Below are 55,359 nucleotides of genomic sequence, written 5' to 3' on the forward strand. Positions count from 1 at the left end.
AGGGCCGGCGGTCGACGGCCAGCCGCTGACGGGTGGCGGTTGAGGCCTGGCGGCCGAGAGCTGACGGGCTGAGGGCTGACGGTTGAGGCCTGGCGGCCGAGGGCCGGCGGTCGACGGCCAGCCGCTGACGGGTGGCGGTTGAGGCCTGGCGGCCGAGAGCTGACGGGCTGAGGGCTGACGGTTGAGGCCTGGCGGCTGAGGGCTGAGGTCCCGCTGTGGCGCGAGGCCGGAGCCGTGGAACGTTCGGTTCTGCGGCTCCGCGACACGCGCTCCCCAGCTCCGCGACACGCGCTCCCCGGCATCGCTTTGGTCTCGGGGTGGGCTCTGGTCCCGAGAGCGGGGCCTTGGTGTCGGTGGCTGCCGATAGGCTGAACGCATGACGCGAGCCGAGCAGCCAACGGCCACCACCGCAGCACCGGACGACGCCCTGGTCGCGGATTCCCGCGAGCGCGCCGTCCGTTCCCTGCTGCGCCGACCCGAGCTGAGGCGCCTGTGGAGCGCACAGCTGGTGAGCGGGGTCGGCGACGCACTGGCGCTGCTCGTGCTGGTCGTCCTCGTCCTTCAGGCGGCCATCACGCAGGGTTCGTTCGGAGGGGGCTACCGCGGTGTGGCGTTCGCGGTGGCGACGGTCTTCGCCGCTCGTGTCCTCGCCACCCTGCTCTTCGGCGCGGTCCTGCTGGGCCCGCTGAACACGCTCACCGCCCAGGACGGCCCGCTCGACCGCCGCTGGACGATGGTCGGCGCCGACGCGCTGCGCGCCGCGCTGCTGATCGTCGCACCCCTGTGGATCGACTGGACCCCGGACAACGCGCTGACCGTCCTGCTGGTCACCGCGTTCGTCACCGGTGTCGCCGAGCGGCTGTGGACGGTGTGCCGGGAGAGCGCGGCCCCGGCCCTGCTGCCCGCGCCGCCCCCGGAGGGCGCGACGGTACGACCGCTCCCGGACCACCTGGACGCCCTGCGCCGCCTCGCGCTGCGCACCGGCTTCCTGGCGATCCCGCTGGCGGCGGCCGCCCTGGTCGTCGCCTCCCTGCTCAACAACCTGCTCGGCACCGGCGTCACCTGGTTCGACCAGCACCAGGCGGCCCTCGCGTCGTACGTGGCGGCCGGTCTGTTCGCCGCGTCCCTGTCCGTGCTGACCGCCCTGGAACTGCCCGGCGCCCGCACCCCGCGCGCGCGGTCCCCGCTGGAGGGTCTGCGCCGCCCGCGCACCGCTTCCGGTGTCGACAAGGGCCGTACGGGCGTGGTTCCGCTGCTCGTCCTCGCCTGTGCCGCTGTGGCCGGTGCCATCGCGGCCGCCGTCGCGGTGTGCGTGCTGCACGCCGCCGACCTGGGCGGCGGCCCGGTCCTCTACGGCCTGCTGGTGCTCGGCCTGACCGGTGGTGTCGGCGTCGGCATCCGCACGGCGCCCGCGCTGCTGCCCTCGCTCTCGCGCCGCCGGCTCCTCGCCCTCGCGATCGCCTTCGCCGGCATCGCCCTGCTGGCCGCGGGCCTGGTCCCGGATGTCACCACCGTCCTGCTGATCGTCACGCTGGCCGGTGTCGCCACGGGTGTCGCCGCGAACACCGGGCACGCCCTGCTCGATCAGGAGACCGAGGAGTACCGCAGGGCGCGGGTCACCGAGCACCTGCACGCGGTGGTCCGCGTCTGCATCGCGCTCGGCGCGCTGATCGCCCCCGTGGTCGCCGGGCTCATCGGCCGGCACCGGCTGGAGAACGGCAGGTTCGTCTTCTCCCACGGTGGCGCCTCGTTCACGCTGATGCTGGTCGGCGCGCTGCTGCTGCCGGTGGCCGTGCTGGTGCTCGCCAAGGTCGACGACCGCTCCGGGATCCCGCTGCGGCAGGACCTCAAGGACGCGCTGCTCGGCGGCGACGACCCGGTCACAGGCCCGGCGGCGAACGGATTCTTCATCGCCCTGGAGGGCGGCGACGGCGCCGGCAAGTCCACCCAGGCCGAGGCCCTCGCGGAGTGGATCCGCGCCAAGGGCCACGAGGTCGTGCTCACCCGTGAGCCCGGCGCCACCCCCGTGGGCAAGCGGCTGCGCTCGATCCTGCTGGACGTGTCCTCGGCGGGCCTGTCGCACCGCGCGGAGGCGCTGCTGTACGCCGCCGACCGGGCCGAGCACGTCGACACCGTCGTACGGCCCGCCCTGGAGCGCGGCGCGGTCGTCATCTCGGACCGCTACATCGACTCGTCCGTCGCCTACCAGGGCGCCGGCCGCGACCTGTCCCCGACCGAGATCGCCCGCATCAACCGCTGGGCGACCAACGGGCTCGTCCCGCACCTCACCGTCCTGCTGGACGTCTCCCCGGAGACGGCCCGCGAGCGGTTCACGGAGGCGCCGGACCGCCTGGAGTCGGAGCCGGCCGAGTTCCACGCGCGCGTGCGGTCCGGTTTCCTCACCCTCTCCGCCGCCGACCCCGGCCGCTACCTGGTGGTCGACGCCGGTCAGGACCCCGAGGCCGTGACGACCGTGATCCGGCACCGGCTCGACATCGTGCTGCCGCTCTCCGACGCCGAGATCAAGGCGCAGGAGGAGGCCCGGAAGAAGGCCGAGGAGGAGGCGCGCCGCAAGGCCGAGGAAGAGGCCGCCCGCAAGGCCGAGGAAGAGCGCCTGGAGCGCGAGCGCCAGGAGGAGCTGGCCCGGCTGCGCGCCGAGGAGGAGGAGCGCAAGCAGCGCGAACTCGAAGAGGCGCAGCGCCGCGAGGCCGAACGGCAGGCGGAGGAGGCCAGGCGGCGTGCCGAGGAGGCGCACCGGCGTGCTGAGGAGGAGCGCAAGCGCCTGCTCGCCGAGGAGAAGGCCCGCGCCGAGGAGGACGCCCGTCGCAGGGCCGAGGAGGAGCGGCGCCGCAAGCAGGCCGAGGAGGAGGCCCGGCTGCGCGCCGAGGCCGAGGCTCTGCGTCTGGAGAAGCAGCGCAAGGCCGAAGAGGCTCTGGTCCGCGCCGAGCAGGCCCGCCGGCAGGCGGCCGAGGCCGCATCGGCGGCCGACGCGGCGGCCCGCCGCCCGGCCGCACCCCAGCCGCCGGTACCGGGCGCGGTCCAGGACGCGGTGACCGTACCGACCCCGGTGGTCTCGCCCGGCACGGAGGAGACGGTCGCGACTCCGGTCGTGTCGCTGGGCACGGGCGAGTCCGAGTCCGACTCTGACCGGACGACCGTGCTGCGGCCGGTGCGCGAGGAGCACGGCCCCAGTGCCGACGCCGACTCCTTCTCCGACTCAGCCTCCGGCAGGGGGCGCGCCGACTCCGCCTCCGAGGTGACGGCGGAGCTGCCGCAGCCGCCGGCCACCCCGGGCGCGGCGGACGAGACCGCGGTGCTGCCGCCGGTGGTTCCGGGCGCGGCGGACGAGACCACGGTGCTGCCGCCGGTGGTCCAGGGCGCTGCCGACGAGACCGCCGTCCTGCCTCCTGTCCGGGGCGAGGTCCCGGCGGACCGGATACCGCAGGGCTTCTTCCGCGACGAGCAGGCCCCCGCGGGCCCCGACGGCTCCGATGACCGCACCCGCGAGATGCCCCAGCTCGGTGCCGACGGCACGCCCCGCCGCCGTCCCCGCCCCGACTGGGCCGAGGAGACCCCGCTGGACGACCTGCCGTCGCTGGCGGACGAGCTGCTCGGCTCGTACGACGAGCGGGAGTACCGCGACCGAGGCGAGGACCCGGGCAGCCGGGGCAGGGGCTGGGGCCGGCGCGGCTGAGCCAGGACATCGGGCGGCGCCCGTCGGAGCACATCGAGGCTTCGACGGGCGCCGCTCTGTTTCGTCCGCCGCCGCCGCCGCCACCACCGTCGTCGCCACCACCACCACCGTCGTCGCCACCGCCACCGTCGCCACCGCCGCCCGCCTCCGCATCGGTCGGTCCTCGCTGTCGGTCCTCGTTGTCAGTGCGCACCCGCACAATGGATCCCGTAAGACGGAACGTGGCGAAGGGACGGAACGTGACGGAAGGGCGGCGTGACCCATGAGCGTGTGGGACGACCTCGTCGGGCAGGAGAAGGTGAGCGCGGCGCTCGAGGCCGCCGCGCGGGACGCCGACCGGCTCGTCACGGCCGCCGCCGCGGACGAGCCGCTGCCCGAGGCGTCGAAGATGACCCACGCCTGGCTGTTCACGGGCCCGCCCGGCGCGGGCCGGAACCAGGCGGCGCGGGCGTTCGCCGCCGCCCTGCAGTGCGTGAGCCCCGATCGCGCCCTCGGCGGAACGCCCGGCTGCGGCTTCTGCGACGGCTGCCACACCGCGCTGCTCGGCACCCACGCGGACGTCACCACGGTGGCCGCTGTGGGCTCCGAGATCCTGGTGAAGGACATGCGGGACACGGTCCGTAAGTCGTTCACCTCGCCGGCGAACGGCCGCTGGCAGATCATCCTGGTCGAGGACGCCGAGCGGCTGAACGAGAAGTCGGCCAACGCCGTCCTCAAGGCCGTCGAGGAGCCCGCTCCCCGCACGGTCTGGCTGCTGTGCGCCCCCTCCATCGAGGACGTCCTGCCGACCATCCGCTCCCGCTGCCGCCACCTGAACCTGAGCACGCCCTCCGTCGCCGCCGTCGCCGACATGCTCGTACGCCGTGACGGCATCGAGCCCCAGGTCGCCGAGGCCGCCGCCCGCGCCACCCAGGGCCATGTCGACCGGGCCCGCCGCCTCGCGACCGACCCGGCGGCCCGCGAGCGCCGCGCCGCCGTACTGAAGCTGCCCCTGCGCCTGGACGATATCGGCGCCTGCCTCAAGGCGGCCCAGGAACTGGTCGACGCGGCCTCGGAGGACGCCAAGCAGCTCGCCGAGGAGATGGACGGCAAGGAGACCGAGGAGCTGAAGGCGGCGCTCGGCGCGGCCCAGGGCGGCCGGATGCCGCGGGGTACGGCGGGCGTGATGAAGGACCTGGAGGACATGCAGAAGCGCCGCAGAACCCGCACGCAGCGCGACAGCCTCGACGTCGCCCTCGGCGACCTCACCGGTTTCTACCGCGACGTCCTCGCCCTTCAGCTCGGCTCCCGCATAGCCCTCGCGAACGAGGACGCCGGGGACGCCCTGGAGCGGCTCGCCCGCGCCGGCTCCGCGGAGTCCACGCTGCGCCGCATCGAGGCGATCGCCGCCTGCCGCGAGGCCCTCGACCGCAACGTGGCCCCGCTGCTGGCCGTCGAGGCGATGACGATGGCTCTGCGGGCGGGGTAGGTGGCTGTGGGGTGAGCCGGGCCGGAGCGGCGGAGCACCGTGCAGACGCGGCGGAGCCCCGTGCAGACCTGTGCGGCGGGACCCGCGTACGCCGCCTGTGCGGCAGGGCCCCGCGTATGGGGTGAAGGAGCGTACGGTGGTTGACGGACGGGTCCCCCGTACGAGGCCACCGTCCGTACGTTCGGCATTCAGTCCATCGCTCAGGGTTACGCTCGCCTGATGCACACCTGGCCTTCCCCCCGCCGCTCCGCCCGGCCTTCACGGACACCCCGGTCGCCCCGGACACTCTGGTCGCCCCGGGTCGTCCCGGGCGCCGCGCTGTTGCCTGCCCCCGCTCTCGTCCCCGCCCCCGGACCCCGTACGGGCCGGACCCGCGCCCGCGCCACGGCACGCGTCATGGCGCCCCTCCTCGCGTCCGCCGCGCTGCTGATCTCCGCCTGTTCCCCGGGGAGTTCGAGTGCGAGCACGCCGACGGGCGGTACGACGCAGGCGGCGCTGGCCGCGCTGCCGCAGACGACGCCGGAGTCGCTCTCGCCGTACTACACGCAGAAGCTCACCTGGCGCGGCTGCGGTGTCTCCGGTTTCCAGTGCACGACGATGAAGGCGCCGCTCGACTACGCCAAGCCCGGTTCGGGTGAGGTCAAGCTCGCCGTCGCCCGCAAGAAGGCCACCGGCGAGGGGAAGCCGCTCGGCTCGCTGCTGGTGAACCCGGGCGGTCCGGGCGGCTCGGCCGTGGAGTACCTCCAGCAGTACGCGGGCATCGGCTACCCGGCCGAGGTGCGCGCCCACTACGACATGGTCGCGGTGGACCCGAGGGGTGTGGCCCGCAGCGAGCCCGTCGTATGTCTCGACGGGCGCGAGATGGACGCGTTCACGCAGACGGACGTCACGCCCGACGACCAGAAGGAGACGAACGCGCTGGTCGGCGCGGACAAGAAGTTCGCGGAGAGCTGCGGGGCGCACTCGGCGCGACTGCTGCGGCACGTCTCCACCGCCGAGGCCGCGCGGGACATGGACATCCTGCGGGCGCTGCTGGGCGACCGGAAGCTGGACTACGTGGGCGCGTCGTACGGCACGTTCCTCGGGGCGACGTACGCGGGGCTGTTCCCCGAGCGGGTGGGCCGCATGGTGCTGGACGGGGCGATGGACCCCTCGCTCGACGCCCGCACGCTCAACCTGGAGCAGACGGCCGGCTTCGAGACGGCGTTCCAGGCGTTCGCGAAGGACTGCGTGCGCCAGTCCGACTGCCCGCTCGGCGGCCGGGGGACGACGCCCACCCAGGTCGGCGACCACCTGAAGGCCTTCTTCCGCACGCTCGACGCCCACCCCCTGGCGGCGGGCGACGCGCGCGGACGCAAGCTCGGCGAGGCGCTCGCGACGACCGGCGTGATCGCGGCGATGTACGACCAGGGCACCTGGGGGCAGCTGCGCGAGGCGCTGACCTCGGCCATGAAGGACAACGACGGCACCGGTCTGCTCACCCTCTCCGACAGCTACTACGAGCGGGGCGCCAGCGGCGGCTACAGCAACCTGATGAGCGCCAACGCGGCGGTGAACTGCCTGGACCTGCCGCCGTCCTTCACCGGTCCCGATCAGGTGAAGAAGGCCCTGCCCGCGTTCGAGAAGGCCTCCCCGGTGTTCGGCGAGACCCTGGCCTGGTCCACGCTGAACTGTTCGTACTGGCCGGTGCGGGCCACGGGCGAGCCGCACCGCATCGTGGCGAAGGGCGCCGCCCCGATCGTCGTCGTCGGCACCACCCGCGACCCGGCCACCCCCTACCGCTGGGCCCAGGCCCTGGCCGCCCAGCTCTCCTCGGGCCGCCTGCTCACCTACGTCGGCGACGGCCACACCGCCTACGGCCGCGGCAGCACCTGCATCGACTCGGCGATCAACACCTACCTCCTCCACGGCACCCCGCCGCCCCACGGCAAACGCTGCTCCTGACCCTCCCCTCCGGCCCCGGATCACACCGCCCCGGGGCCGGTACGAAGCACCTCGGGAAACTGTGTAGACTTACCGACGTTGCTGATCGCACCATGGTGCGGACGGCGTGCCGCTTTAGCTCAGATGGCCAGAGCAACGCACTCGTAATGCGTAGGTCTCGGGTTCGAATCCCGAAAGCGGCTCAGAGAAACCCCAGGACTCACTCGCCGTGACCTGGGGTTTTTCCTTGTCCTTTGCCTTGTGCCGCAGTAACGGCTCAGTCCGAGAACCGTTGCTGAGGGGCGCCGGTGGACAACCGGTGGACACGCGTGCAGTGGACGTGCAGAGCGGTGGACGGGCAAGCGTGCAGGCAGCGGACCATCGAGTCAGTGGCGATGAGGCTGGAGGACGGTGCGCTTTGGCTGCCGACGGCGTGGCGGTTGGGGGGTTCCCATAAGGGGGGACTTCACCAAGGGGTGACTTCTCGGGTGCGCCCGCCCTCAATGTCGACCGCTGCGCTGCCTGAAGGCGGGGCCCGGAACGCGCTGTACGAGTCAGATGTCATAGCCAGGCCCTAGGGTGGGCTGGTTGTCACCGGACGCATGTCTTGTGGGACGTGAAGTAAGAGGAGAAACGAGAGTGGCACAGCTCACGTTGCCGCAGCTGGAGCGGCATCTGTATGCCGCCGCAGATATCTTGCGCGGCAAGATGGACGCGGCGCAGTACCAGGACTACATCTTCGGAATGCTGTTCCTGAAGCGCGCCTCCGATCAGTTCGATGTGGCGCAGGCAGCGCTGGTCAAGAAGCTCGTCGAAGAGGGGAAGAGCCAGGAGCAGGCGGAGCGGATCTCCGAGGCTCGAGGCGCCTACAAGGCTCATGAGTTCTACGTCCCGCAGGAGTCCCGCTGGTCCACGATCGTGGGCAAGTCCCGGACTGAGCCGGCCGAGGCCCTGAACGTGGCCCTTGCTCAGCTGGAGAATCACAACCACCAGGCGCTCGACGGGGTGCTCTCGTACATCAGCTTCACCGAGTCCCGCGGTGGCAACACCAAGCTGACCAAGCCGGTCATCCAGCAGCTCATCGACCACTTCAGCGAGTACCGGCTCAGCAATGAGGACTTCGAGTTCCCGGACCTCCTCGGGCACGCCTACGAGTACTTGATTGGCGAGTTCGCTGACGAGGGCGGCAAGAAGGGTGGCCAGTTCTACACCCCTCGCTCGGTCATCCGCATGATGAACCAGCTGGTCAAGCCGCAGCCGGGCATGTCCGTCTACGACCCGTGCTGCGGTTCGGCCGGCATGCTGATCCTTGCTAAGGAGTATGTGCAGGACCACGGCGGCGATGAGTCACACCTGTCGGTGTACGGACAGGAGGACAACGGTAGCGCCTGGGCGATGGCCCGGATGAACCTGCTGATGCACGGCGTCGCCGACGGCGTCATCCACCACGGGGACACCCTCGCCGATCCGCAGCATGTACAAGGCGGTCAGCTCCAGCGCTTCGACCGCATTCTCACAAACCCGCCGTTCGCGCAGAACTACCGTCAGGCGGGCATGAAGTTCGCCGAGCGCATGGCGTACGGATGGACGCCCGAGTCAGGCAAGAAGGCCGACCTCATGTTCATCCAGCACGTATTGGCAGTGCTGGAGGCGGACGGCATCGCGGCTTCCGTCATGCCGCACGGGGTGCTGTTCCGCGGCGGCGAAGAGCAGAAGATCCGCAAGCAGATCATTGAGGAGGGCCGACTGGAAGCCGTCATCGGCATCGGCCCCAATGTCTTTTACGGCACAGGGATCCCGGCCTGCATCCTTGTCCTGCGTGGCCGTGATGGTGCGCCCGAAGAGAGGCGTGAGGGCGTGCTCTTCATCAACGCGGATCGGGAGGTCACCGCCGGACGCACTCAGAACCTGCTGGAGGCCCAGCACGCGGAGAAAATCGTCTCCGCGTACGAGGGTTGGAGCGAGATTGCCGGGTTCGCCCGCGTCGTAGGGCTCACTGAGCTGGCGAAGAACGATTACAACCTCAACATCCGGCGGTATGTGGATACAACGCCCGTGCCGGAGCCGCAGGACGTGCGGGCGCACCTGTACGGGGGCGTGCCAAGGAGCGAGATCACAGCGCGCAAGACGCAGTTTGAGGCATTCGGCATCGAGCCCGAAGGGGCCCTCTTCCGACTGCGGGATCGTGATCCCAGGTACGTCGACTTCTTGACCGAGGGATACGAGGCGACGGCGGCGCGTATCCCGGGGCTCGCGCAGGAACGTGAAATCGTCCTTGGTCGTGCCTTCCATACGTGGTGGGGTGAACACCGCGGTCAGCTCGCGAAGCTCCCTGTGCACCAGCAGAAGTCGCAGACGCGCGAGGAACTGCTCACTACCTTCGTGGCGGCACTGGAGCCCGTGGACGTGCTGGACAGGTACCAGTTGGCGGGAGCAGCTGCCGCCTGGTGGTTCGATGCGAAGAACGACCTCGACGTGCTGATGGCAAAGAACTTCAAAGGCCTGATTGACGGCTGGGTCCGCAGCATTGCCTCGGCATTCGAGGAGCCCTCGGCCAAGGCCGATGCTAAGACGAAGGCCCGCTATCGGGCCGCAATGCGCAAGGCGCGCGAGCACCGGTTGGTCCCGGAGCTCATCCCAGCGTATGTGAAGCAGCTGGAGACAGCGGAAGCACTGGTCGCAAAGGTGAATGCAGAGGTGAAGGCGGGCTCCCCGCCGAAGAAGACGTCCAAGGCAGGCGAGGGAAGCGGGGAGGACGAGAGCGATGAGGAAGAGTCCGACCTGACACAGGTCCTACCTCCCAAGGAACTGACCGCGCTCAAGAAGAAGCAGCGGGAAGCGAAGCTCGAACTCGCTGCCATCAAGGCGTCCTTCGTTACCGAATTGCACAGTGCGGCGAAGGAGCTGACCCCCGCACAGGCGCAGGAAGTAGTTCTCAGGTTCCTTAACGCGGACCTTTACGCCCGCATGACGCGCTTCGTCCTCGCCGACCGCCGAGCACTAGTGGACACTTTCCGTAATTGGGGCGAGAAGTACGCGGTGACCTTGGAGGACTTGGAACAGGAACGCGAGGCTTCGACCAAGCGGCTGCGGGGGTACCTGGAGGAGCTGGGCTATGCGTGACGGCTGGAAGCGAGTCGCTCTTGGAGAGGTCACTCAGGAGTCGAGCATTCGGGTAGGGAGCCTCTCGAACGAGGCGGTAGTTCTCTCGTCTACGAAGCATCACGGCCTTGTCCGGTCGGACGAGTACTTCAAGAACCGCCAGATCCATAGTGACGATATCTCGGGATACAAGCTGGTCCGAAGAGGATGGTTCGCGTACGCGACGAATCACCTTGCGGAAGGCTCTATCGGCCTTCAGGGGATCGTTGATATCGCATGCGTTAGCCCGATCTACACCGTCTTTTCGTGTTCGCCGGAGATCGATCCAACGTTCATGTATCGCCTCCTCAAGAGCGACGCGATGCTGATGGAGTATGGGGTGCATGATCAGGCGTCCGTAGACCGGCGGGGGGCTGTTCGGTACAGAGATTTCGAGAAGATCGAGGTCAACCTGCCACCGCTGACAGAGCAGCGGCGGATCGCCGAAATCCTCGACGAGGTCGACGCACAGATTCGGCGGGCTGACGCTGAGATCGCCAAGCTTTCGAAAGTGTTTCGTGGAACACTGCTCGGCACAATGGCGGCCCTTCGAGAAGATCCCGATACGACATGGCTGCCGGTCAACGAAGTTGGGGAAGTAAGGCTAGGTCGACAGCGCTCTCCCGAACACTCCGAGGGCGAGTTCATTCGCCCATACTTGAGAGTGGCAAATGTGTTCGATGGGTTCATTGATTACTCGGACGTGCTGAGTATGAATTTTAATCCAGTAGAGCAGGAGCGCTACGAACTCCAACCTGGCGACATCCTTCTTAACGAGGGGCAAAGTATTGAGCTAGTAGGGCGGTCTGCTCTATATGACGGTCCGCCGGGGATGTTCTTCCAAAACACGCTGATTCGCTTTCGGCCTGCGGAAGTACTGCCAGAGTTCGCCAGGCTCGTTTTCAAGTACTGGCTCGACACGGGGGCTTTCGCAGACATTGCCAAGAAGACTACGAGCATTGCCCACCTTGGCGGCGATCGCTTCGGGGCGATGTTGTTTCCGATTCCCAGCGAGGGTGCCCAACGCCGAGCCGTGACGGCTGTTGGAGAAGTCGGAAGCGCGAGCCGTCATATCAGCCAGGAGATCGTCAAGCTCAAGGAATTGAGAAGGGCGCTCTTGGGCGACCTGCTCACCGGCAAGGTCCGAGTCTCAACTTCCGCTTAGCCTGACCGCCCCGCTTATCTCCCACGTACCGCTCACCCAAGGAGACCGCACCCCCGATGTCCGGCCCCGAGTACAAGTACGTAGAAGCCCCACTGATCGCTCAGCTCACCCACCGCACCATGGGTTGGCGGCATGTGGTGGGGATCCAGGGCGCGGAGTTGCAAGCGCCAGGCGCAGATCCGTACATCCGGCATGGGGCGGACAGCGCGCTGCTCACCGGAATCCTCCGGCGTCAGTTGGACCGGCTGAACCGGACGCCGAACGGGACGGCGTGGCTGGACGACGCCCGCGTGGCCGTCGCGATCTCTGCGCTCAGCAAGGGCGGTGCACCCGGCGGCGGGCTCATAGCGGCTAATGAGGCATCAACCCAAGCTCTGATCGAAGGCGTCGCCGTCCCTGGCGTCGACGGCTGGGACGGAGGTAGGGCGCAGAAGGTTCGGTTCGTCGATTGGGAGACACCGGAGAACAACGACTTCCTTGTCGTCTCTCAATTCCCGATGACGATCCCGGGTGCGCGGGACGACCACGGCAAGCCCAGGAAGCTCATTGCCGATCTTGTGCTGTTCGTTAACGGCATTCCGTTGGTCGTTATCGAATGCAAGAAGCTCAAAGCCGGGCAGGGCGATGCGCACAAGGCGATCCAGCAGTTGCGTCGATACGCCAATCAGAGGCGTGATTCGTTCGTGCCCGAGGGCAGCGAACAGCTGTTCCGTACAGTGCAGTTGACAATCGCAACGACTGGGGACACCGCACTGCTGGGAACGTTCACCTCTCGCCCTCAGGACTATGTGGTTTGGCGGGATTCGCACCCCCTCGACACGAAGCGAGTAGCGGAAACGGCGTTCCACAAGCATGACGCATTCGCCGGCGCCCAAAAGGTTCTCGTAGCTGGAGTACTGCACCCGCACCGCTTGCTCGACATCGTGCGAAACTTCGTTGTCTTCAAGGATGTCGAGGTATCCGAAGGGCGAACTGCCCGGGTGAAGATTGGTCCGCGCTACCAGCAGTATCGAGCCGTGCATAAGGCGGTGGAGCGGTTGCTAACGGGCGAGACCAAACAGGTCCACGGAAAGGATGACCAGCGCGGTGGCATCGTCTGGCACACCCAGGGCTCGGGTAAGTCGCTGACCATGGTGTTCCTGGTGCGCAAGCTCCGTTCTACTCCTGGCCTGGGCCATTTCAAGATCGTCATTGTCACCGACCGAAGGCAGCTCCAGAAGCAGCTCGCCGAAACAGCCGAGCTTGCAGGCGAAAAGCCGGACGTCATCACTCGCGCGTCCGAGGTGCCGAAGGTCCTTGCTCTGGAGAACGCCGGCCTGGTCTTTGTCATGATCCAGAAGCAGCAGGACGCGGAGAAGGCTCGGCAGAACGCCGCGGACTCCCTTGCCCACGAAGGCACTCCCGGCTGGGGCTTGATCAACAACCGGGACGGCATCCTCATCCTGGTCGACGAGGCGCACCGCTCCCACGGTTCTGCCCTCCACCAGAACCTCATGGAGTCCCTGCCTAACGCAGCCCGGATCGGCTTCACCGGTACCCCGATCATCATGAACCGCCGCAAGCTCACCACGACGACGTTCGGTGAGTTCATCGACACCTACCGCCTTAAGGACGCCGAGGACGACGGCGCCATCGTGCCCATCTACTACGAAGGACACATCGCCAAAGGCGCGGTCAACGAGGGCGAGACCTTGGACGAGGCGTTCGAGGAGGAGTTCGAAGAGCTCACCGATGACCAGTACGAAGAACTCCAGAAGCGGTACGCCAAGTCCTCGGCTGTCCTTAACGCTGACGACATGATCCGGCGTAAGGCGCGCCACATGCTGCGCCACTACGTCGAAGGGGCTATGAAGGAAGGCTTCAAGGCACAGGTCGTCGCTCATTCACGTGGCATCGCGGTGCGTTACCGGGAAGCCCTGTGTGACGCACGTGACGAACTGGTCGCCGAAGTAGAGAAGGCTGCCAAGTCCCCGGCCCGAACACTCGACAAGGCCCAGGACCTGCCGGCGGAGGACCGTACCCCTAAGCAGCGACTTCTCGTCTCCGCCCACAAGCAGCTTGCGCTGCTCAAGGTCATCGACTTCGTGCCGGTGATCTCCCCCGACTCCGAGGACGACCCGGCGTGGGCATCCTGGTCTGACGGGAACGCTCAGGAGAACGCCATCGCGGCGTTCCGTAGCCCCTTCCCCAACCCCGCCGACCTCACCGCGGAATCCTCCAAGCCGGTGGCTATCCTCATCGTCCGCACCATGCTGCTCACCGGCTTTGACGCCCCCATCGAACAGGTCATGTACCTGGATCGCCGGATGCGTGAGGCCGAACTCCTCCAAGCCGTAGCCCGTGTGAACCGCACCTACGGGGAGAAGAAGCAGGCCGGCTTTGTCGTCGATTACGCGGGCGTCTCCAGAGCCCTCCTCGACGCTATGGCCGCTTACGCCTCCGACGAGGCGGAGGGCGGCACCGTCAAAATCGAGGTCGAGGAGAACAAGCTTGAGCACCAGTACGACGCGCTCCGCCACCATCTCGGGCTCACTCGGGAACTGATCGACCCTGCTGACACCGTCGCCGTGCACCGGCTGGTGGACACTCTGGAGGATGAGGAACGGCGGATCACCTACCGCAAGCTCCTTCGAGCCTTCCTGAATACCTTTGACCTCCTCCTGCCACGCGAAGCCACCCGCCGCTATCAGCGGCCAGCCAAGCTCTTTGGGTTCATCGCCCAGGTGGCAAAACAGCGGTTCAGCGAGGAGGATGACGGCTTCGACCCGGCCGCTTACGGTGAGCGAGTCGCCGAGCTGATCAACGAGCACGTCAAGGCCCTGGGCGTGGAACGCGCGATAGAACCCACCCGGCTGACCTCCGATGATTTCCGCACGAAGGTCGAGCAACTGCCGGGTTCCCGCGCCAAGGCGTCGATGATGGCCCACGCCGTGCGTAACCACATCGAACTTCACTTTCAGGAGAATCCCGTCGCCTACAACAGGCTCCGTGAACGCTTGGAGGAAATCCTCAAGAAGTACGCGGAGGACTGGGCCCAGCAGCTCGAAGCCTTCGAGATTCTCTCCCAGAAGGCGCAGGATGTGGCCGAGGGGCGTGATTCGGGTCTGCCGGAGGATGTGCGTAGTCTCAGCAAGCTCGAACAGGCCGTGTATCAGCAGCTGACCGCCGTCGTCACGGACGGGGTCATTACCGACGAGGCACGGTTGGACCTGATCGGGCTGACGCGCGAAATACGCGCTGTTGCCGTGCGGCACAGCGCACGCAAGGACTTGTTTTACAACACGGCCGCGCTCCACGATCTGCAGAGCGATATCTGGATGCTGCTCGCCGTGAACGACCGCACGCATCCCGCTGTCGACAGCCTCGCGCCTGCGGTGCGGGAGATCATCCAGCACAACAAGAAGGACTTGTAACCCTTCATGCATGACACCGCAGCTGAACCGCTGGAAGTGGGGGGTCTGGTCATCAATGTCCACCCAGTACCCGGACGTACGAGCGTCCGGGTCACGGTGGAACGCGACGCCCGGATCGTTGCTACTGTGCCGCCCGGCGCGGACCGGGAGGCCCTCGAAGGTCTGATCCGCACCCGTCTGCCCTGGCTCTACGCCAATGTTCGCGACCGTGAGGTGGATGTAGAGCAGCGCCCGCGCCGCCGGTTTGTGGATGGTGAGGGGTTCTACTACTTGGGGCGCAGCTACCGACTCAAGGCCGTCGACGAAGCTACCCGCCCGGTGGCCCTGGCGGAAGGCAGGCTTAGGTTGCGGCGGGGCCACGAGGGCTCAGCCAGCGACGCCTTGGTGGCCTGGTACGCGGAGCGGGGAAGGCAATGGCTTCCTCAGCGTCTGAATCCTTGGGCAGACTGCCTAGAAGCTCCGCCCGCTGACCTAGTCGTCCGCCCCCTTGGTTACCGCTGGGGGTCCTGCTCGGATCGGGGAGCCCTTAACATCCACTGGGCGGTCATGCAGCTTCCTGCCGCACTCGTGGACTATGTGCTGGTACACGAGCTGGCCCACCTCCATGAGCCGAACCATTCACCGAAATTCTGGCGGATGGTGGCCCGAGCTCTTCCCGACTACGAAAATCGTCGGCAGAGGTTGGAGGATTGGGGAGCTGGCGTGTGGTTGCCTAGCGAGGATTCGGGACGTTGAACGAGCAGATGGGCTCTCTGGGTGGGGAAGATGTCCGTTGCAAGTGGTCTTCGGGATTCCTATAAACCGACGGTGTCACCGCGCCGCCTGGTAGAGAATCGGTCGGTCGGAAGAACACGGTGGAGGGGGCGGTCGTGAACGTGATGCGCTTCGACGCGGAGGCTGGCGAATTCGTCCTCGGCGTCCGGGAGGAGAGCGTCCAACTCCTTCGGGGCATGGGCACGATCTGTCTGCAGGTTGGGCTGGACGTGAAGGCACCCAGCGCGACGAAGGCCGGCAGGTTCCTGGCTCTCCAGACCGACCTGTACGGGATAGCGAACCCCTACCAGCGGACGCTCGTCGGACGGGGCACGGAAGTGCTCGCGTTCACGCCGGAGACCGGAGTCGAGCGGCCCGTCCTCAAGTTCCTCCTCACCTCGGCCCAACTCCACGCCATCAACGAGGCGCGCGACGGCGACCTCCGAATGGAACTGGAGGTCACGGGCACGCTTCCGCAGGCCCCCGGCTACCCCGGTAGCACGACGGAGGTCCTGCACCTCAGCGTGGCAAAGAGCCGCTGGATCGAACAGGTCACCGCCCTCGGACCCGCGGTCGCGTTCGAGATGCAGGTCCCGTTCCCGTTGGAGGACGACCCCCGCGCGACGCCCGCCCGTTTCCTACGCGCAGCCCAGCGCCGACTTCTGGACGACGACATCGACGGCGCGATCCTGGAGGCCCGTCGCGCGCTTGAATGGATCAAGGAACACAGCGGCTGGAAGTGGCCTGGCGGCAAGGACAGGTTGCAGCGCACGCAAGACGAACGCTGGGCTTGGATCCGTCTCGCGGTCGAGGACCAGACGAGCGCAGCGGTTCACAAGGACGCGGTGACATCGGCGTTCACCTACAGCCGGGACGAGGCGAAAGCCCTGATCGCCATCGCCGCAGCGCTGTTGACGGTCGTGGATGCTCCCGCCTGAGTCGCCCTGCGGGCACGTGAAGCGGCTTCGCACACAGACTGGAGCCCCGGTCAGCTTCCCTCTGACCGGGGCTCCTCCTCCGTCCGCTCTTAGGCGGAACGATTCTGCTGTGACGCGTCGCCTTTACGTGGCGGTGCCATCCTCGGCAGCCGAGCGGCTGAGGCTGCCTGCGGCATTACTTCGGGAACGGCCGCCAGCGCCTTACGCGCGTGCGGCACGAGCTGCACGACCTTTTCGGCGGCATCGCGCGCCAGGTCGTCGAGGACCGACTGGTAGATATCCCTCGTGATCCGCGTGTCCGAGTGGCCGAGGGTCTCCGAGACGACCTTGATGTCGACGCCCGCCGCGAGCATCAGCGTCGCGGCGACATGCCGTAGGTCATGAAGGCGGATCGGCGGAAGGCCAGCCGCCTCCGTCAGACGCTCGAACAGGTCGCTCACCTTGCCCGGGTGGAGGAGGGAGCCGTCCTCCTGGGTGAAGATGCGACCGGTGTCCTGCCAGCCTTCACCCCACGCCTCGCGCTCCCTCTGCTGGCGACTCTTGTGCGTGAGGAAGCCCTCGTTGGTCTCGCCGTCCAGGGCGATCAGCCGGAGGCCGCTGTCCGTCTTGGGCGCACCCTCGTGGACCTCCCAGCCGTCTTGCACGAGTTGAGTGGCGATGGCCAGCGAGCAGTGCTTCGCGGAGTAGTCCTCCCACCGGACGCCGCAGGCTTCTCCTCGGCGGGTGCCTCGGAAGGCGATGAGTCGCCAGAGCAGGTACAGCCGGTCTCCTGCGACGAAGTCGAGGAAGACGGCGGTCTGCTCCGGCGTCCAGACCATGACCGGCGACGGCCTCTTGCCGGTTTCCTGCCAGCGAGCGATGCGCTCCTCGGTCCAGACCAGGGCCTTCGGCTTCGTCCCCGGAAGCAGCTCGACGTGAGCGGCCGGGTTGAAGGCGGGCATGACCTGCTGGGCGATGGCGACGTTCAGGGCAGCCCGGAGCGTGTCGCGAATGTGGGGCTGGGTGTTCAACCCGGTGACCCGGCGGAACGGCGGCATCGCGTCGAGCTGGGCGCGGAACCACTTCCGGCGTGCTCGATTCTCCGCCCCCTTGTTCGGGGTGGCCTTCAGCTCATCAGCGACGGCACGGCGTTGGGCGTTCTGCTCCTGGATCTCGATGTTCCGCTCGTTGATGGCGTCGAACATCTTGTCGATGTGGTGGACTCGGAGCTTGTCGAGGCGAAGGTGCCCGAGGTGCGGCTTGAGGTGGACGCGGATGTCGCATTCGTAGCGCGACGCACCGCCACGGCGCAGACGTTTCCGCCCGGCTAGCCAGGTGTCGAGCCACTCCCCGACGGGGGTCTTCGAGTTGAGCGACTGACCCGTCTGGAACCGGCGACGGGTCTCGTCGTAGTCCGGCAGAGGGGTCTTCTCCTTGACGCAGTCCTCCAGCAGGTCGCTGATCTGCGTCCTGCCCCACGCGTCGTCCTCTTCGGGAATCGCCATGAGGGCGCGGACCTTGCCCAGCTCCTCCTGGGCTTTGGTGGAGGTCTCGAAGCCACCACGACGGAACCGCCGTCGTCGGCCGTCCTGGGCGGGGTCCAGCTCCTGGAACACCCCGAAGGTCCCGTGCCGTCGCGACTGGAGCTTCGGGCACGACGCCCCGAGGTCCTTGCCGGTCTCGGGGTCAGTGCACCGGCACCGTCGCGTGATGGTGCCCTTCTTCATTCACGCTCCTCGGCCTCGGGGTGTATGTCGGGCTCGTCGACAAAGGCGAGTCGGTCAGGAAGGGCCGGAGGGGTAAGGCCGCGCTGACGCATCCGCTCTCGGTACGCACGCAGCTCTTGGGCGTCCTCGAAGGCGTGCGCCTCGTAGCCTTCGGCTCGCTGAAGAAGCGTGGTTCGGCGACTGCGGTCCAGTGTGGTGCTGGCCACCCGTCGCCGTTCCTGCGCCAGGACGTACGAGGACATCGACGCGGCGACGAGGTCGCCGTGGTGTCGGAAGGTGTCGAGAACGTCCCGGGGCGAGCCCTCGGGGGCAGCATCATCCAGAGGTGTCTCTCCGGTGAACCAGGCGACCGCATCCCAAGTGGACAGCTCCTGGCCCGGCAGAACCTCGACCGTCGCCGAAGATCCGAGCGGAAACAGCAGGGTGACCGGCGGACTGCCCAGGACGTCGGCCAGCATGACGAGGTCCGCCACGCTGACGCTCGTCTTGCGGCCGGACTCCAGGTTCTTGATGGAGTGCTCGGTGAGTTCCGGCATGCCGCGGGCCGCGCAGCCCTGCGCGACCTCGGCCATCGTGAGGCCGGCGGCCCGGCGCGAGTCCCGTAGGCGCCGAGCGATCCGGCCGGTGAAGGCTGTCGACCATTGATCAGGTGTCATGGTGACACCCTAAGAACCAGAAGGGGGCTGCCGCAACTCCGTGATACATCTTTCGCGTCACTACGGCACCGATAAGCGCGAGGAGAGCGTCATGGCGACCCCTAAAGAGTCACGAGCGGCACGAGGGCTGACCGGCGACGAGCTGCTCGCACTCCCAGCGGTGATCGATCTCGACACCTCGAACAAGGCGCTGATGATCGGACGGTCCACCGGGTACGGCCTCGCCAAGCAGGGGGAGTACCCCGTCAAGGTGCTGCGCCTCGGAAACGCCTACCGTGTGGTCACGGCCGACCTGCTGAAGTTGCTGGGCCTTGAGCGCCATCAGTCTGGCGGCGGGCAGGAGACTGACGGCAGTGAGCGGCACGACCTCGCCGCCTAGTGGTGCTCTGTCGACCTCTAGGACGAAGTGCTCGGTCCAGGGCCGTAACCGGCAGGTGCGTTCGGCCCGGATCCCGGCGACCAGCGCTTGTCGGCTGCTTCAACCCTCTGGGTAGGGTCGCGGTAACCGACCTGGAGAGGTAGCCGCATGGACCCCGAGATCGTGATCGCGCAGACGACGAGTGACAACGAGGAGCAGGCAAAAACCCTCGCCAGGGGTGCTGTCGAGAGCAAACTGGCGGCGGGCGTTCACATCGACGCGCCCATCAACGCCTTCTACTGGTGGCAGGGGAAGGTCGAAGCCGCGCAGGAGTGGCGGATCTCCTACATGACGTCCACGGATCGCCTCCCCGCGCTAGAGGCATGGCTGCACGAGAAGCACCCGTACGACGTCCCCCAGTGGGTCACCCTGCCTGTGACCGGAGGGTCGGACGCGTACTTGTCCTGGGTCGTCGAGGAGACGCGCCCGTAGTAGGGGTCACCACTGCACCCCCTCCCACCGAGCCGGTCCGCTCGGACGCTTCACAGCGTCGCGAACGCCAGCAGATGGCTGGCCAGATCATGTTCGGTGTCGGGAAGGCCGGCAGCGATGGCCTGCGCCCGCTGACGACCCATGGTGTTGGGCTTCGATTCCGCCGCTGCTGCGAACTGGTGCGCGACATAGGCCCCGCGGTCTACGTCGCCACCGCGCAGAAGTGCGGACGCCAGGTCCCCCAGGACGACGACACCGGACTCGGGCAGTCCACCGCCCAGGCGCTTGACTGCGGAGTCGGCCGTAGCCGTCAGCTCCTGCCGCTTGAGTTCGCCGTAGACCGAGAGGGTTAAGGAGTCCATCCGGTACGGCGTCACGAAGCGAACCCACGCCTGCTCGCTTGTGTGGTCGGCGAAGTCGTAGGCAAACCTGGCCTGCTCCAGCGCACGAAGGGCGACAGCGTCATCGCCTGACTGGGCGGCCTCCTCCGCGTACCGGCCCAGGGCCCACGCTGCGGCGGTTGCATTGCCGCGTCCGCGTACGTCTTGAGCTGCCTGCGAAAGCATCTCCAGCGCCTTCGCGGGGCTGGGGGCACCGTAGCTCGCGTAGCCCAGAGCCAGGGCGCGCAGAGGGGGGTGCCCAGCTCTCTTCGCGCACTCCGAGGTCACTCCGTAATAGGAGGTGGCCTTGTCGTGTTCGCCGAGGTCCCAGGCGATCCATCCGGCAAGAGCTGCGGTCTCCCCCGCCGCGATGGTCAGCGCTTTCTCATGGGATCCGGCGCGGGGAAGGGCCGCAGTGATCGCGTCCAAGTGCGCCTCGACCCTCGACTGCAAGCTGAGGGCGCTCTCGTTCAGCTCGTCCACGTGCAACCGGGCCGCATGATCGACAAGCACCCCCGCCGACTCCGGGTCGATCTTGGAACCCTTGCTGAGTGCATAGGCCAGCCGGCCCCACGGCTCGGCAGCCGCAGCCGCACCGACGGCTACGCCTCCCAGCAGCGTTCGGCGTTTCACGTCGTCCAGGTCCTCCGCTTCGACCTCGTTCTTCGCTCGTCGCCTGGCGCGTGCGGCTTTCGCTTCACGCAGCAACGGCTCCAGCGGGACGCCGCAGGCCAAAGCGATGTTCCCCAGGGTGTGGTCCGTCGGGACGTTGGTCCCCTTCTCGTACCGATTGACTTCCCGGCGGGTCATCGTTGCCCGGCCGGAAGCGGCGTTGATCGCGCCGGCCTGCTGGTCCTGCGTCCGCTTCGCGTTCCGCCGCAGGTGAAGGAGCAGCTCGGCAAAGGGATCCACTGCCATGAGTCTGACCTCTATCCGTGGGAGAAATCCAATCCTCCCCCCAACTCCCCCCTGATTTTCCCCCCTTGACAAAGATTTCCCCCCTCCGGTTTCCCCTGTTCCGGATCGCGCCGCCACGGTGCGATGTGCGCATGACCACGCACCGGACAGCATCGCCACCCCGACCAGGGGGCGACGACGGTGGCGCCCACGTCGTCGGCGCCGCGACAGCTCGGTGTCCGCTGGCCTCTCACGTCTTTGAGATGGCCATGGAGCCGATGGATGTGCACGTCGCTGAAGCACGACGAACCACGGCCACCGTGCTGAAGCAGTGGTCGTTGCCGGAGGGCCCGGCAGAAGACGCCCGCCTCGTCGTCTCGGAGTTGGTGTCCAACGCGATCATCCACGGTTCCGGGGACGTGCGACTGCGACTGCGGCACGACGACCGCGAGCTGCGGATCCGAGTAACTGACGACAGCACCGCACCGGCGAGGCGACGACGCGCGAGTGCCGCCGGCCTCGGGGGTCGAGGGCTGCACCTCGTCGCCTGCCTGTCGCTTCGGTGGGGCGTCGCGGACGGCGGCCGGACGACATACGCGGTCATCCCCACTCTCACGGAGGCACCCCCATGTCGCCGCACAACGCAGTCAAGTACGGAGCCGACGTGTTGAGCTTCGTCGCCCTTGACCGGGGGCGAGAAAGGCACACGGGCGGCAGCGCGCCGACTGCCGACCGTGGCCACCCGAGATGGCCTTTCACCTCTGCCCGGGTGGAGCGTCAGTCCCGAGCTGGCCAACTCCAAAACTTCCGCGAGCACTTCTGCCGACAGGTCATCGCCGCGCAGGCCGATCAGCCGCTGCGCGTGCTGGCGTACAGCTTGGTACCGAGTCCGAGGGCCCGACCTGATGAGGACTGGGGAACGCTGCAGGCTGAGGCCGACCAGCTCGGTTACGCGATCGCCGCCCGGCTTCACGATGTGGCGGTCCCGGTGACCACGACGTACTTCCCGGCCTCCAGTGCGAGCCAGGGCGTCTACACGCCGCCTTGGGATCGACCTGGATGGTGTGAAGCCGAGCGACAGCTCCGAGAGGGCTTGGCCGACGGCGTGCTCGTCCTCGACCGGCACAACATCAGCTCCGATGACGACGAGTACCACGCCGTGATCAAACACCTGGGCGAGCACTGCCGGGCGTTCCTCCACCTCGTGATCCCCGAGGAACCCGTCGCGCCGACTTGAAGGCGTCCACTGCGCTGGATGGACAGGAAGGGCTGGGGCTGGCGGCAGATCAGCGCCCAGATCGCCCTGATCGCCACCGTGAGCGTCGTACTCGCCTGCACCTTCACATACACCTGACCGAGGGCTGACCATGACTTTCGAGGGACATGCCGATCGTGCACCGCGCCTCCTGCCGCACCGCGAGCAGGGCGAAGCGCTCCTCGCCATCAGGGAGGCCGCTCCGTCGGCACCCAGCGAAGAGGGCATCGACCTCTTCGCCGTGCCCGCCGGTGAGGTTCAGGGGCGTGGCTTCAACCTCTCGCGCTTTCACCGGCTCTCGCGCCTGCCGGCCGAGCCGGACGGATCGACCTCGCCGTCGGCTGACGGCCCGCCGGACGCGGCCTGACTCCTCAAGGGAGCACGACGGCGACCACCGCGCTGTCCCGGACGCCGTCACCAGTTGCCTACACCGTCCCATCCATCCCCGAGCAAAGGTCGCAGATGAACCGTCCCGTTCTCGCTCTGGCCACCACCATCGCCCTCGCGTCCGCGGTGCACATCGCCCAGCGTCACCTGCAGCACCGCCAGTCCCTGGAGCTGGCGGTGCACCAGGTCCACGGCCGCATGCTCGAAGTCGCGACCACACACCCGGATTTGGACCCGATCTGGGTGCGCAACCATCCCGATCACGTCAAGGACGACGAATCGGGTCCGCTCCTGATGTGCCAGTGGTGGCTTGAGTTCTGGCGCCCCGGCCTCAATCTCAGGGTGTTCACCCCCGCCGTCCTGCGGCAGAACGCGCGGAACTTCATGGAGGACCCGACGGCCCTCAAGGCGTGGGCTCTGACCCGTCACGGGCGTGCCCAGCAGTCCCGGGGGCGATGGGACCGCATGCACGTGGCGTTGTTCGACGCGGCGTTCGAGGAGGCCGGCGGTCCGGCCGAGTACCCCGAGTTGGAACTTGCTCCGGCCTCGGCCCTCTGAGGCGCGACGACACCCTGACGAAAGGATGATCATGACCGTTCCCGCTTGCGGATCACCACCCGCTACGGCCGCGCCGAGCGACCCCAAGTCGCGCGCTCTTCTCCTCGACCTCGACGGAGTGCTGCTCGACACGCGTCCCGTGATGCGGAAGGCGTGGCAGAGGGTCCAGGAGATCCATGGCGTCGTGCTTCCCTTCCGCGACTACGAGCGCCACCTGGGTCGCGAATTCGGGGACATCATGCAGCGGCTGGGCGTGACCGATGCTGAGGCGGTCCGCCGGACGTACGAGGCGGAGTCCGTGGCCACCGCGCACCTCGCGGAGGAGTTCGCCGGCATCGTCGAGACGCTCCACGCCTTCGTGGCCGCTGGCTGGCGGCTGGGTGTCGTGACGTCCAAGCACGTCGACCGGGCGGCCCCGCTCCTCGCGCGCCTCGGGTGTCCCTTCGCGACCATTCGCACGCCCGCCGGAGCGGGCCGGACGAAGCCGGCCCCGCACCCGCTCCTCCTGGCACTGGTCGACCTGGGGGTCGACCCCGCCTCCGCCGTCTACGTGGGTGACATGGCGGTCGACCAGGAGTCAGCCGCCCGCGCCGGCGTCCCGTATGTACACGCTGGATGGGGCTACGGGCAGCCGACGGCCCCCGACCCCGAGACGATCGCGTCCCCCAAGGAACTGCTGAGCCTTCTTCCCGCCAAGCCGCTCGTCGAGGGGAGCACGGTGTGAGCCCCCACACGACTGGTGGCCTCGGCCTGGTCCGCTCCTCCAACGCCGGAAAGCCGACCTGGGCTCTCGTCGGAACCGGCGCCCTGGCGCACGCGCGGACCGACCACATCCACACCACGGACCTGGAAGCGACGACCGTCGACAAGCAGTTACTGCGCTCCGGCGTCGAAGACGTCATGGAGGCCGTCGACCGCTACAGCACCAAGTTGGCCACGACCCCAGGCGGAGCCGACTGGCTCCACGTCCAGCACGTCCCCGTGCGACGCTTCGTCGCCGAGATCGTGCGCAAGCTCCTGGCCCTGAACTCCTGGGCACCGTTCGCCTCCGCCCCAGGGCCCCTGACCCTGGCCCCCTACGAGGGACTCGTGAGCCTGCGTTCGAGCAGCTCGCGTGAGTACCTGGCCTACACGGTGACGTGGTCCGGCGTCGCATACGTGCTCGGTGCTGCGGCACCGCACAACCCGACCCTCTCGGCCCAGCTCCGGAACCGCACCCGGACGAGTACGGCGAACACGGAGCCGAGTCCCCTCCCCTCGGACCTCGGACGCCAGGACGTTCTGGCGCTGTCGTGGACCTCCCGCCACGCAGCCACGCTGACCCCCGTTCTCGCCGAACTGGCGCGCGACGGGCAGAGGAGCCTCCTGCTCGATCTCGCCACTGATGCCGCCGAGCGGTGCAGCGTGGGACCGGCAACGGGTATCGAACTGCGCTCGGCCCCGAGCGACCTCTTCACCGTCTCCGGAACCGCCGAGGGCCTCCACCGTCCCGACGACGAGCACGTTGTCCAGGTAGGAGGTCACGGCGTGCAACTCGCCAGACTCGTGAGGCTCTTGTCCGTGCTCTTGGAGACCAGCGGGGGCTGCACCCAGCCGTCGTGGCGGACGGTGGTGCGGGCGGAGAGCTGGCTCGACGACATCCTGTCGACCACCAGACCGCACACCGTCCTGCTGAGCAACGACACCAGCCCCCTGGGGGTGCTGGCCGCGCACGCCGCCGAGCGGCACGGAGCGAACTCGGTGCACGTCCAGCACGGGGCGTGGACGGCGGAATCGGTCGCCTGGCCGGCCCTGCACAGCCGCGACATCATCGTCATGGGCGAGCGGGACCTCGCCCTGGGCCGAGGGTGGGCGCGCCACCCCGAGGCCGAGGTGCACGTACTCGGGCAGCCCCGCTTCGACGTCCTCGCCGGTCTGAGCCGCCAGGCACAGCGGCGGTACCTGGAGAAGCTGCTCGCTTCGGGGGGCCGACGTGGGCCGACCCGGATCGCGGTGTGGGCATGCCAGCCCTTCAACCCCGGTCACCTCAAGTCCCACGCGGACCTCCTCCTGGACGGGCTTGCCGAGGCGGGCGGCGACTGGGGGCTCGTCATCGCTCCACACCCGGCACAGGGCACCGACGCCTTCACCGCTCTGGTGAAGCGGGACGGCGGGCCGCCCGTCGCGGTGGCCGACCCCCGGGTCGGAGCGCGGGGCTCCCTTGCTGGTGCTGACGCAGTAGCGAGCGCGTACTCGACGTGCGGAATCGAAGCCGCGCTGCTCGGCATCCCGGTCCTCGAAATCGGCCCGCCGGGCGAACGCACCCTGGGCCTGGCCGGTCACGGACTCGCGACCCGGTGCGAGGCCACCGGGGACATCGCCGAAGCGCTCTCCGGCGTGAGCGGGGGCCCCGCGCCGATCCCGCGGGCGGCCCTGGACGCCGTCTGCCGGTGGCGCGGAGACAGCGCTGTTCGGATCGCCCGGCTCATCACCGACCGCGCCACCTCCGGCCCGAGGACCAACAGCTCTACCCACCACCACCCGGGCGCCGCTGCGTCGCCCAAGGACGAAGGAGCATCCGCCCGATGACATCCCTCACGGCCGACAGCATCGCCGAGCTGTTCTCCGACGCCGTCACGCTGGCCAAGTCCGGCGAGAAGATCAGCCCCCGGGGCATGGCCACCCACGAAGTCCGCGACGTGCACCTGCTGCTCACCCAGCCGCGCGCCCGCCTGCTCTACGCCCCGCCCGCCCGCATCGTGAATCCGGCCTTCGCCGTCGCCGAGACGGTCTGGCACCTCTCCGGATCCGACGCGCCGTGGATCTTCGACTACAACAACCGACTGCGGCAGTTCGCCGACGAAGGCGTCCTCCTGGGGGCGTACGGCCCCAGGATGCGGAACTGGGCCGGCAAGGTCGACCAGCTCTCCCGCGTCGTCGAAATCCTCCAGGCCGACCCCGACTCCCGGCGAGCCCTGATCCAGCTCTACGACCCGGCCCAGGACGCCGCAGGGCACAAGGACGTGCCCTGCACCCTCGGATTCCGGTTCCACCTGCGTGCCGGCCGCCTGCACATGGCGACCACGATGCGCGGCCAGGACGTATGGATCGGCATGCCGTACGACGTGTTCTTCTACACCGTGCTGCACGAGCTGGTCGCCGGATGGCTCGACGCGGAACTCGGCGAGTTCCACCTGCACATCGGCTCGCTGCACATCTACGACGAGCACATCGAGCAGGCCGACACGCTCACCATGCTCCCGGCGAGCGCGACCATGCCCGACCTGCGAACACCCTGGAACGGCTTCGACGGCCTGCTCGACCAGGTCGAGGCCCGTGACGTGACCGGTCACCCCGGCTGGGACGCGATGGCCGAGACCCTGCGCAGCTACCGGCTGTGGAAGGACGGCAAGCGCGAGCAGGCGTGGCGGGCGGCCGAGACGATCGACGGGCCCCTCGGCCAGGCCCTCACCGCCTGGTACGGAGAGCTGGAACGGCGCTCGACCAATCGCGCCGCCACGGCCGGGGCAAGGTGACCGCCGCCATGAAGCGCACCCCCTCCGTGATCCTTGGCCTGTGCTCGTACACCCACGATTCGTCGGCCGCTCTTCTCGTAGACGGTGAACTCGTCGGCTTCGTTGAGGAGGAACGCCTCTCCGAGCAGAAGCACACCAAGCTCTACCCGGCCCGCGCCGTGGGATGGCTCCTCGACCAGGCCAAGCTGAGCGCCGGCGACGTGAACGCCGTCGCCTACAACTTCCAGCCGGTCCGCTACCTCGCCGAGTCGCCCGCCGCCCTGCGCATGGCGCTCTCGCCGATGACACGCGACCGGAGCCTGGCCCGCGCCCACGGGTTCGCCAAGGTCGCCCTGCGAACCCGGCGTCGGCTGCGCGTCCTTGGCACCCAGTTCCCCTCGGCCCGCGTCACACCGATCCTGCACCACCGAGCCCACCAGCTCACGGCCTTCGCCGCCTCCGGCTGGGAGGAAGCCGCCGTCCTCGTGGTCGACAGCCTCGGCGAGCGGCAGACCACCACCATCGCCCACGGCCACGGCATCCAGCGCCCCCGCCTCCAGCCCATGGAAGCGATCAACGACCCGGCCTCCCTCGGATACGTGTACGGCGCCGTCACCGAGCACCTGGGCTGGAGGCGTGGCGACGAGGAAGGCACCGTCATGGCGCTGGCCGCTCTCGGCGACCCCGCCCGCTTCCGGCACCTGTTCACTACGGCGGTCCGCACGACGACCACGGGCTTCCGCATCCACCCCGGCTACTTCCCGACGCGCACCCTCACCTCGGGATATCCGAGGACGTCCCGGCGGTTCGTCGCCGAGACCTGCCCCGAGCGGCACCCGAGCGAGCCGCTCACCGACGTCCATCGAGACCTGGCGGCTGCCCTCCAGGAGCGGACCGAGCAGGTGATGGTCTACCTTGCCCGCCGTGCCCGTGCGCTCACCGGCTCCCGGCGTCTGTGCGTAGGCGGCGGCGTCGCCACGAACTGCGTCAGCATCGGAAAGATCATCGAGGCTGGCATCTTCGACGAGGTGTTCGTCCCGCCGGCACCCGGAGACGCCGGAACCGCCATCGGGGCCGCCCTCGCCGTGCACGTCGATGGACGCAGCCCTCGCCCGGTCGCCGGCATCGCCCGCCACTGTTACCTCGGCCCCTCTTACGAGGACCAGCCGCTCGACCTGACCCCCTGGCCCGGCCTCCACCAGAAGACCCTCGGCATTGAGACCGCCGAGTTTCTCGCCGACCAGCTCGCTCACGGCACAATCGCCGGACTCTTCCGGGGTGGTGTCGAAGCCGGGCCGCGCGCCCTGGGCAACCGCTCGATCCTCGCCTCCCCGCTGGAGCCCGGCGTCGTCGAGCGGCTCAACGCCACCGTGAAGTTCCGCGAGCCGTTCCGGCCCTTCGCCCCCATGGTTCCCGCCGAGCGCGCCGCCGAGTTCTTCACCCTCGGCCAGCCGGCCCCGTACATGTCCATGGCCTCCGGGGTGACTCACCTGACGCGCGAGCGGGTGCCGGCCATCGTGCACGCCAACGACACCTCCCGCCTGCAGACCGTCACCCGGTCGCAGAACCCGTTCATGCACGCGGTGCTGACCGCCTTCGGCCGCCGGACCGGCATCCCCGTGCTGATCAACACCTCCCTCAACGTCAAGGGCAAGCCGATCTGCGGTACACCCGAGATGGCCCTGGACTGCCTGGCCAACTCCGGCCTCGACGCCCTGCTCCTCGAAGGGCGGTGGATCACCAAATGAAGATCGGATACAGCTTCTGGGGCTTCCTCGGCAACGGCATCACCGACACCCCCGACGGAGGCCGCAGCCACCGCCGCCCCTTCATTGACGCCCTTCTTGCCCGCGGTCACGAGATCGTCTTCCTCCAACCCGACCGCGACCGCCTCGAAGCCGGTGACGACCTCGGCGGCGCGTACACCTTCGACGACGGCCTGCCCGGCATCGACGCCCTGTTCTTGGAGTGGCGCTGGGCGATCCCCGGCCGCAACACCACCGCGTGCGGCAGCGAGGGGCACACCTGCGACCTCCATCGGCAGGCCCGGCTCGTCAACCACTACACGGCCCGGCACCGGACACCCACCGTCATCTGGGACAAGGACCGCACCCTGCGCGCCGAGAGCGTGTGGCGCCGCACGGCCCACACCCGTGTCTGCGAGGCCGCGCTCACTCCGACCCCCGGCGCGCACTCGCTGCTCTTCCCCGTCGCCGAGGACCTCCTCGCCCAGACCGATCCCCTCTCCCTCGCGGCGCGGCCTCGGGATCTCGCGCTCGGCTATGTGGGCAACCAGTACGACCGGGACGAGCCCTTCGACCGCTTCTTCGCCCCGGCCGCCGCCCGCGTCGAGCACCTGGTCGCCGGGAAGTGGACGAAAACCGGCCGCTGGCCGCACGTCCGCTTCGCGGGCCGGATCCCGTTCGAGGATGCCGCCGACGTCTACGGCCGGTCCCTGGCCACGGTGCTCATGCTGCCCGAGCGGTACGCCGCGGTTGGGCAGATGACCCAGCGCATCTTCGAGGCCGTGCTCGCCGGATGCCTGCCGCTGGCCCCGGCGGACATCCGTTTCGCCGACCGGTTCGTCCCGAAGGAGCTGGTCGTGCGCTCCGGCGACGACGTGCTCGAACGCCTCTCCTACCTGCGCGAGATCGCCGGCACCGAACAGCACGCTGCCCTGATCGCCGCATGTGTGGACCGGCTGCGCCTGTTCGGCCTGTGCAAGCAGGTCAACACCCTGGAGTCCGTCCTGCACGGCCTCCTCCGGGCCACCGCGACCGAGCGGGGAGCTGCCTGATGCAGACCGCTCGATCGACCACGGCGCGCGGATCCTCCGGGCGCGTCCCGGAGGATGGGTCCGCCGGACACCCGAACCTCTCTACGCTGGAGCACCATGAAGAAGGTCGCCATCGTCGGCTGCGGAGGCAGCGGCAAATCCCATGTGGCCCGCGAACTGGGCAGGATCCTCGACGCCCCGGTGACACACCTGGACGCCGCGTTCTACGACGACGAGTGGAACGCGTTGCCGATGGACAAGTTCACCGACGTGCAGCGCGAGCTGGTCGCGCAGCCGCGGTGGGTGATCGACGGCAACTACAACTCGACGCTGCAGGTACGGCTCGAAGCCTGCGACACCGTGGTCCTGATGGACGTGTCGACCGTGGCGGCGCTGTACGGGATCTTCTCCCGGCAGATCCGGCACGGCGCGGGGCACAAGGGCAACGGGGTGCACAACCGCATCCACTGGGGCGTGATCAAGTACGTCGCCACGTACCGGCGCAAGATGCGGCCCCGCGTGATGGCGAAGATCGAGGAGTTCGGCTCCGGAGCCGATGTGGTGCTGCTGGCCAACCGGCGCCAGACGCGCCGCTGGCTGCGGAGGGTCGCCGCCGCGCAGTCCTGACCGGCCAGCGCCCCCGGTCAGGGGGTGCGGCATGAACGAGTCCAACCCGTTCCTGGACCCCGTCCGGCAGCCGGAGCTGTACGGACACGCCTCACGGCTGGCCGGGCGGACCAGCGCCCTGATGCGGGCCAAGACCGCCGGACACCCGGTGCCCGAGACCATCGTCAGCCTGGTGCAGACCCATCACGCCCGGCCGGACCGGCTCGGCGCGGTGCTCGACATCGGATGCGGTCGCGGCACGAGCAGCCTCATCCTCGCCGAGCAGCTCCGGCCCGAGCACGTCGTGGGCCTGGACGCCGCCCCCGCCCTGCTCGCACAGGCGCGCGAGCGCGTCAGGAATCTGCCCGACAGCACGGTGGAGTTCGTCGAAGGCGACTTCCACGACCTTCCTCTGCCCGACAGGTCGAGCGATGTCGTCGTCGCCGCGTTCTGCCTCTACCACTCGCCGCGCCCCCAGGACGTCGTCGGACAGATCGCCAGGGTCCTCGCCCCCGGTGGTGTGGCCGTGCTCGTCACCAAGGGCCTCGACAGCTACCGGGAGATGGACCAGCTGGTCGCCTGCGCCGGTCTCGATCCGCGTGCCGCCCAGCACGAAAGCCTGTACACCGCAGCCCACAGCGACAACCTGGCCGACATCGCCGCCTCCTCGCTCGACGTGATCGCCGTCCTGGACGAGGAGCACGTCTTCACCTTCGACGGCCACGACCACTCGGCGCAGTACCTGGCCACCAACCCCAAGTACGACCTGGCACCCGGCTTGTACGGCAACCCCGGTGCCCTGGCGGCGACCCTGCACGAGTTCCTTCCCGACGAGCCGCTGACCACCCGGTCCCGGATCACCTTCGTCGTCGCCCAGCCGAACGATGGGCGGATGGCATGACCCTCGCGCCCTTCACCAAGCCCTACACGGAACCGGAGCGTGCGGCGGGGGCGGTGCGCCACTACCAGTGGCTCACCGAGCACGCCAAGCCACTGCGGCAGCCGGCGCTCCTCACCGTCCGAGCGAACAGCCTGACGTTCGAACGGATCGAAGGTCGCTCGGTGCGCCCGGACGACCTCCCGCGCGTCGCGGCACTGCTGGGTCACGCCCACGGTGCCGCCTGGGCCAGCGATCTGCGGTCCGCATCGCTGGACACCCCGCACCACTTCCGGGACGGGACCAGGTTCGACGACTACCTCGGCCCCCGGAATCGCGCCCTGCGGCGACGCCACGAACAGGGCTACCTGCCGAACAAGGCCGCGCTGCACGCGATGTTCGGCCTGCTGGAAACGACGGCCCAAGGGCCCTGCGCCTTCTACAAGGACAGCAACCCCCGGAACTTCATCGTCACCAGCAGGGACATCGTCGCCGTCGACACCGACGACCTGTCCCTGGCCCCGATGGGCTACGACCTCGCCAAGCTCATCGTGACGCTCCACCTGACCTACGGGCCGCTCCCGGACCAAGCCGTCACCAACGCCCTGCTCGCGTACAACGCGGCAGCTCTACGACACGACGCCCGCCTGGGAACGACGGACCGAAACCAGCTCGACAGCTCTCTGGCCCTGCACGCCGTGCTCACCGCCCCGTACATCGGTCGCAACGGCTACCGCTACAGCCTGCCCCTCCGTTTCAGCCACCGAGGAGCCTCATGATCACCACCGAACTCGTCTTCGTCCGGCACGGCCAGGCCCAGTGCAACGCCGACGGCCTCGTCGGAGGCCCGCGCACCTGCACCGGCCTGACCAACCTCGGATATGCCCAGGCCGAACAGGCCGCACGCCGCCTGGCCACCGAGCACCTGAAGAAGCCCTTCGACGTCATCTACACCGGCCCGCGGATCCGTCTCGTCCAGACCGGCGAGATCATCGCCCAGACCCTCCAGATCCCCATACACCACGACGACCGACTCGACGGCCCGGTCCACGGCGACGCCGATGGCCGGCCCTGGGACGCGGTGAAGACGGCCGCCGACGGCGGGCCGCACGCCCACCCCGACACACCCTGGGCCAACGGCTCCGACACCTGGAACGGATTCCTGGAGCGCGCCAGCAGGAACCTGAGCCAGCTCATCGAGGAGAACCGGGGCAAGCGCGTCGTCTTCGCGGCCCACGGGGAGACGGTGATCACCGCGCACACCCTGCTGCTCGGCATCCCGATCGGCTCGCCCGCCGGATTCACCCACAACCACGCCTCCATCACCCGCTGGCAGCACCACCGCAACCGCCTGGGCCAGAACCGCTGGATGCTCGACCGGCACAACGACACCGAGCACCTCAGTCTCCTCACGCCGGAGCCGACCCCGTGATCGCGACCTCGCGCGACCCCCGGATACAACTGGCGCACCTACTCCTAGGCGCAGTTGACATCGCAGCGGACCCCGCGCTCCCGCCCCGCGTCGTACGCCTGGTGGCCGACAACGGGCGTCAGTTCATCGCGAAGCAGCACGCCGAGCGAGACCGGTACGCCGCAGAACTCCACGCCTACCGGACGTGGGTCACCCATCTGAGCGGCCATGCTCCAGAGTTGGTCGGCCGGGACGATGCCACCCGCACCCTGCTGCTCACCGCGCTCGCAGGCCACCGCGCGGACACCTTCGCTCCGGGCTCACCCGAGGAGGAGCTGGCCCACCACGAGGCCGGGCACGTGCTGGGCAAGCTGCACCGGGCCACGGCCATGCCCCTGGGCGGTGCCGTCGGCGCTTCGCTCGCCGAGCGGTTCCTCGGGTGGATCGGCCGGGCCGTCCACGCCGACCTGCTCGACGCGGCCGAGGAGAACCTGCTGAAGCACCACGCGGTGATCCTGGGCACCAGCCAGATGGACAGCGCGATCTGCCACCTCGACTACCAGCCGCGCAACTGGCTGCTCGGCGACACCTTCGGCATCTTCGATTTCGAGCACATGCGACGCGACGCCCGGGTCCGCGACTTCGCCCGGCTCGAATTCCGACGCTGGCAGGCCGCACCCCACCTGCGCACCGCCTTCTTCGACGGCTACGGACGCTCCCTCAACGACACCGAACGCCGCCTCTTGGAGTCTTTCGGCGCCATCGAGGCGGCCACAGCCCTGGTCAAGGGCCACCAGGAGAACGACACCGCCCTCAGCGCACATGGCAGAACCGTCCTGTCCCGGCTCGCCTGACCAGCCCCTTAGACGACATCCCTCTGGAGATCCCCGTGCCACAGCACGAGCAGCCCCCGACCAACGCTTCCCTCCGACGGGCCGTGGTTACCGGCTCCGCCGGATTCATCGGCTCCCACCTCGCCCACGCCCTCGTCCAGGCCGGCACCACCGTGATCGGGGTGGACCGTCGAGACCCGTCCTCCGACCCGACGGCCGCCGCCAACCTCGCCGCGCTGCGGGGCCGTCAGGGATACCACCACGTCACGGCCGACCTCCTCCACTGCGCGATCGAACCGCTCCTGATCGACGCCGACACCGTCTTCCACCTCGCCGGCATCCCCGGGGTACGGCCCTCCTGGGGACCGCAGTTCGGCGACTACCTCGCGTCCAACGTGTTGGCCACCCACCGCGTCCTCGACGCCTCCACCCGGATCGGCGTCCCCCGACTGGTCGTCGCCTCCTCGTCCAGCGTCTACGGACCGACCGACGGCGACGCGAGCCGCGAGACCGACCGCCCCAACCCCGCCTCCCCGTACGCCGTGACCAAGCTGGCCGAGGAGCAGCTCTGCCTCGCCTACGCCGAGCGCCCCGGCGGCCCCATGGTCGTCGCTCTGCGGTACTTCACCGTCTACGGCCCCCGCCAGCGTGCCGACATGTTCACCCACCGTGCCCTGTACGCCGCCCTGACCGGACAGCCCCTGCGCCTGTACGGAGACGGCCACCAGCGCCGCGACTTCACCTACATCGACGACGTGGTCGCCGCCACGATCGCCGCCGGCACCGTCCCGAACGCGCACGGTGCGATCAACGTCGGCGGCGGCTCGAACGCCTCCCTGCTCGACGTGATCAACACCGCCAACAGCCTCACCGGCCGCGAGATCCAGCTCCACCAGGACCACGTGCGCAACGGGGACGTGATCTTCACGCGTGCCGACCCCGGCCGTGCCGGAGAGGTCCTCGGGTGGCAGCCGCGTGTCGACCTCCACAGCGGACTGCGCGCCCACATGCAGGCGCTGGCCGCCCCGGTGCCGGACTACAGCCGTGCCGCATAGGCGACCCCGTCGGATCATGAGAGGAGTGCTCATGGAAACCCCCGAGCGGGCACGGCTGGACGCCTTCTTCCGAAGGATCACCGCGCAGTTCCCCGCCGGGCAGGCGATCACAACGCTGGTCATCACACACCTGCTCCCGGAACGCCCCGCGTTCTTGCGCGCCATGGCCGCGGTGTCCACGATCGGCGCCGTCCTCCCCAAGCCCCGGTCGATCCACCAGCCGACCCTCGACACCGTCCGCCGTACCCTGCCGGTCCACGACCTGAGCCGGGAGCGGTTCACTGACGAGACCCAGGCCCTGCACTACCTGGAGGACACGGCCGGCGGCCAGGACATCGTCCTGGTCGACATCGGCGGCTACTTCGCGGCCAGCCTCGACACCCTCGTGGAGAAGTTCTCCGGCCGCATCCTCGGCGTCGTCGAGGACACCGAGAACGGACACCAGCGGTACGCGGCCCTCGGCTCGCTGCCGTGCCCCGTCGTGTCCGTGGCCCGCTCACCGCTCAAGGACTGCGAGGACCACCTCGTCGGCCGGTCCATCGTGTTCTCCACGGACGCTCTCGTCCGGGCTCGCGGGGACATCCTCACGAGTCGCAGCGCCTGCGTCATCGGCTTCGGCAAGATCGGTCGCTCGATCGCCCAGACTCTGCGCGCCCAGGACCTGCGCGTCACCGTGTACGACAACGACTCGGTCAAGCGGGTACAGGCGCACGCCCTTGGCTTCCGCACCAGCGCGTCCACCACCGAGGCCGTCCGCGACGCGGAACTCGTCCTGTGCGCCACCGGCAATCTCGCCCTCCGGCACGAGGATTTCGCCGCCCTGCGCAACGGCGCATACCTCGGATCGGTGACCTCCTCCGAGGACGAACTCGAACTCGGCAGCCTCGACGACCTCTACGAACGACACCCCGTCGGACCCCAGTTGACCCGCTACGAGGTCACAGGCCACTACTTCTACGTTCTCGCCGACGGCGGTGCCGTCAACTTCGTGCACGGAGCTGCCGTCGGCACATACATCCACCTCGTCCAGGCCGAGATACTCGCCGCCACCGCCGCACTCAGCCACGCGCGACTCCAGCCCGGACTGCACGAGATGCCGGCGGCCGACCGCGACACCATCGCCAGGACCTGGCTCCGCCACTTCGAAAGGTGACCTCGTTGCCACCCTCCACTGGACACGTCCGCACCGTCACCGAGGCGTACCTCGCCCGCCACCCGGACGAGCGCGCCTCCCTGACGATGCTCTTCGACGTACTCGCGGGCACGGACGATCCCACCAGCCGCAAGACCTTCCCCGCCCACGTGACCTGCAGCGCCATCGTCATCAACGGTGAACGGCACGTGCTCCACATCCTGCACAAGGCGTCCGGGAAACTTCTGGCGCCCGGCGGGCACAACGAACCGTCCGACCAGCGCCTGCGCGACGCCGCCCTGCGCGAACTGCACGAGGAGGCCGGCATCCCGCCAAGCGCCGTGGTTCCCCTCGTCGGCCACGAGGACATCCCCCTCGACATCGACGTGCACACGATCGACGCGAACCCGTCGAAGAACGAGCCGGCCCACCACCACGTGGACTTCCGCTGGGCCTTCCAACTCGCGACCGATCACGCGGTGGTGCTGCAGGAGGAGGAGGTCGACGGCTACCAGTGGCGGCCGTTCGCGACCACTTCCTCACCCACCGTCCGCACCAAGCTCGCCCAGCTCACCTGAAGCCCTCGAACCCGACCACCAGGAGGACGCCGTGGCCGCCACCACAGCCCGCCAGACCGACGCCCAACCGCGCCGGCACATCGCCGTCATACCGTGCCGCTGGGGTGCCTCCCGCTTCCCCGGCAAACCACTGGCCCTCCTCGGCGGCAAGCCGCTGCTCTGGCACGTCCACCAGCGCTGCCTGGAAGCCAAACGCCTTGACGGGGCCATCGTCGCCACGGACGACGAGCGCATCGAGGGGGCGTGCCGCGAACTCGGCATCGACTGCATCCGCACCGGGGAGCACCTCACCGGCACCGACCGCGTCGCAGAGGTCGCCGAACGCCTACCGGCCGACGGATACATCAACGTCCAGGGCGACGAGCCGTTCATCTCGCCGACCGCCATCAACGACGTCTCCGAGGCCCTGGAATTCACTCCGCCCGGCACCTTCGCCGTGAACGCCTACACCGAGCTGGTCGACGTCGGCGCCGTCCTGGACCACAACGTCGTCAAGGTCGTCGTCACGGCCCGCAGCGAGGCCCTCATGTTCTCGCGCCAGCCCATCCCGTACCCCAGGGGCGACCGGCCGAAGTACCTGCGCCAACTGGGCCTCTACGGCTTCACCGGCCAGGCTCTCCAGCGCTTCCGGCGGCTCCAGCAGGGGCCCCTGGAGCGTGCCGAGGGAGTGGAGATGCTGCGCTTCGTCGAACACGGCCACGCCGTGCGGATGGTGCCCGTCCTGGACGACGGAGTGGCAGTAGACACCCTCGAGGATCTAGCGCGGGCCGAGCGCCTCCTCGACCAGCACTGAGACATCCGCACGAACGCAACCCTTCCTGTTGGACGACTCGTTGCATTTCTCGGCCGTCAACTAGGTTATTTGGGCGACGGGTTAGCGAAGGTCCTCGGGTCTTCTGGAAAACGGCGCTCGGCGAGAAACAGAGTGCATCCCGAGAGCGCGCCCCAAAGGCATTTCAAGATCAATAGGAAAGATCGCCGACCGTTTTTGATCTTGCTTTGCTTCAGTGATCCTCCACACCCGGGTGACCTTTGCAACACGTTCTTCTCTCATGATCACTTAATCCCCCTTGTACGCTTAGGCGCGGACAGTGTGTGCCGGTCTAGCACCGTGCGCATCGAATACGGGCTCCAGCCTGCCAGCGCCTCGCGTACGCGCGTTGAGGTATGGGGTCTGCAGTGAGAATGGAGCGACTATGCGTTGGCGTAGGGATCCTTCACGTCGCGCCCTTGTGAGGGAATGCGAGAGGAAGATCGCCGATCTCCCTATACCAACCCCCTTCAGCGTCGAGACGCTGGTGAGCAATATGGAAAACGCGCTGGGGCGTCAGATCCAACTGGTCCCATTGGACGACCCAGACGGGGGCCTAGGGACAGCGTGCGGCCTTCGGGTTAAAACTCCCGAGGTAACCATCATTCTCTATCGTCGCCGCTCAAGCAGAAATCAAACAGAACACATCATCCTCCACGAGATCGCGCATGAGTGGATGGATCACGGCACCTCTCTGACGGCCGTTGAAATCGAGCGCTACGTCCCTGAGCGCATCCGGCAAGAAGTGCTTCGGCGCTACCCATCAGCCCTCATCCAAGCGCGCGTCGATTTCGACAGCCACGAGGAGAAGCAGGCTGAGCTTTCAGCGTCATTGATCAAGCGCCTGGCACGTCGCCAGTCTGCTACCGGAGACGATGTGATCAGTCTGTTGGAATATTCATTGGCGCATCCGGTTGCCCCGCCGCGGCGTCGGCGGTAGCTCCACACGATCCGTAATCTCGCACTGACCAAGTCTGCACTCTGCAGGGCCCATGAGCGGCGACAGGTGTGGCACCTATAGATCGACTGATTCCGTGTTCGACTTTTTCAAATACTTCACTGCGGTAGTCATGACGCTGATCTCCATCTGGCGTTTCCCGGCTGTTAGGTATGGCGATGCGCATCGTAGGGCGCTCTGGGGCGGCTACGCCGGGTTTGCAGTGGCCCTGTGTCTGTACACCCCAGCAGCAATGGACGCGGTCGATCGTATTCCGGTGGTCGATCTCAGCGCCCTGCTCCGGCACTTTGCCAGCACGGCGGCGATCATGGCGGCTCTGACCTATGTCGCCACCAGCTACGGCAAGACCGCTGAGGCGGTCGTGCCCAGGCACGTGGAGTTCTCACGGTGGATCGCCCGAGCGTCGTACAAGGCCGGAGCCGTCGGCGTGGTGCTGCTCGCGATCCTCTTCTTTACCGTTGTCCAACGAGATCGGCCGAGCGAGGACTTCCTCGTTGACCATGCGGGAGAATGGGGCGTGGCGGTCTACATGACCGTGTTCTATTTCTTTCCGCTAGTCACCACCGCCGTATGCGGCTATCAGTGGACGAGGGCGGCACGCCGAGTCGAGAGCACAAGCATGCGAATCGGGCTCGGTTTGATGGGTTTCGCGATGTGGATGGGGCTCGTTCACACGATAGCTAGAATCGCTATCTTGTGGAGTGCCGTAATATTCCCTCTCAGTCAATCGACGGTGCGATTCCTGGTCGATGCCACTGCGATCTGGATGAATCTCCTTTTCGTTATCGTCGCAGTAGGGGCGAGCATCCCGACGACCCGCGCGGCTGCTGCGCGATGGAAGACGTTCCGAACCCTGAACTTGATCTATCCGCTCTGGTTCGATCTAGTCGAGGCTTTTCCCGGAACAAGCCTTTACCCTCCCGGCCGACGGATCACGGAACTTTTGCAGTTTCGCGTCCCCATTGATGTTCGATTGGACCGATGGACGCAGGATATCTCCGACGCCTGCGAGAAACTGCGCTACTACGTGCCGAGCGACTTGATGTTTGCTGCGGAGGACAAGGCGTCCCCACACTCCGATCCCGAGCCTGCTGCGGAGGCTTACTGGATAAAGGCTGGCCTGCTTGCCGCTAACGCGGAATCCGTCAGGCCGTCTTCGGCCACCCTGATGAGAGACAAGCCGTTCGTGGACACCGAAAGTGAAGCTGCGTGGTACGTGCGAGTCAGCACGGCCTACACGCAGATCACCGGCGACCAAGCGCGAGAAGTTCTTCATGACTCCGAGAAGTTGGAATCGGAATCTCGGCGGTAGTTCTGGAGCACGGTGTGTTCCGGGTTGCCGTATCCGTGTTTTCTGCGTGTGCGCCCTGTCACTCAGAGATGCGATCTTGTAAGGCTTGCGTGAGATTCGGCACCACCGAGCGTGCGGTCGCGACTGGTACCGTGGGCAAGGCGGACAAAGAGGTTCTGCTCCGCCCTGTAAGTGCACTTCCTGGCCTGCGATGCGCAGCTTCTGCGACCGCCATGTACGCCGGGTCCGTGACGCTGTCCGGTCTGGATAGGCGTCCGAAATCTCAGCAATGGAGTTCCCCGCATGTCCAACCGCCGTACCGGCCTCATTCTTGATTTCGGAGGCGTTCTCACCACCCCCCTGCTGCCCGCTGTGTTGGCGTTCGAGCAGCGTGAAGGGCTTCCCCAGGGGGCCTGCCTCACTGCCCTGTACAAGGACCCGGAGGGCGTCCGGATCACCAGCGATCTGGAACGCGGAGTGGTGTCCCAGCGCGAGTGGAACGAGTTCGCCGGCAGGATGCTGAATGTGCCTACGGACGGGCTGATGGGGAGGATCTTCGGCGACCTCCGCCCTGAGCCGCTGCTGATCGACGCTGCCGCCGCAGCCCGCCGGGCCGGGATCAAGGTCGGCATCCTGTCGAATTCCGTGGGCCTGGAGCCGTGGGACCTGTATGCCGGCTACGAGCTGGAGAAGCTGTACGACGTCGTTGTCATCAGCGAGCACCACATGATGCGCAAGCCCGACGCCCAGCTCTTCGAGGCCACGCTGAAGCTGATGGGCCTGCCTGCCGAAGAGTGCGTCTTCGTCGATGACACCGAGGCGTACGTCCAGGCGGCGGAGCAGCTCGGCCTCGCGGGAGTGCACAACCAGGATCCGAAGCAGACGGTCGCAGCCCTGTCCGAGCTGTTCGACGTCGACCTGACCGCTTCGTAGATCGGCGTCGATTCCGTCCGTATGAAGGGACTACGGCTCGGCCTCCCTGGAGGCCGAGCCGTAGTCCCTTCGTGCATCCGGTCCGAGAAGTGGGCTGGCCCGGTCAGAGCCGAGGGGCGATAGGCGGTCAGGGGTCCTCGGTCGCGCCCGCAAGGCGGCGGTACCGCAACTGATCTCCACCCGCCCGCTACTAGCTAGCGGGGTTACTCTTTGTCCTGAACCTCGGACAGAGCGTGCCGCAGCTCTCCTACGAGCCTGTTGATGTCGGCCATCGATCTCCGGGAGAGGACCTCGCTGCCGCGTGCGGCCAGGCCGAGGATGTGTCCCTGGTGAATCGAGCCGATGAAGCGAACAGCCTCTAGGAACTCCTGGACCATGGGGCTTAGTTCGGCGTCATCGCCGAACAGCCAGGCCGGGACCTGGAAGGCGTGTGCCAGGCCGGCGCGCACTTCATCCGATGCCGCGGTCTCGGTTCCGTCGCGCAGCTCGCCGATGCCCTCGGCGGTGACGGCTGCGGTCGGCGCATGCTCGTTGACGAGTCGCGCGATCTCCGCGTCGGAAAGCGCCTCCTCGCCGGTGGAACCGTACTGCAGGAGAAAGTTGATCTTTTCTCCGATCGTGCGAGGCGCGGCCTCTTGATCGCCATGTGGGGCGGTGGTGCGAATGCCGAACGAGCGATCCTGCGCCGCGAGCAGCTCCTCCTCGGTCACCCTGTACGCCGCCGCCAGCGGCTTCACATAGCTGTCGTTGAGCCTGCGCCGCCCGGACTCGGCGTTGCTCACCGGCCCCCGGCTTGCCCCGATGATTTCGGTGGCCTCCGCCACGCTGAGACCGGCGTCACAGCGTAGGAGCTGTAGGTCCGGCGGCCCGTCGTGGGGGAACAGGTCGTCGAGCGGTTCGTTGAGCGCCTTGGCGATCGCCGGCAGCTTCTCGCCCTTGGGAAAATCCTTCCCGGATTCCCACCGTGCGACGGTGGCACCGCTGACGCCCACCAGTTCGCCCAGCTGCCTCTGGTGCATGTCCCTGCGTCGGCGGACAGCACGCACGCGGCTGCCGTCGAACTGACGAGGGGGCACGGGGACTCCTGGTGCGAGGTGGCGATGGGGTCGGTGTCGGGGTCAACTGTAAGCCAGGGTTGATGCATTTTCGAAACTGACGTACGTTTCCGTATCGCACCTGTTGATCAGGCCCGATTCTACGGTGCCGAGCCCTGGGGGACCTCTGTGCATATTCGTATGCCATAACCGCTCACGCGACAAGCGCTTGCAGTGCTTGCCGGGCGGCACGGATCCACGTCGGCATCGCCCTCCTGAGAGCGGCCGACACGGAGTAAGACGACCGCAAACGATCTTCCGGACAACGGGATGGACTTGTCCGCGGGGTCTACGTATGTTCGTCGTCCCACGCCGGGCAGCGCCCCGGAAAGGGGCCGATGACCAGCGAAAAGGAGGCGGGACGGATGCCAGCATACGACCCGTGATCTGACCCCGAAACTGAAACCGGCGCCGAGGAGCTACCAACTCCCAAGCGCCGGGCTGGCACCCCGAGGGCGCCAATTACACATCACGCGGGCGGCAGGGCTTCTTGCACGAGACCGCCGCACCGCGCTCCTTCGAACAACGGAGTATCGCATGCTCGCCACGCCGAGCGGAAGCCCGGCCTGCGCGGACGACGGCCGTCCGCGCCGCCTCGCCGCACAGCTCGCCGACATGATCCCGGGGGCGGCCACGATCCGGGTCAGCCTCACAGACCCGACACAGACGTGGCCTCATCTGCACGCCGTCGTCAAGGACGAGGCCGGAAGGACCCTGGAGCTGGGCCGCCCGACCGCCAGGGTCGCGGCACGCTGGATCCTGCGGGTCTGGCCGGAGGTGGACTGGATGCGCCCGCACACCTTCTGCCTCGCCGACGCCACCCTGACCCGCAGCGACCTGGTCGCCGCTGAGCGGGGCCGCTGAGATGGCCCGGATCCGAACCGTCAAGCCGGAGGCGTTCACGTCCGAGTCGCTCGCCGAAGTGACCGTGGCGGCCGAGCGGACCTTCTTCGGCCTGCTCACCCAGGCCGACGACCATGGCCGCCACCGGGACAACGCCGCGATCATCGCGGGGCTTCTCTGGCCCCTGCGCGCCGAGCACACCTCGGTCCACGTCGAAGACGACCTCCACCAGCTCGCGAACGCCGAACTGATCTGCCGATACACCGGATGCGACGGCCGCCTCTACCTCCACATCGTGACCTGGTCCGAGCATCAGAAGATCGACAAGCCGAGCCAGTCGCGCCTGCCCTCGTGCCCGCAGCACCAGGCTGCCGACCGGTGTGCCCCCTGCAAGGGCTCCTGCTCCCGGAGGGGGAACGGCTCGCCCACCACTTCCCGAGGACTCGCTGAGACCTCGGCGAGGGCACCCCGAGCCCTCGATCTGCCCGCCGCACCCTCCTCGACGGTGTCGGAACAGGCAGACGGGCCAAGCGCCGACCGGCAGGACGCCGCCGATGGAGCCAGCAGCGCACCCGGGCGGACCGGAGTTAAAAGTGCAGGTCAGAGGGTTGCCTCTGGCGGCTCCCCGAACCTTCCCCGAAGCCTCCCCGAAGGCTCGGCGCCTGGATCTAGGATCTTGGATCCTGGATCTCTTGTCCCTACGGGGCGCACAGCGCCCGCAGCCGGCATCTCCGCCAAGGACCTCGTCGGGGAGTACGTCGCCGGGTGCGACCAGCGTCCCCCGAGCGACGTGATCGGGCACCTCGGCCGGATCATCAAGAAGCTCCTGGACGAGGGCATCGCACCGGCGCACATACGAGCCGGGCTGGCGAACTTCACGGCCAACCCCAAGCACCCGAGCGTGCTGACCAGCATGGTCAACGAGGCGATGAACGCTCGCCCCGGCGGTTTGGCGCGGCCGGGAATCCGGCCTAACGTGCCCGCCCACCAGGCGTGGACCAACCCGGCCAACGCTTCTGCCGCCTACGCCGAGGAGCTGTGATGCACACCCGTCACCGCGAACCCCAGCTCCTCGGCAACGAAGCCACGCTGGAGCGCATGGCCCGGATCCTGGCCGCCCGCAACATCGACCCGGTGGACGCCGCGCTGCCGGACGACGCCGAGCCCTTCTCACCGCTGGACGCTCTGCTCGCCGGGATGCCCCCGCGCTATCAAGCGGCTGTCGCCGACCACCCCACGGTCCTGGAGTGGGTCCGGAGGGTCACCGACGCGGCCGTCGCCCCCAGCCGAGGAGCCCGACGACAGGTCACCACCGGCCCTAGCTTGCTGATGGCCGGGGTCGTCGGCGCGGGCAAGACGCACCAGGCGTACGGCGCGGTCCGAGCGCTGGTGCAGAGCGGGGTCGGCGCGCGCTGGCGGGCGACCACCGCCGCCGACCTCTACGCCGATCTCCGCCCCCGGCCCGGGGTGGACAGCGAGCGGGAGCTGGCGGCCGTCAGCCGGTGCCCGCTGCTGATCATTGACGACCTCGGCGCGGCCAAGGCCAGCGAGTGGGTCGAGGAAGTGACGTACCGGCTGATCAACCGGCGGTACAACTACGAACTCCCCACGCTGATCACGACCAACCTGGCGATCAAGGACCTGCGTTCCTACCTCGGGGACCGAGTCGCCAGCAGGCTCGCGCAGATGACCACCCGAGTCGAGTTCGAGGCCGTCGACCGCAGACGCCACAGCACCGCCGCCTGACCCTCCACAGGCCACCCCGCCGGACCGCGCCCTCGCACCGCCGTCCCCCCGGGCACCTACCGCCAGCGCACCTCTCCGCCGACGCCCCTGCGCGCGGAGAGCGATCGGAGCACCCCGCATGACCAGCACGATGAACGGCCCCGCCCAGCACCGTCAGCTCGGCGACCAGAGCTGGCAGGCCGACGCCGTCTGCCAGAGCACCGAGTACAACCCGGTGGACCCCGAAGTCTTCTTCCCCGAACCCGACGAGACCGCCAAGATCGCCACGGCCAAGGCCCTGTGCGGCCAGTGCCCGGTCCGGCGCACCTGCCTGGACGCCGCTCTCGAGGGGGGTGACACCGACGGGATCCGTGGCGGCCTGACGGAAGAGGAGCGCGGGCCGCTGCACGACAAGCTCGCCAGCCGCCTCGACTACAGCCGCGTCAATGCCACCATCGCCGGACGCGACGTGCACCTCACCCATACGGAGCGCCGCGCGGTCGAGTACGCGGCCTACCGCCACGGGGTGAGCGAGCAGCGCCTGGCCTGGCTTCTGAAGGTCACCGAGGAGCACGCCAAGAAGCGGTACCGCGAGATCCGCCGGGCCGAGCGCAACCGAACCCTGAACCAGCCCACCACGAACACCACACCCCCCGAAACCAGCGGCGAGCGCCTGATCCGCGACGACTTCGGGACGGCGGCATGAACATCGCAAGCGCGTCGAAGACGGCGCACATATCCGGGTGGGACCGCGCGGCTGTCGTGGCGCTCGGGGGCGCGGGGTGCGCGCTGTCGTACGACGCCCTGCAGCAGATGGCCGTGGCCATCCACATCCGAGGCTTCCTTACCTACCTGTTCCCCCTGGTGATCGACGGCTTCATCGCCTACGGCATCCGAGCCCTCCTGGTCCTGCGCAACGCACCACTGCGCGCCCGGCTCTACGTCTGGACGCTCTTCGGCACGGCCACCGCCGCCAGCATCTGGGCCAACGCACTCCACGCGGTGCGGATCAACCAGGACGCGGTCGCCGGCACCGGTCTCCGGCTCGGGGACGCGGTGGTCGCGGTGCTCTCCACCATCGCCCCGCTCGCACTGGCCGGAGCGGTCCACCTCTACATCCTCATTGCCCGGGGCCCGGTCGAGGACTCTGGCCGGCAGAACCTCGGTCAGCCCGGTCACCTCGGTGAGACCGACCGCAGCGACGCCATCGAGGTCACCCGGACCGACCGAGCCGGTCAGCAGCGGTCAGCGGCCGGTCAGGTCAAGTCCGGTCAGTCGGTCACCGCTCTGACCGACCGGCTGCCGCTGTCCCCGACCGACGAGAACACCGCCGCCCGGTCAGTGACCGGAGACTCGACCCCGGCGACCAGCGGCCAGTCGGTCACCGACCACCACAACCGCAGCCACGGTGCCCCTGACCTGCCGGGACAGGCGGACAAGGGCCGGACGGTCACTGACCGCCCCAGCAGTACGGCCCCGGTCGGTGATGACCAGGACAGCCCGGCGGCGGTCAGTGCCCGGCCGGTCACCTCGCCGCCGGTCACTGACCGGGCCGCTCGGTCGACTGGTGACCGGCGTCCTGACCCGGACACCGAGGAGCTGCTGGCGATCGCCCGGTCGGCGGTCAGGGCCGAGGACAAACTGACCCGCAAGGTGGTCGCCCAGGCGATCCGAGGTCAGCAGATCCCGCTGTCCAGCGACACCCTGACCGCGCTGATGGCTCAGCTGCGCGAGCAGCACCGCCAGCCGGTCACTTCCTCCCGGCCCTGACCGAACCTCCACGGGGTGGGTGACCGAACCGGTCAACCCGGCCGGTCACCCACTCCGCATGTCACCGACACACCCCGCCACAGCAGAAGCGGAGAGCACCCGATGCGCACTCACCCGGCCACGCCCGCCGAAGTCGACTCCTGGCTGACCGTCCTGCACCAGCACGGACACCTCCACCGCGCCCAGTCCGGCCCCGACACCACCTGGATCGTGCAACGCGAGCAGCATGACCGGCCCTGGACCCTGCACCACCCCGTCCTGGCCATGGACTGGATCGAGGAACTCGTCCGCGAAATCCAGCAGCAGGACCCGGAGACGAGCCGGTGAACACCAACGACCCGGTGGCCACCTCCGCTGGACAGCAGCGTGACCCCACCACGGCTCCTGGCGGAGCAAGCTATCGCGTACGACGGTCCTACGGCCCGACGTACGCACTTGCCCCCGCCCAGGAGGGCGGGGGAAGTCCGGCTGGTCCCCGAGCGAGGGCGCACGGGGACCAGCCGGGCAACCGGCACCAGGGGGCGCCGGTCACCGGGGGAGAAGCCGACCGCGACGACCACCGCGAGCAGCCGCGCCCGAGCACGCCCGCCTACCCCGACCGCAAACCGCGCCGCCGCACCCGCAACCCCAGCGAGCGCACCCGCAAGACGACCACCCGCCTCTCCGACACCGAGAAGACCGAGATCGCCGAGGCCGCCACCAAGCGCGGCGTCACCGTCGCCCGCTTCCTCGCCGTCTCCGGCCTGAGCGCCGCCCGCGGATGCGCCGCCGTGCACAGCAACGACCAGCTTGACACCGCCATCGACGAACTCGCCGCTCTGCGCACCGCGCTGGCCCGCATCGGCAACAACATCAACCAGATCGCCTTCGTCCTCAACAGCGGTGGCCAGCCGCGCGTCGGTGAACTCGAACACGCGCTGGGCGCGCTGACCGGACTTCTCGCCCGCGTTGATGACGCGGCGAACGACCTGGTGACCCGGCGGCTGTGATGGTTCCCGACATCGGACGCGGCTCCCGCACCCACGGCCTCCTCGTCTACCTGTACGGCCCCGGACGGCGCGAGGAGCACACCGACGCACACCTCGTCGGCTCCTGGGACGGCTTCGCCCCCGACCCCGGCCGCGACACCGGCCTCGACCCCGACCCGAAGGTCACCCTCGCCCGGCTCACCGCCGCCCTGGACCTGCGGGTCAAGCAGGCCGGCGACCGCGCACCCGCCAAGCACGTCTGGCACTGCTCGGTACGTACCGCCCCCGGGGACCGGCGGCTGGACGACGAGGAGTGGAACGCCGTCGCCCAGCGCATCGTCCACGCCACTGGCATCGCCCCGGCTGGAGACCCCGACGGCTGCCGGTGGATCGCCGTCCGCCACGCGGAAGACCACATCCACATCGTCGCCACCCTCGTACGCGGCGACCTGCGCAACCCGCGCCTGAACTACGACTTCAACAAGGCCCAGGCCGAATGCCGCCACATCGAGAAGGAGATGGGCCTGCGGCGCCTGAACGCGGGCGACGGAACCGCAGCGAAGAATCCCAGCAGCGCCGAGAAGTTCAAGGCCGAGCGCACCGGCCGCCCGGAGACCTCGCGCGAGACGCTCCGCGAGGCCGTTCGTCGAGCCGTGGCGGGAGCGGATTCGGAAGAGGAGTTCTTCACGCGGCTCCGAGAAGCGGGGGTACGGGTGAAGCTGCGACACGCACCGTCCGGTGACGCGCTCGGCTACAACGTGGCCCTGCCCGGCGACCGCAACCGCGACGGAGCCCCGGTCTGGTACCCCGGCTCCAAACTGGCCCCCGACCTCTCCCTTCCGAAGATCCGCCTACGCCTCACCGACGGGGCCGCCGAGCCGAGCGCGCCCGCGGTCGGCGCTGACCGGACGAACTGGTCACCGCCCGCCCGTCAACGACGCAACGCCACCGTCATCGCAGAGCGCTCGGCCACGCTCCTGGAACGCGACGAGGACGGCGAGGCCGCCCCCCAGCTCGTCGGCGTCGGAGAACTCCTCGACGCAGTGGCCCAGACCTCACCGGCCACCACCCGCACCGAGCTGGCCGCCGCAGCTCGCGCCTTCGAGCGGGCGACCCGCAGTCATGTCCGCGCCGAACGCGCCGACACCCGGGCCCTCCGCTCGGCCGCCCGAGGCATTGTCCAGGCCGGCGGGGCGCTCGGCCGAGGCGAGGACGGCGGCACCACCGCCATGCTCGTCTCCACCCTCGTCCTCGTGACCCTCGCCGCCGCCCGCTGGCACTCCGCCCGCGGACACGCCCAGCAGGCCCACGCCTCCCGACAAGCCGCCGCGCACCTACGCACCGCCTACCGCCAGGCCGCCGCCACCCCGATGCGCATGCTGCACGACCAAGGCCGCGCCCTTCCTGACGCCCAGCGCCTCATGCACGAGGCCACCCTTCGCGCCGTCCTGCCGGAGAATGTCGTACGGGCAGGAGGCACGGAAGCGAGGACCGACGCCTTGTTCGCCACCCTCGCCCAGGCCGAGCGGGCAGGCCACGACTCCGAAGCCCTCCTGCGCCAGGCCATCGACATGCGCGAACTCGACAGTGCCGATGACGTGAACGACGTCCTGGTCTGGCGTCTGCGGCGCATCGCCCAGCTCCCGGCACACCCGGGCGAAGGTGCCCGTCGTCCGCAGGCCGCCACCCGCCAGGCCACCACGCCGAGCAGCCGCACCAGTGAACGCAACGCGACGGCAGCCGTACCGCTCGGAACTGATCAAGACCTCAACCGCCGCTCGCCACGTCGCTGACCACGTCGAACCGGACGTAGACCACCGGCCGAGCGGACGCCACGAAATGTATGGACAGCCGGTTCCACCGGCTGTTACGGATGAAGACAGGACCGACAACCGGGAGATGACGCTCGTGCTCAGAACCACCACCCGCACCACGGAGCCGGCATCCGTCCTACCCGTCCTGCCCACTGGTACCGACCCCCTGCTGCAGCTCCAGGCCGAGACGCGGTCGGCCGACGGCCCCGGGGCAATCCGCTGCGTCGGCCACTCACGCGAACTCGCTCTCGGCGGCATCCCCGTGATGTGCTCCGCCTGCCGTGCTCGACGCGACTGGCTGCTAATCAACCACGGGCGCAACGTCTGGGTCCGCTGCCGGTGCGGCAACCAGTGGCTCGAGCCCGAGATCAGGCGCGCCGACTTCGATGCCCTGGTCGGCGGCCCCCACGGGACGACCTACCCGAGTGTCGAGGCGGGCTTGACCGCGCTCGGGTTCGACGGCGTATTCGCCGGCATCTACCTGGAGTAGGCGAGCACCAGTCGGCGTGCAGGTGAGGTTCAGCCGCGTGCGCTGTCCTTCGCCAGCCCACCCCGGAAGTCGCACCCCGGGCATTCGTCTTCACCCTGGACGTGTCCCTCGTACCAGCCGTGGACCGCCGCATGCAGGATGGCCTCCTCCACGGTGGCCTCGCCGCTACGGACTGACTCGATGGCTCCGCCGACGATCAGCCCGAGTACGGCGTTGTCGGTCGAGGGGAACGGGGGCGAGGGCATCTGCGAGTCGGGCGTCATGCCCGCAGCCTACGGGCGAGCACCCGCTCGGTCAGTCGGTCGGGGTGGTCTCCTGTCGTGGGGAGCTGTGCAGGTCGCTGCGAAATCCCCGGCCGACCGGCCTCCAGTTCTGGAACGTGGACGGCTTCCAGCGGGGACGGTCCGGAACGCTGTCGTCGTCGGGCGAAGGCAGGCTGCCCCGGCTCTTGCGGCTGCGGGTCGCGCCGACGCTGATACCCAGGTGGGCGGCGACCTCCGGGTATCCCCAGAGCCTCTGGTCGTCGGCCATAGTGTTCTCCTTCGTCAGGTCGAGCGTACGCAACGAACGGGTAGACGCACGACGAGGCCGCCCCTGCCTGAGCGGCATGGGGCGGCCTTCGGCGGTCCTCGGTCAGACTCCGGAGAGCCGGTTGGAGAGGTCGAGTGCGTCGGTCGCGAATGAGAGGGCGGCGCACAGGCCGGTCACCTCGTACAGGGTCGGACGGACCAGGCGCGGCCAGTCGTCCGGGGCGGCGGGCCAAGAACCGAGGAGCACCTCGGCCGTGGTCAGCCCCAGGTACGCCGTGACGTCCCAGCCGCTGCGCGAGGCGGGCTCCCAGCGCAGCCGGATGCGCCCGAGGGGAAGTTGGGGGGTTTCGGCAGCGAGCCAGGTGATGTCGAGGGGGCCGTTGGGGCGGGCGGAGATGCGCTGGAGAAGCGCGCTGTGCACGCCGAACGGCATGGGGCGCACGGCGACATCGTGCAGCACGCGTCGCGAGAGGGACGAGATGGAAGCCTCCGTGGTGGTAGGGAAGCGATCAAGCCCAGGTGAGGGCATCGCGCGCCCCCACCGAGAGGTAGTCCTCCTGACCGTCATCGGCGATGTACGCCTTGCCGTCGCGGACGACGACCTTGGCCCCCACGAAGTGGGCGAAGGGGAAGTCCGGGTTGACGGCGAGACGGACCGGCAGGTTGGGGTCGAGTTCCAGGAGCTGGCGAAGCAGGTGGCCGACGGTCAGATACTGGGGCACGGAAACCTCCGAGAGCGGTATGGGCGGACGGGGCAGGAGCGGCGGGGACATCGTCAGGGGGCGTCGAGGCGGAGCAGGTCGCGTAGGGCCTTCGGGCCCTTGGTGTGGTCTGCGAGATGCTGCCGACGGTGGAGCCACTAGGTCAGCCGGTAGCGAGGTGGGAGGGGAACCGTGCCTTCCTCCGAGACGACCAGGCCGTCGGCGTGCAGGCGCTGCAGCGAGCTGGCGACCCGTTCCTGGCTCAGCCCCGTGGCGGCGCTGATCTTGGAGAGGGGCGCGTCGGGGTTGCCAGACAGGTAGGCGACGACACGGGTGTCGCGGCGGCGGAGGTGGTCCTGGAAGATCCCGGCGGTGTACAGCAGCAGCACCCCGCAGCAGACCTGGGGGATGCCGCGCGAGGCCATGCCGGACCCCGTGATGGCGTCGTAGGCCGCGAACACGGCGGTGCCGGAGCCGACGACGTGGTTCGCGATTCTCACGAGGTCATCGGAGTAGATGGTCATTTCAATGCCTTTCGGTCAGGAAGAAGAGGAGCGGTCGGTCCGCCGGGACGGGCGCGGTGAACGGGACGGGCCGTCGTCGGCCCGCTCCCGTAGTTCGGCGGTCAGCGCGAGGAGTGGGTGACGAGGGCCGCGAGGAATCCGGCGACGGCCTCGGAGGGGGTGTGGATGCCGAATTCCTGGACCCACACCTCGCCGTCGGCGGGCAGCACCTGGACGCGCCAGACGATCTCGCGCGCCCAGGCAGAGGGCTCTTCGGGGAGCCAGCCGACGTAGACGCCGCCGTCCGGGCTGGTCGCGTGGACGTTGGCCTCCGGGGTCTCGGCGATCGTCCAGCCGAGAGCGTCCAGGAGGTCGAGCACCGGAGCGGCGCAGTGGTCGGAGGAGAGCCAGTTGCGGTCTTCCACCTCGGGGCGGACGACGGCGGGCAGGAGGGTGGCGGAGGTGTTCACGGTTGGGCGATCCCTTCGTTGAACTGCGGTTTTTCCTAACACCCGTACGTTGGCATGCGGCATGCCGAAGTGCGTGGTCGTTTCCCGGGGATGCCGTCTGCCGTGGGCGAACTGGAGACCACAGCCGAGCGGTCGGCTGGCCGGGAATGGATCTGCGACCGCGGTTGTCGTACCTGGGTTGCGGTGAGGGACCGCACGTCGGTGAAGGGGAGCAGGGGATGGCCGAGGCGAGCAGACACTGGGACGGCGCCGGACTGGAACGCAAGATCCGCGCCGCCGGACGGCCCTGGACCGTGGGCGACATCGCGATGGTCGCCGACGGCCAGTGGGGAGTCGGCGCACAGCCCGACCGGTGGCCGGACGAGGAGACGGTGGAGCGCCGGGTCGCCGAAGGCCGGCGCGTGGAGCTGACGGTGGAGGAGCTGGCCCGCGCGGTGGGCCCCCGGGCCGAAGAGGGCCACCGCGACGAGAATCGGAGCTAAGCCTTTAACGTCGGGGCCCCGTTGTGGGCGCTGACGGCCCTACGACCGCCGCCGGAGAGGACGGTTCGGGCGCGGCCCCCGGGGCGTGCCGCGTATTCCCGGAGCGGGCGACAGCGGCCTGAGCCAGCCGAACCGCCGGTGCCGCAACCTCGGGTGCGGCGGCCTCCCGAGCCTCCACCACGCGCCGGATCGCCTGGAGATACGCACGGCTCTCCGCGTGGGCGACGCGGAGCTTGACCGCCGTTTCGGTGATCCGGTCGAGTTCGTAGAAGTCAGGCACGTACCCATGCCGCGACAGGGCGTGAAGACGGTCCTGGTGAACGGTTACCGCGCTGTCCGTGATGGCCAGGGCCGCGCGGGTGTGCATGGCGCAGCGCAGGAGCGGGTCCTCGCTGGGGCGGCGGACCCCTAGGACCTCAAGAGCTTCGATGGGCTGGCCCCAGGCGTTCTCGATCATGGCCGTGGCCTGGTCGAGCATGGTGGTGGTGGGCATGGTGGAACTCCTGTTGGGCGGGGACGGTCGCGAGTGGAGTGCGGCCTGGGGTGGGAGTCAGCGTCCGCGCCGGGGCGTCGGCGAGCTGGCCGGCAGCCGGGCAGAGGTCGCGGGCGCGGAGTGTCCCGTCCGTTTCTGCACCGCCCCCGTGGAGCGGCTCTGCGCGGCCATCACCCGGAGGTCGGCTGCTGTGCGTGGTGCCCGCGCGGCACGGTGTACGGCCTGGGTGACCGCGGTACGGCGTACGTCCAGCGGAGTCGGAGCGCGCGAAACCTGAGCCTCGGCGATCGGCGTGGCCGAAGCGACAGGGGTCATCGTGACAAGGTGTTGCATCCGCCGGTCGACTTGGTGGCGTTCACGGACCACCGGGGTCGACTTCGCCATCACAGCGGCGGTTGCGGCGATCAAGTGGGACGGGGTGCGGGCCGTGAACGTCGCTTCGGCACGAGTGCCCCAGCCCGGCGGGCCAGCCCACAGCTCGACGGTCGTGCGGTCGGAGCCGTAGCCGCGCCGATCGATGAGGATGCCCGCTTGGTTGTCAGGAGCGATGATCTCGACGGTGCCGAGTTCAGCAGCTCCGTCAAGGTTCCAGCCGGCATCGGTCAGCGGCCGGACGGTGTCCCTCCAGGGGACGGTTGGTCCTGTCAAGAAGCGGCCGGGGGTGTCGGAGGCGAGGGCTTCGTCGTAGTCCTGGACCAGTGCGGCGGTGAGGCCGGCGACCATCTCGGCCGGGGTGACGTGGTTGAACGTCGCCGTCCAGCGAGGCGCCGAGAAGGCGTCCTCGGCTGCGCTGATCTTCCACAGTTCGAAGTCGTCGCCGAACCAGCCGATCCGAATCCGTTGGTCGGGAGAGGTCACGAGGAGCTGGCAGGGGCCCTCATCGAGGTACTGATGGGGCCAGTGGGCGACGGGCGCGAAGCCAGCCTCGCCGGTCCCGTTGGAACCAGCTAGATACATGGGGCTGACCAGTACCTCTTGGTACCGGGTCGGGTCATCAGGGGCGTACATGGTCGAGTCTCCGGAAGCGAAGGAGGAGAACGGATCCGCGTATGCAGCGGCGGGAGCCGCCGGAGCGCACGCGGATGCCGTAGTGGCGGCGAGTGGCCTCTCGTTCTCATCCCCGTCACCGGCCCCGGCCCGGTGCCGACTGAGCGGTCACGGCCGTCGGCACCCGCGGTTCCGGCTGGGGCGCGTGGCTGAACATGACGTTCGACGCGGCGGCGCTCCGTCGTAGGGCCGCCGCAGTCCGGGCGCTGTCGGCTCCCGCCCCCAGCGGAATGCTGGCGTGGGTGCGCGTGTTGGCCGCTGCCGGAAGCGGTGCCGCTGTTCCACCTCGCAGCGCGAAGGGCTGGCTCCAGTGCTCGACACTCGCGTAGACGGCCCCCAGCGCCTGGCCGGCATCGGTGAGCACGTACGGGTCTCCGTGCCGGGAGCCCGTCCGCGTGACCAGGCCATCGGCCTGAAGCCGGACAAGTCGCTGCCGTGCGAGGCCGTTGTCCAGACCGGCCGCCTCGGCGATGTGAACGAACCGCATCTGGCCATCAGCCGAATCGAGGGCCTGAATCACGGCAGTTGAGTGCCGAAGATGCAGGCGGCGCAGCGCGTCCTCGACACGCTCGGCTTCGGCCATCGGTTCTTGTGTCAGGTGGGTGCGGGACCAGTCCGAGACCGTGCGGAGGACGGGGGCCAGTGACGTGCCGAGCGCGCTGAGCCGGTACGGCGCACCCCGCCGGTCGTCATCGCGGATCACCAATCCGTCAGCGTGCATCGTGGCCAGACGTTTGCCGACGAACTGCTCACTGACGAAGGGGAGCTGCGCAGCAACGTCGCGAACGCGCACGGGGCCGTTCACCTGGGCCAGGGTCATCGCGGTCCAGGTGGTCCACTTGGGCCCGATCCGGGCGAGAGCCTCCTCGACGCGCTGGGCGTCGATGGAAGCGATGGAGAAGGTGGGAGGCAGGCCGGGGGTAGCCATGGTGGGGTCCTTATCGGGGTGAGGTCAGCGTGAGCGGGGGGTCGCGAGAGAGGTCCTGGCGACGGGCACGGCGGCCGGGTCGGAGGGCGCGCCTGACGTGGTCCGCGTGGTGGTGCGGCCGAGGGCGGCGGACACCCGGGAGGTCGTCGCGCGACCATCACGCAGGGCGGCTTCCCCCTGCGCAGTGAGCGAGAGGAGCTGGCCGGGCCGGTACACGTTCTCGGTGATGTCCTGATGCAGTAGCTCGTCGGCGACCAGCCGCTGCACGGTCTGCGGGAAGACCGCCGGGTCCTGCCACTGGGCCTTCTCCCGCGAGATGTACGGGTCCTCGCCGATCGCGTTGCGGCGAAAGCGAACACCTCCGGCCGCAACCGCTTCGAGGGCTACCAGCCCGCGCTCCCCGGCGACGGCCCAGTCGTCGTCCCGGTGGGGCGGCCTCGTCTTCTGGCCCTGCCCGTGGCTCTTGTTGCTCGCGTGTTGAGCAGGGGGCGAGGAAAGAAGCCGGCGGTAGGCGGACAGGGACTCGACGAGCTGGCTGTATGCCCGGTCCTGCTGGGCCAGGCCGTCTCCGAGGTCCGGGAGAGCTGTGCGCAGCAGCGCGTACGAGACCTGGGCTCGGCCGACTTCACCCCGACCAGTGCCTTCGAGCAGCCGCTGAGCGCGCTGGACCGCGTCGAGCACGCTCTCGTGTCGCTCGTCCAACGCCGCTGCGGCTTCGATGACGCGTGTAGCGGCCTGGTGCAGCGGCTCCTCCGGACCATGTGCGAGGGCGTGCACGCTGACATCCCCGACACCGAGCACTTCGACGACGAGATACGGCCCAGGGTGTGTGTCTGCGTCGTACGGGTTCACTCCGTCGTCTCCATCCGGGCGAGCAGGGAGCGGACCAGAGCGGGCAGGCTCCCGGGATCGTTGTCGAGCCGAGGGCGGTCGCTTACTTCGCTGAGGAGATCGGCGTCATCGAGCAGGCCGCTGGAGATCTCCATGCAGGCGTCGGTGATCCGGGCGGCGGCGAGCAGCGACTGGGAGAGAACCTCGACGTAGTCGTCCGGCGCGAGGCCGGCGGCCTCGGCTGCGTTGCGGACCGCCTCCAACTCAATTGCGTTGAAGGCGAAGTCGAACTCGTCGTCCTGCTCCGTACCACCGGGCGCGGCGGCGATCGGGGCGCGTGGCTCCATGGGTATGCCCACGCGGGTACAGATCTCGTCGACCGAGGAGGTCAGCTCGGCGAACGACTCGGTGAGCCACCCCAGCGCGGAGGCGTAGGAGGCCAGAGCGAACAGGCCCGCCGAACCAGCAGGGCGTGGCTCGGTGGCCACGAAGCCCTCGAACCGGTCGTTCAGCTCGGTGATCACGCGGGGCCCAGCGGCCAGCGGACCCAAGACGGGATGCAGGTAAGAGCGGGCGGCGGCCGTCGGGTACTCGGCGGCAGGGATGCCGCCGACGTTCTGAGCGGCATCGGTGAGCAGATCCGCCAGCTCTGAACGGGTCAGCGCAGTACGGTCGTTGGTCATCGCTGGGTGGCCTTTCGAGAAGCAGTGGCCGAGGGCGGCGCTGGTGAC

General features: G+C 68.7%; 57 protein-coding genes and 1 tRNA gene (1 of these 58 only partly in view). 42 read left to right on the forward strand and 16 right to left on the reverse strand.

Features of this window, described 5'->3' with window-relative positions; all coding sequences use genetic code 11:
* Positions 1–376 precede the first annotated feature (376 nt).
* The 9 genes from tmk to ACGFYV_RS15455 all read left to right on the forward strand — a co-directional run bounded on the left by tmk (position 377) and on the right by ACGFYV_RS15455 (position 16,495).
* Positions 377–3,694: a dTMP kinase gene (gene tmk / locus ACGFYV_RS15415; RefSeq protein WP_393878881.1), complete on the forward strand. Its 3,318-nt coding sequence runs from the start codon at positions 377–379 to the stop codon at positions 3,692–3,694.
* Between the two features lie 262 nt (positions 3,695–3,956).
* Positions 3,957–5,162 carry a DNA polymerase III subunit delta' gene (locus ACGFYV_RS15420; RefSeq protein WP_393878882.1) on the forward strand — a complete coding sequence of 402 codons (1,206 nt, stop codon included), beginning with the start codon at positions 3,957–3,959 and terminating at the stop codon, positions 5,160–5,162.
* Between the two features lie 396 nt (positions 5,163–5,558).
* Positions 5,559–7,106 carry an alpha/beta hydrolase gene (locus ACGFYV_RS15425; protein WP_393878883.1) on the forward strand — a complete coding sequence of 516 codons (1,548 nt, stop codon included), beginning with the start codon at positions 5,559–5,561 and terminating at the stop codon, positions 7,104–7,106.
* 108 nt (positions 7,107–7,214) lie between these two features.
* Positions 7,215–7,288 (forward strand) — tRNA-Thr (locus ACGFYV_RS15430).
* Between the two features lie 436 nt (positions 7,289–7,724).
* Positions 7,725–10,208, forward strand: coding sequence for an N-6 DNA methylase (locus ACGFYV_RS15435; protein ID WP_393878884.1), 2,484 nt, complete (start codon positions 7,725–7,727; stop codon positions 10,206–10,208).
* Positions 10,201–11,391 (forward strand): restriction endonuclease subunit S, encoded by a 1,191-nt coding sequence (locus ACGFYV_RS15440; protein WP_393878885.1) that lies wholly within the window; start codon positions 10,201–10,203, stop codon positions 11,389–11,391. The genes ACGFYV_RS15435 and ACGFYV_RS15440 overlap by 8 nt, the downstream gene beginning before the upstream one ends.
* Positions 11,392–11,447: 56 nt before the next feature.
* Positions 11,448–14,804, forward strand: a complete 3,357-nt coding sequence (locus ACGFYV_RS15445) for a type I restriction endonuclease subunit R (protein ID WP_393878886.1) — start codon at positions 11,448–11,450, stop codon at positions 14,802–14,804.
* A gap of 6 nt (positions 14,805–14,810) precedes the next feature.
* Positions 14,811–15,539, forward strand: a complete 729-nt coding sequence (locus tag ACGFYV_RS15450) for a M48 family metallopeptidase (protein ID WP_393878887.1) — start codon at positions 14,811–14,813, stop codon at positions 15,537–15,539.
* 140 nt (positions 15,540–15,679) lie between these two features.
* On the forward strand, positions 15,680–16,495 hold the full coding sequence (locus tag ACGFYV_RS15455) for a hypothetical protein (RefSeq protein ID WP_393878888.1): 816 nt from the start codon (positions 15,680–15,682) through the stop codon (positions 16,493–16,495).
* An 89-nt stretch (positions 16,496–16,584) separates the two neighbouring features.
* Here the strand turns inward: ACGFYV_RS15455 and ACGFYV_RS15460 are convergent, their stop codons facing one another.
* Together ACGFYV_RS15460 and ACGFYV_RS15465 are read right to left on the reverse strand one after the other, a co-directional pair.
* Positions 16,585–18,201 (reverse strand): tyrosine-type recombinase/integrase, encoded by a 1,617-nt coding sequence (locus ACGFYV_RS15460; RefSeq protein ID WP_393878889.1) that lies wholly within the window; start codon positions 18,199–18,201, stop codon positions 16,585–16,587.
* Complete coding sequence (locus tag ACGFYV_RS15465; RefSeq protein ID WP_393878890.1) at positions 18,198–18,857, reverse strand: helix-turn-helix domain-containing protein; 660 nt, start codon at positions 18,855–18,857, stop codon at positions 18,198–18,200. The genes ACGFYV_RS15460 and ACGFYV_RS15465 overlap by 4 nt, the downstream gene beginning before the upstream one ends.
* 91 nt (positions 18,858–18,948) lie before the next feature.
* Between ACGFYV_RS15465 and ACGFYV_RS15470 the strand changes: the two genes are divergently transcribed.
* Positions 18,949–19,236 (forward strand): hypothetical protein, encoded by a 288-nt coding sequence (locus ACGFYV_RS15470; protein ID WP_358696292.1) that lies wholly within the window; start codon positions 18,949–18,951, stop codon positions 19,234–19,236.
* Positions 19,237–19,383: 147 nt separating this feature from the next.
* On the forward strand, positions 19,384–19,707 hold the full coding sequence (cutA, locus tag ACGFYV_RS15475) for a divalent-cation tolerance protein CutA (RefSeq protein WP_358696291.1): 324 nt from the start codon (positions 19,384–19,386) through the stop codon (positions 19,705–19,707).
* Between the two features lie 50 nt (positions 19,708–19,757).
* Here the strand turns inward: cutA and ACGFYV_RS15480 are convergent, their stop codons facing one another.
* Complete coding sequence (locus ACGFYV_RS15480; protein ID WP_393878891.1) at positions 19,758–21,005, reverse strand: helix-turn-helix domain-containing protein; 1,248 nt, start codon at positions 21,003–21,005, stop codon at positions 19,758–19,760.
* 257 nt (positions 21,006–21,262) lie between these two features.
* On the opposite strand from ACGFYV_RS15480, the gene ACGFYV_RS15485 reads away from it, so the two are divergent.
* The 21 genes from ACGFYV_RS15485 (at position 21,263) to ACGFYV_RS15585 (ending at position 39,939) form a co-directional block, all read left to right on the forward strand.
* Positions 21,263–21,655 carry an ATP-binding protein gene (locus tag ACGFYV_RS15485; RefSeq protein ID WP_393879029.1) on the forward strand — a complete coding sequence of 131 codons (393 nt, stop codon included), beginning with the start codon at positions 21,263–21,265 and terminating at the stop codon, positions 21,653–21,655.
* The gene (locus ACGFYV_RS15490; protein WP_393878892.1) at positions 21,613–22,221 is read left to right on the forward strand and encodes a hypothetical protein; all 609 of its coding nucleotides are present in this window, start codon (positions 21,613–21,615) and stop codon (positions 22,219–22,221) included. The genes ACGFYV_RS15485 and ACGFYV_RS15490 overlap by 43 nt, the downstream gene beginning before the upstream one ends.
* A gap of 130 nt (positions 22,222–22,351) precedes the next feature.
* Positions 22,352–22,606, forward strand: coding sequence for a hypothetical protein (locus ACGFYV_RS15495; RefSeq protein WP_393878893.1), 255 nt, complete (start codon positions 22,352–22,354; stop codon positions 22,604–22,606).
* Between the two features lie 95 nt (positions 22,607–22,701).
* Positions 22,702–23,184, forward strand: coding sequence for a DUF6082 family protein (locus ACGFYV_RS15500; RefSeq protein WP_393878894.1), 483 nt, complete (start codon positions 22,702–22,704; stop codon positions 23,182–23,184).
* Positions 23,185–23,215: 31 nt separating this feature from the next.
* On the forward strand, positions 23,216–23,908 hold the full coding sequence (locus tag ACGFYV_RS15505; RefSeq protein ID WP_393878895.1) for an HAD family hydrolase: 693 nt from the start codon (positions 23,216–23,218) through the stop codon (positions 23,906–23,908).
* A complete protein-coding gene (locus ACGFYV_RS15510; protein WP_393878896.1) occupies positions 23,905–25,752 on the forward strand; it encodes a hypothetical protein in 1,848 nt (615 codons plus the stop codon). The genes ACGFYV_RS15505 and ACGFYV_RS15510 overlap by 4 nt, the downstream gene beginning before the upstream one ends.
* Positions 25,749–26,699, forward strand: coding sequence for a thymidylate synthase (locus tag ACGFYV_RS15515; protein ID WP_393878897.1), 951 nt, complete (start codon positions 25,749–25,751; stop codon positions 26,697–26,699). The genes ACGFYV_RS15510 and ACGFYV_RS15515 overlap by 4 nt, the downstream gene beginning before the upstream one ends.
* An 8-nt stretch (positions 26,700–26,707) precedes the next feature.
* On the forward strand, positions 26,708–28,426 hold the full coding sequence (locus tag ACGFYV_RS15520) for a carbamoyltransferase (protein WP_393878898.1): 1,719 nt from the start codon (positions 26,708–26,710) through the stop codon (positions 28,424–28,426).
* Positions 28,423–29,475, forward strand: a complete 1,053-nt coding sequence (locus ACGFYV_RS15525; RefSeq protein WP_393878899.1) for a hypothetical protein — start codon at positions 28,423–28,425, stop codon at positions 29,473–29,475. Before ACGFYV_RS15520 ends, ACGFYV_RS15525 begins: the two co-directional genes overlap by 4 nt.
* Before the next feature lie 96 nt (positions 29,476–29,571).
* On the forward strand, positions 29,572–30,081 hold the full coding sequence (locus tag ACGFYV_RS15530) for a topology modulation protein (RefSeq protein ID WP_393878900.1): 510 nt from the start codon (positions 29,572–29,574) through the stop codon (positions 30,079–30,081).
* A gap of 31 nt (positions 30,082–30,112) precedes the next feature.
* Positions 30,113–30,961 carry a class I SAM-dependent methyltransferase gene (locus ACGFYV_RS15535; RefSeq protein WP_393878901.1) on the forward strand — a complete coding sequence of 283 codons (849 nt, stop codon included), beginning with the start codon at positions 30,113–30,115 and terminating at the stop codon, positions 30,959–30,961.
* Entirely contained in the window at positions 30,958–31,716 is a 759-nt protein-coding gene (locus ACGFYV_RS15540; RefSeq protein WP_392632373.1) for a phosphotransferase, read from the forward strand. Before ACGFYV_RS15535 ends, ACGFYV_RS15540 begins: the two co-directional genes overlap by 4 nt.
* Positions 31,713–32,369, forward strand: coding sequence for a histidine phosphatase family protein (locus ACGFYV_RS15545; RefSeq protein WP_393878902.1), 657 nt, complete (start codon positions 31,713–31,715; stop codon positions 32,367–32,369). The genes ACGFYV_RS15540 and ACGFYV_RS15545 overlap by 4 nt, the downstream gene beginning before the upstream one ends.
* Positions 32,366–33,202 carry an aminoglycoside phosphotransferase gene (locus tag ACGFYV_RS15550; protein WP_393878903.1) on the forward strand — a complete coding sequence of 279 codons (837 nt, stop codon included), beginning with the start codon at positions 32,366–32,368 and terminating at the stop codon, positions 33,200–33,202. Before ACGFYV_RS15545 ends, ACGFYV_RS15550 begins: the two co-directional genes overlap by 4 nt.
* Before the next feature lie 35 nt (positions 33,203–33,237).
* Positions 33,238–34,236 (forward strand): NAD-dependent epimerase/dehydratase family protein, encoded by a 999-nt coding sequence (locus ACGFYV_RS15555; protein ID WP_393878904.1) that lies wholly within the window; start codon positions 33,238–33,240, stop codon positions 34,234–34,236.
* Between the two features lie 31 nt (positions 34,237–34,267).
* The gene (locus tag ACGFYV_RS15560) at positions 34,268–35,389 is read left to right on the forward strand and encodes an adenosylhomocysteinase (protein ID WP_393878905.1); all 1,122 of its coding nucleotides are present in this window, start codon (positions 34,268–34,270) and stop codon (positions 35,387–35,389) included.
* Entirely contained in the window at positions 35,386–35,946 is a 561-nt protein-coding gene (locus tag ACGFYV_RS15565) for an NUDIX hydrolase (protein WP_226964592.1), read from the forward strand. Before ACGFYV_RS15560 ends, ACGFYV_RS15565 begins: the two co-directional genes overlap by 4 nt.
* A 31-nt stretch (positions 35,947–35,977) precedes the next feature.
* Positions 35,978–36,739: a 3-deoxy-manno-octulosonate cytidylyltransferase gene (locus tag ACGFYV_RS15570; protein WP_393878906.1), complete on the forward strand. Its 762-nt coding sequence runs from the start codon at positions 35,978–35,980 to the stop codon at positions 36,737–36,739.
* Between the two features lie 514 nt (positions 36,740–37,253).
* A complete protein-coding gene (locus ACGFYV_RS15575; protein ID WP_393878907.1) occupies positions 37,254–37,697 on the forward strand; it encodes a hypothetical protein in 444 nt (147 codons plus the stop codon).
* A 94-nt stretch (positions 37,698–37,791) separates the two neighbouring features.
* A complete protein-coding gene (locus ACGFYV_RS15580) occupies positions 37,792–39,027 on the forward strand; it encodes an MAB_1171c family putative transporter (protein WP_393878908.1) in 1,236 nt (411 codons plus the stop codon).
* Positions 39,028–39,309: 282 nt separating this feature from the next.
* On the forward strand, positions 39,310–39,939 hold the full coding sequence (locus ACGFYV_RS15585; protein ID WP_393878909.1) for an HAD-IA family hydrolase: 630 nt from the start codon (positions 39,310–39,312) through the stop codon (positions 39,937–39,939).
* A 203-nt stretch (positions 39,940–40,142) separates the two neighbouring features.
* Here the strand turns inward: ACGFYV_RS15585 and ACGFYV_RS15590 are convergent, their stop codons facing one another.
* Positions 40,143–41,015, reverse strand: a complete 873-nt coding sequence (locus ACGFYV_RS15590; RefSeq protein WP_393878910.1) for a helix-turn-helix domain-containing protein — start codon at positions 41,013–41,015, stop codon at positions 40,143–40,145.
* 555 nt (positions 41,016–41,570) lie between these two features.
* Between ACGFYV_RS15590 and ACGFYV_RS15595 the strand changes: the two genes are divergently transcribed.
* From ACGFYV_RS15595 to ACGFYV_RS15635, 9 genes are all read left to right on the forward strand, one after another.
* Positions 41,571–41,897, forward strand: a complete 327-nt coding sequence (locus ACGFYV_RS15595; protein ID WP_096624711.1) for a transcriptional regulator — start codon at positions 41,571–41,573, stop codon at positions 41,895–41,897.
* A 1-nt stretch (position 41,898) separates the two neighbouring features.
* A complete protein-coding gene (locus tag ACGFYV_RS15600; RefSeq protein ID WP_393878911.1) occupies positions 41,899–42,918 on the forward strand; it encodes a hypothetical protein in 1,020 nt (339 codons plus the stop codon).
* Positions 42,918–43,622: an ATP-binding protein gene (locus tag ACGFYV_RS15605; RefSeq protein ID WP_393878912.1), complete on the forward strand. Its 705-nt coding sequence runs from the start codon at positions 42,918–42,920 to the stop codon at positions 43,620–43,622. Before ACGFYV_RS15600 ends, ACGFYV_RS15605 begins: the two co-directional genes overlap by 1 nt.
* A 118-nt stretch (positions 43,623–43,740) precedes the next feature.
* The gene (locus tag ACGFYV_RS15610; protein ID WP_393878913.1) at positions 43,741–44,307 is read left to right on the forward strand and encodes a WhiB family transcriptional regulator; all 567 of its coding nucleotides are present in this window, start codon (positions 43,741–43,743) and stop codon (positions 44,305–44,307) included.
* Positions 44,304–45,371 (forward strand): DUF2637 domain-containing protein, encoded by a 1,068-nt coding sequence (locus ACGFYV_RS15615; RefSeq protein WP_393878914.1) that lies wholly within the window; start codon positions 44,304–44,306, stop codon positions 45,369–45,371. Before ACGFYV_RS15610 ends, ACGFYV_RS15615 begins: the two co-directional genes overlap by 4 nt.
* 102 nt (positions 45,372–45,473) lie before the next feature.
* Positions 45,474–45,698: a hypothetical protein gene (locus ACGFYV_RS15620; RefSeq protein WP_003972986.1), complete on the forward strand. Its 225-nt coding sequence runs from the start codon at positions 45,474–45,476 to the stop codon at positions 45,696–45,698.
* Positions 45,695–46,360, forward strand: a complete 666-nt coding sequence (locus ACGFYV_RS15625; RefSeq protein ID WP_393878915.1) for a plasmid mobilization protein — start codon at positions 45,695–45,697, stop codon at positions 46,358–46,360. The genes ACGFYV_RS15620 and ACGFYV_RS15625 overlap by 4 nt, the downstream gene beginning before the upstream one ends.
* Positions 46,360–48,132 carry a relaxase/mobilization nuclease domain-containing protein gene (locus ACGFYV_RS15630; RefSeq protein WP_393879030.1) on the forward strand — a complete coding sequence of 591 codons (1,773 nt, stop codon included), beginning with the start codon at positions 46,360–46,362 and terminating at the stop codon, positions 48,130–48,132. Before ACGFYV_RS15625 ends, ACGFYV_RS15630 begins: the two co-directional genes overlap by 1 nt.
* Positions 48,133–48,238: 106 nt before the next feature.
* Positions 48,239–48,643 carry a hypothetical protein gene (locus ACGFYV_RS15635; protein WP_393878916.1) on the forward strand — a complete coding sequence of 135 codons (405 nt, stop codon included), beginning with the start codon at positions 48,239–48,241 and terminating at the stop codon, positions 48,641–48,643.
* Between the two features lie 29 nt (positions 48,644–48,672).
* Here ACGFYV_RS15635 and ACGFYV_RS15640 read toward each other — a convergent pair whose 3' ends face one another.
* The 6 genes from ACGFYV_RS15640 to ACGFYV_RS15665 all read right to left on the reverse strand — a co-directional run bounded on the left by ACGFYV_RS15640 (position 48,673) and on the right by ACGFYV_RS15665 (position 50,847).
* On the reverse strand, positions 48,673–48,906 hold the full coding sequence (locus ACGFYV_RS15640) for a hypothetical protein (RefSeq protein ID WP_056704973.1): 234 nt from the start codon (positions 48,904–48,906) through the stop codon (positions 48,673–48,675).
* Between the two features lie 31 nt (positions 48,907–48,937).
* On the reverse strand, positions 48,938–49,174 hold the full coding sequence (locus ACGFYV_RS15645; RefSeq protein WP_093760979.1) for a MarR family transcriptional regulator: 237 nt from the start codon (positions 49,172–49,174) through the stop codon (positions 48,938–48,940).
* A 102-nt stretch (positions 49,175–49,276) separates the two neighbouring features.
* On the reverse strand, positions 49,277–49,606 hold the full coding sequence (locus ACGFYV_RS15650) for an esterase (RefSeq protein ID WP_393879031.1): 330 nt from the start codon (positions 49,604–49,606) through the stop codon (positions 49,277–49,279).
* Positions 49,607–49,682: 76 nt separating this feature from the next.
* The gene (locus ACGFYV_RS15655) at positions 49,683–49,895 is read right to left on the reverse strand and encodes a hypothetical protein (protein WP_393878917.1); all 213 of its coding nucleotides are present in this window, start codon (positions 49,893–49,895) and stop codon (positions 49,683–49,685) included.
* A 137-nt stretch (positions 49,896–50,032) separates the two neighbouring features.
* Complete coding sequence (locus tag ACGFYV_RS15660; protein ID WP_376624465.1) at positions 50,033–50,374, reverse strand: winged helix-turn-helix transcriptional regulator; 342 nt, start codon at positions 50,372–50,374, stop codon at positions 50,033–50,035.
* Positions 50,375–50,499: 125 nt separating this feature from the next.
* Complete coding sequence (locus ACGFYV_RS15665; RefSeq protein WP_393878918.1) at positions 50,500–50,847, reverse strand: DUF317 domain-containing protein; 348 nt, start codon at positions 50,845–50,847, stop codon at positions 50,500–50,502.
* Between the two features lie 218 nt (positions 50,848–51,065).
* On the opposite strand from ACGFYV_RS15665, the gene ACGFYV_RS15670 reads away from it, so the two are divergent.
* The gene (locus tag ACGFYV_RS15670; RefSeq protein WP_097930480.1) at positions 51,066–51,329 is read left to right on the forward strand and encodes a hypothetical protein; all 264 of its coding nucleotides are present in this window, start codon (positions 51,066–51,068) and stop codon (positions 51,327–51,329) included.
* Between the two features lie 4 nt (positions 51,330–51,333).
* On the opposite strand, the gene ACGFYV_RS15675 is transcribed toward ACGFYV_RS15670, so the two are convergent.
* The 6 genes from ACGFYV_RS15675 to ACGFYV_RS15700 form a co-directional block, all read right to left on the reverse strand.
* On the reverse strand, positions 51,334–51,822 hold the full coding sequence (locus ACGFYV_RS15675) for a hypothetical protein (protein WP_033949408.1): 489 nt from the start codon (positions 51,820–51,822) through the stop codon (positions 51,334–51,336).
* Positions 51,823–51,879: 57 nt separating this feature from the next.
* Positions 51,880–52,779 (reverse strand): DUF317 domain-containing protein, encoded by a 900-nt coding sequence (locus ACGFYV_RS15680; RefSeq protein WP_393878919.1) that lies wholly within the window; start codon positions 52,777–52,779, stop codon positions 51,880–51,882.
* Positions 52,780–52,945: 166 nt separating this feature from the next.
* Positions 52,946–53,797 (reverse strand): winged helix-turn-helix transcriptional regulator, encoded by an 852-nt coding sequence (locus ACGFYV_RS15685; RefSeq protein WP_393878920.1) that lies wholly within the window; start codon positions 53,795–53,797, stop codon positions 52,946–52,948.
* 24 nt (positions 53,798–53,821) lie between these two features.
* On the reverse strand, positions 53,822–54,649 hold the full coding sequence (locus tag ACGFYV_RS15690; protein ID WP_393878921.1) for a large ATP-binding protein: 828 nt from the start codon (positions 54,647–54,649) through the stop codon (positions 53,822–53,824).
* Entirely contained in the window at positions 54,646–55,311 is a 666-nt protein-coding gene (locus tag ACGFYV_RS15695) for a hypothetical protein (RefSeq protein ID WP_393878922.1), read from the reverse strand. Before ACGFYV_RS15695 ends, ACGFYV_RS15690 begins: the two co-directional genes overlap by 4 nt.
* Positions 55,308–55,359, reverse strand: partial view of a hypothetical protein gene (locus ACGFYV_RS15700; protein ID WP_393878923.1) — the 3' end only. The gene runs 425 nt beyond the window's last position; 52 of the gene's 477 nt are visible here — the last part of the coding sequence; its start codon lies off the right edge, out of view — the gene reads right to left on this strand; its stop codon occupies positions 55,308–55,310. The genes ACGFYV_RS15695 and ACGFYV_RS15700 overlap by 4 nt, the downstream gene beginning before the upstream one ends.

It is taken from the genome of Streptomyces sp. NPDC048297 (genome assembly GCF_043201585.1).
Lineage (GTDB): Bacteria > Actinomycetota > Actinomycetes > Streptomycetales > Streptomycetaceae > Streptomyces.

What these genes read in the sequence shown, in the direction of transcription:
- tmk (WP_393878881.1), top strand. Translation starts at nt 377, where the DNA reads ATGACGCGAGCCGAGCAGCCAACGGCCACCACCGCAGCACCGGACGAC.
- ACGFYV_RS15420 (WP_393878882.1), top strand. Translation starts at nt 3,957, where the DNA reads ATGAGCGTGTGGGACGACCTCGTCGGGCAGGAGAAGGTGAGCGCGGCG.
- ACGFYV_RS15425 (WP_393878883.1), top strand. Translation starts at nt 5,559, where the DNA reads ATGGCGCCCCTCCTCGCGTCCGCCGCGCTGCTGATCTCCGCCTGTTCC.
- ACGFYV_RS15440 (WP_393878885.1), top strand. Translation starts at nt 10,201, where the DNA reads ATGCGTGACGGCTGGAAGCGAGTCGCTCTTGGAGAGGTCACTCAGGAG.
- ACGFYV_RS15445 (WP_393878886.1), top strand. Translation starts at nt 11,448, where the DNA reads ATGTCCGGCCCCGAGTACAAGTACGTAGAAGCCCCACTGATCGCTCAG.
- ACGFYV_RS15450 (WP_393878887.1), top strand. Translation starts at nt 14,811, where the DNA reads ATGCATGACACCGCAGCTGAACCGCTGGAAGTGGGGGGTCTGGTCATC.
- ACGFYV_RS15460 (WP_393878889.1), bottom strand. Translation starts at nt 18,201, where the DNA reads ATGAAGAAGGGCACCATCACGCGACGGTGCCGGTGCACTGACCCCGAG.
- ACGFYV_RS15465 (WP_393878890.1), bottom strand. Translation starts at nt 18,857, where the DNA reads ATGACACCTGATCAATGGTCGACAGCCTTCACCGGCCGGATCGCTCGG.
- ACGFYV_RS15470 (WP_358696292.1), top strand. Translation starts at nt 18,949, where the DNA reads ATGGCGACCCCTAAAGAGTCACGAGCGGCACGAGGGCTGACCGGCGAC.
- cutA (WP_358696291.1), top strand. Translation starts at nt 19,384, where the DNA reads ATGGACCCCGAGATCGTGATCGCGCAGACGACGAGTGACAACGAGGAG.
- ACGFYV_RS15480 (WP_393878891.1), bottom strand. Translation starts at nt 21,005, where the DNA reads ATGGCAGTGGATCCCTTTGCCGAGCTGCTCCTTCACCTGCGGCGGAAC.
- ACGFYV_RS15485 (WP_393879029.1), top strand. Translation starts at nt 21,263, where the DNA reads ATGGATGTGCACGTCGCTGAAGCACGACGAACCACGGCCACCGTGCTG.
- ACGFYV_RS15490 (WP_393878892.1), top strand. Translation starts at nt 21,613, where the DNA reads ATGTCGCCGCACAACGCAGTCAAGTACGGAGCCGACGTGTTGAGCTTC.
- ACGFYV_RS15495 (WP_393878893.1), top strand. Translation starts at nt 22,352, where the DNA reads ATGACTTTCGAGGGACATGCCGATCGTGCACCGCGCCTCCTGCCGCAC.
- ACGFYV_RS15500 (WP_393878894.1), top strand. Translation starts at nt 22,702, where the DNA reads ATGAACCGTCCCGTTCTCGCTCTGGCCACCACCATCGCCCTCGCGTCC.
- ACGFYV_RS15505 (WP_393878895.1), top strand. Translation starts at nt 23,216, where the DNA reads ATGACCGTTCCCGCTTGCGGATCACCACCCGCTACGGCCGCGCCGAGC.
- ACGFYV_RS15515 (WP_393878897.1), top strand. Translation starts at nt 25,749, where the DNA reads ATGACATCCCTCACGGCCGACAGCATCGCCGAGCTGTTCTCCGACGCC.
- ACGFYV_RS15520 (WP_393878898.1), top strand. Translation starts at nt 26,708, where the DNA reads ATGAAGCGCACCCCCTCCGTGATCCTTGGCCTGTGCTCGTACACCCAC.
- ACGFYV_RS15525 (WP_393878899.1), top strand. Translation starts at nt 28,423, where the DNA reads ATGAAGATCGGATACAGCTTCTGGGGCTTCCTCGGCAACGGCATCACC.
- ACGFYV_RS15530 (WP_393878900.1), top strand. Translation starts at nt 29,572, where the DNA reads ATGAAGAAGGTCGCCATCGTCGGCTGCGGAGGCAGCGGCAAATCCCAT.
- ACGFYV_RS15535 (WP_393878901.1), top strand. Translation starts at nt 30,113, where the DNA reads ATGAACGAGTCCAACCCGTTCCTGGACCCCGTCCGGCAGCCGGAGCTG.
- ACGFYV_RS15540 (WP_392632373.1), top strand. Translation starts at nt 30,958, where the DNA reads ATGACCCTCGCGCCCTTCACCAAGCCCTACACGGAACCGGAGCGTGCG.
- ACGFYV_RS15545 (WP_393878902.1), top strand. Translation starts at nt 31,713, where the DNA reads ATGATCACCACCGAACTCGTCTTCGTCCGGCACGGCCAGGCCCAGTGC.
- ACGFYV_RS15560 (WP_393878905.1), top strand. Translation starts at nt 34,268, where the DNA reads ATGGAAACCCCCGAGCGGGCACGGCTGGACGCCTTCTTCCGAAGGATC.
- ACGFYV_RS15575 (WP_393878907.1), top strand. Translation starts at nt 37,254, where the DNA reads ATGGAAAACGCGCTGGGGCGTCAGATCCAACTGGTCCCATTGGACGAC.
- ACGFYV_RS15585 (WP_393878909.1), top strand. Translation starts at nt 39,310, where the DNA reads ATGTCCAACCGCCGTACCGGCCTCATTCTTGATTTCGGAGGCGTTCTC.
- ACGFYV_RS15595 (WP_096624711.1), top strand. Translation starts at nt 41,571, where the DNA reads ATGCTCGCCACGCCGAGCGGAAGCCCGGCCTGCGCGGACGACGGCCGT.
- ACGFYV_RS15600 (WP_393878911.1), top strand. Translation starts at nt 41,899, where the DNA reads ATGGCCCGGATCCGAACCGTCAAGCCGGAGGCGTTCACGTCCGAGTCG.
- ACGFYV_RS15605 (WP_393878912.1), top strand. Translation starts at nt 42,918, where the DNA reads ATGCACACCCGTCACCGCGAACCCCAGCTCCTCGGCAACGAAGCCACG.
- ACGFYV_RS15610 (WP_393878913.1), top strand. Translation starts at nt 43,741, where the DNA reads ATGACCAGCACGATGAACGGCCCCGCCCAGCACCGTCAGCTCGGCGAC.
- ACGFYV_RS15615 (WP_393878914.1), top strand. Translation starts at nt 44,304, where the DNA reads ATGAACATCGCAAGCGCGTCGAAGACGGCGCACATATCCGGGTGGGAC.
- ACGFYV_RS15620 (WP_003972986.1), top strand. Translation starts at nt 45,474, where the DNA reads ATGCGCACTCACCCGGCCACGCCCGCCGAAGTCGACTCCTGGCTGACC.
- ACGFYV_RS15630 (WP_393879030.1), top strand. Translation starts at nt 46,360, where the DNA reads ATGGTTCCCGACATCGGACGCGGCTCCCGCACCCACGGCCTCCTCGTC.
- ACGFYV_RS15635 (WP_393878916.1), top strand. Translation starts at nt 48,239, where the DNA reads ATGACGCTCGTGCTCAGAACCACCACCCGCACCACGGAGCCGGCATCC.
- ACGFYV_RS15640 (WP_056704973.1), bottom strand. Translation starts at nt 48,906, where the DNA reads ATGACGCCCGACTCGCAGATGCCCTCGCCCCCGTTCCCCTCGACCGAC.
- ACGFYV_RS15645 (WP_093760979.1), bottom strand. Translation starts at nt 49,174, where the DNA reads ATGGCCGACGACCAGAGGCTCTGGGGATACCCGGAGGTCGCCGCCCAC.
- ACGFYV_RS15650 (WP_393879031.1), bottom strand. Translation starts at nt 49,606, where the DNA reads ATGCCGTTCGGCGTGCACAGCGCGCTTCTCCAGCGCATCTCCGCCCGC.
- ACGFYV_RS15670 (WP_097930480.1), top strand. Translation starts at nt 51,066, where the DNA reads ATGGCCGAGGCGAGCAGACACTGGGACGGCGCCGGACTGGAACGCAAG.
- ACGFYV_RS15675 (WP_033949408.1), bottom strand. Translation starts at nt 51,822, where the DNA reads ATGCCCACCACCACCATGCTCGACCAGGCCACGGCCATGATCGAGAAC.
- ACGFYV_RS15680 (WP_393878919.1), bottom strand. Translation starts at nt 52,779, where the DNA reads ATGTATCTAGCTGGTTCCAACGGGACCGGCGAGGCTGGCTTCGCGCCC.
- ACGFYV_RS15685 (WP_393878920.1), bottom strand. Translation starts at nt 53,797, where the DNA reads ATGGCTACCCCCGGCCTGCCTCCCACCTTCTCCATCGCTTCCATCGAC.
- ACGFYV_RS15695 (WP_393878922.1), bottom strand. Translation starts at nt 55,311, where the DNA reads ATGACCAACGACCGTACTGCGCTGACCCGTTCAGAGCTGGCGGATCTG.